The sequence below is a fragment of the Pseudomonas sp. Hp2 genome, assembly GCF_006386585.1.
GTDB lineage: Bacteria > Pseudomonadota > Gammaproteobacteria > Xanthomonadales > Xanthomonadaceae > Pseudomonas_S > Pseudomonas_S boreopolis.
Genome location: NZ_VAHJ01000003.1, coordinates 513,735 through 571,405 on the forward strand (window position 1 = coordinate 513,735; position 57,671 = coordinate 571,405).

Genomic DNA, 57,671 nt, shown 5'->3' on the forward strand with positions numbered 1-57,671 from the left:
CGCCGCACCCAGCGGCGCCGGTGGGCGGGCCGGGGTCTTCGCCAACAAAAAACCCCCGGCATCGCTGCCGGGGGTTGACGATTCGAATGGCGGAGCGGACGGGACTCGAACCCGCGACCTCCGGCGTGACAGGCCAGCATTCTAACCAGCTGAACTACCGCTCCATTTTTCGAAAACCGTTGCCTCCGCCGAAGGCCGTGGCCTTCGGAGAAAGCGAAGCCCCCGATCTCTCAGGGGCTTCATGCTACTGGCGGAGCGGACGGGACTCGAACCCGCGACCTCCGGCGTGACAGGCCAGCATTCTAACCAGCTGAACTACCGCTCCGCGCTTGAAACCTTGCTGCTGGTGCCTTGGTGGGTGCTGAGGGTTTCGAACCCCCGACCCTCTCCTTGTAAGGGAGACGCTCTACCGCTGAGCTAAGCACCCTAGCGAGTCGACTAGTTTACGGCATCCTTCAGCGCTTTGCCAGCCTTGAAGGAAGGATTTTTCGAAGCGGCGATCTTGATGGAGTCGCCCGTCTTCGGGTTGCGGCCCGTGCGCTCGGCGCGCTCGCGGACCTGGAAGGTACCGAAGCCCACCAGCGTCACGCTGTCGCCCTTCTTGAGCGCCTTGGTGATTTCGCTCACGACCGCGTCGACGGCGCGACCGGCTTCGGCCTTGGACAGGTCAGCAGCGGCGGCGACGCCGTCGATCAATTCGGTTTTATTCATTCTTTTGAACTCCTGTTGCGGTCAGTACCGCGGAATCGAGAATCGGCCTTCCTGTCACGACGAACAGTGAAATCCGACAACATTCTTAATCGACGAACGCAGCAGATACCGCCCTCGCGAGTCGTGCTTTTATACCAGCGGGGTCAGGCACAAGCAAGCCAAAACCCAATAACGGCGCGGGTTTTGGCTGCTTTTCGGGACTTGTCAGCGCGCGCGATCAGTGCTTGACGCGGGTCGATTGCGACGGCTTGGACTTGCGCCTCACCGCGACGCCGCCGGTGGCCTTGCGCGCCTTTTCCTTGATGCGCTTCGGCTTCAGCGGCGTCTCCAGGGCCAGGTCCAGCACCTCGTCGATCCACTTCACGGGGATGATCCGCAGGTCGCGGGTCACGTTCGCCGGGATGTCGGCCAGGTCCTTGCGGTTCTCGTCCGGGATCAGCACGGTATGGATGCCGCCGCGCAGCGCGGCCAGCAGCTTCTCCTTCAACCCGCCGATCGCCGACACCCGGCCGCGCAGGGTGATCTCGCCGGTCATCGCCACGTCGGCCTTCACCGGCACCTTGGTCAGCACCGAGACCAGCGACGTCACCATCGCGATGCCGGCGCTCGGGCCGTCCTTCGGCGTGGCGCCGTCCGGCACGTGCACGTGCACGTCGTGCTTCTGCAGGAAGTCGACGTCGATGCCGAGCCGCTCGGCGCGCGAGCGCACCACCGACAGCGCCGCCGACGCGGACTCCTTCATCACGTTGCCCAGCTGGCCGGTCAGGATCAGCTGGCCCTTGCCCGGCACCAGCGTGGACTCGATCTGCAGCAGGTCGCCGCCGACCTCCGTCCACGCCAGGCCCGTGACCAGGCCGATCTCGTTCTGCTCTTCCGCGCGGCCGAAGTCGAAGCGGCGCACGCCCAGGTACTTGTCGAGGTTGGCCCCGTCGACGACGACCAGCGCCGCCTGCTTCTTCGCGCTCTTCCTGGCCGGCTTCCTGGCCGGTTGCGGGCCGGCCAGGGCGATCTCCTTGACCACCTTGCGGCAGATCTTGGCGACCTCGCGCTCCAGGTTGCGCACGCCCGACTCGCGCGTGTAGTAGCGCACGATGTCGCGGATCGCGTCTTCCTCGATCGCCAGTTCCTCGGGCTTCAGGCCGTTGGCCTTCAGTTGCTTGGGCACCAGGTAGCGCGCGGCGATGTTGAGCTTCTCGTCCTCGGTGTAGCCGGGGATGCGGATCACCTCCATGCGGTCCAGCAGCGGACCGGGGATGTTCAGCGAGTTCGAGGTCGCCACGAACATCACTTCGGACAGGTCGAGGTCGACTTCCAGGTAGTGGTCGTTGAAGGCGTTGTTCTGCTCGGGGTCGAGCACCTCCAGCAGCGCCGAGGACGGATCGCCGCGGAAGTCCATCGACATCTTGTCGATCTCGTCGAGCACGAACAGCGGATTCTTGCTGCCGACCTTGTTGAGGTTCTGCACGATGCGGCCCGGCATCGAGCCGACGTAGGTGCGGCGATGGCCGCGGATCTCGGCCTCGTCGCGCACGCCGCCGAGCGACATGCGCACGAACTTGCGGTTGGTCGCCTTGGCGATCGACTGGCCGAGCGAGGTCTTGCCCACGCCGGGCGGGCCCACCAGGCACAGGATCGGCCCCTTCATGTTCTTCACCCGCGACTGCACGGCGAGGTATTCGAGGATGCGCTCCTTGACCTTCTCCAGGCCGTAGTGGTCGGCGTCCAGCGTCTCCTGGGCGACCTTGAGGTCCTTGCGCACCTTGGTGCGCTTCTTCCACGGCACGCCGAGCAGCCAGTCGAGGTAGTTGCGCACCACGGCGGCCTCGGCCGACATCGGCGACATCTGCTTGAGCTTGTTGAGCTCGTTCTTGGCCTTGGTCTCCACCGCCTTGGGCATGCCGGCCTCGGCGACCTTGCGGGCGAGCTCCTCCAGTTCGCCAGGCGCGTCGTCGAGGTCGCCCAGTTCCTTCTGGATCGCCTTCATCTGCTCGTTGAGGTAGTACTCGCGCTGGCTCTTCTCCATCTGCGACTTGACCCGGCCGCGGATGCGCTTCTCCAGCTGCTGCACGTCGATCTCGCCGTCGACCAGGCCGACCAGCAGTTCGAGCCGCTCGCCGACGTCGGTGGTCTCCAGCAGGCGCTGCTTGTCGGCCAGGCGCACGCCGATGTGCGCGGCGATGGTGTCGGCCAGCCGGCGCGGTTCGTCGATGCCGGCCAGGGTCTGCAGCAGCTCCGGCGGCAGCTTGCGGTTGGTCTTGACGTACTGCTCGAACAGCGACATCAGCGAGCGCGCGATCGCCTCGACCTCGCGCGGCTCGCGCGTGTCGACGGAGGCGATCTCGGTGCCGCGGCCCTGCAGCGCGCCGTCGCGCTCGACCACCTTGTCCACGCGCACCCGGGTCAGGCCCTCGACCAGCACCTTGATGGTGCCGTCCGGCAGCTTGAGCAGCTGCAGCACCTGCGCGAGCGTGCCGACCTCGTACAGGTCGCCGGCGACGGGGTCGTCGGTCTCGGCGGACTTCTGCGCCACCAGCAGGATGCGCTTGTCCGCCTCCATCGCCTGCTCGAGCGCGCGCATCGACTTGTCTCGGCCGACGAACAACGGGATGACCATGTGCGGGAACACCACCACGTCGCGCAGTGGCAGCACCGGCAGGTCGAGTACTTCGGTTTGGGCCTGGGCCATGAGGGGCTCCGGAAGAGGGGGAATGCGGGGCAACGACTAAGGGGGTCCGCGCACCTGAATGCGCGCCGCCCTTGTGAAGGGGCTCCCAGAAAAGACCCGGCACGGGGCCGTGCCGGGCTCTTGCGAGGGACTCACAAAAAAGCCGATGGCCCCGTTATGGGGCCATCGGCGAGGGCTTGCAAGTAGTCGTTGGAATGTCTTTTCCGCTCAACGGGTTACGAGGCGGCGACAATCCTTAACAGGGGCTTCAGTCGCCGGAAGCGGCCTTGGCCGGCACCGGCGGGTTCTGGTAGATCAGGTAGGGCTCGGACTTGTTCTCGATCACCGACTCGTCGACCACGACCTTGCCGACGTTCTCCTGCGACGGCAGCTCGTACATCGTGTCCAGCAGCACCGACTCGACGATGGTGCGCAGGCCGCGCGCGCCGGTCTTGCGCTTGAGCGCCTTCTTGGCGATGGCCGACAGCGCGTCGGGGCGGAACTCCAGCTCCACGCCCTCCATCTCGAACAGCTTCTTGAACTGCTTGGTGATGGCGTTCTTCGGCTCGGTGAGGATCTTGATCAGCGCCGGCTCGTCGAGCTCCTCGAGCGTGGCGACCACCGGCAGGCGGCCGACGAACTCGGGGATCAGGCCGAACTTGATCAGGTCCTCCGGCTCGACCTCGGCCAGCACCTTGCCCACTTCCTGCTTGCGCTCGCTGCTCTTCACCTTGGCGCCGAAGCCGATGCCGCCGGCCTCGGTCGAGCGCTGCTGGATCACCTTGTCCAGGCCGGCGAACGCGCCGCCGCAGATGAACAGGATGTTCTTGGTGTCGACCTGCAGGAACTCCTGCTGCGGATGCTTGCGCCCGCCCTGCGGCGGCACCGAGGCCACCGTGCCCTCGATCAGCTTCAGCAGCGCCTGCTGCACGCCCTCGCCGGACACGTCGCGGGTGATCGACGGGTTCTCGCTCTTGCGCGAGATCTTGTCGATCTCGTCGATGTAGACGATGCCCTGCTGCGCCTTCTCGACGTCGTAGTCGCACTTCTGCAGCAGCTTCTGGATGATGTTCTCCACGTCCTCGCCGACGTAGCCGGCCTCGGTCAGCGTGGTCGCGTCGGCGATCGTGAACGGCACGTTGAGCAGGCGCGCCAGCGTCTCGGCCAGCAGCGTCTTGCCCGAGCCGGTCGGGCCGACCAGCAGGATGTTGGACTTGGCCAGTTCGACGTCGTCGTTCTTCTGCCGGCTCTCGATCCGCTTGTAGTGGTTGTACACGGCCACCGCGAGCGTGCGCTTGGCGCGCTGCTGGCCGATCACGTACTGGTCGAGGACCTCGAGGATTTCCTTCGGCTTGGGCAGGCTGGAACGCGCCGACTGCGCCTTCTCCTCGAGCTCCTCGCGGATGATGTCGTTGCAGAGCTCGACGCACTCGTCGCAGATGAACACGCTTGGACCTGCAATCAGCTTGCGGACCTCGTGCTGGCTCTTGCCGCAGAACGAGCAGTAGAGAATCTTGTTGCTGTCGCCGGAACGACCTTGGCGGTCTTCGCTCATGCTTCTGTTACCCAGTTACCCCACCCGATGAACGGGGGTTCGATTTCGAGAATAGCACAGGGTCGGGAGGACACCAGCCCATACCCGACCCTGCCGGATTTTCCTGTGTTTTCCAGAACTTGGCCGATCAAGTGGGCTGGATCGACTCTTCCGGGCGGCGCTCCAGCACCTGGTCGACCAGGCCGTAGGCCTGCGCGTCGACGGCGCTCTTGAAGTTGTCGCGCTCGGTATCGCGCGCGATCGTCTCCAGCGACTGCCCGGTGTGCTTGGCCAGCACCTCGTTCAGGCGCGCGCGCAGGGTCAGGATCTCGCGCGCGTGGATGTCGATGTCGGTCGCCTGGCCCTGGAAACCGCCCAGCGGCTGGTGGATCATCACCCGCGAGTTCGGCAGCGCGTAGCGCTTGCCGGCCGCGCCCGCCGCCAGCAGCAGCGCGCCCATGGAGGCGGCCTGGCCGACGCAGATCGTGCTCACGTCGGGCTTGATGTACTGCATGGTGTCGTAGATCGCCATGCCCGCGGTGACCACGCCGCCCGGCGAGTTGATGTAGATGCTGATGTCCTTCTCGGGGTTCTCCGCCTCGAGGAACAGCAGCTGCGCCACCACCAGGTTGGCCATGTGGTCGTCGATCGGGCCCACCAGGAAGATCAGGCGCTCCTTCAGCAGGCGCGAATAGATGTCGTACGCGCGCTCGCCGCGGCTGGTCTGCTCGACCACCATCGGCACCAGGTTCAGGGCTTTGGTCTCAATGCTCATGGGTCTTCCTGTTCTGGCCCCGACCTGAGCCGGCGCCCGCTTCTGGGAAGCCCGCGCCGGGACGCGGGCCAGTGCGGAAGCCAGCCGTGCCTCAGGCCCGGATGGCTTCCTGGAACGACAGCGCCTGCTCGGTGTGCTGGGCGCGCTCGGCGATCCAGTCGATCACCTGCTCTTCCATCACGCGGCTCTGCAGTCCCCCCATCAATTGGGGATCGTTGCGGTACATCTCAATGACCTGCTCCGGCTCTTCGTAGGTCGAGGCGATCAGGCGCAGGGTCTCGCTCACGCGCTTGGGGTCCAGGCGCAGCTCGTTGCGGCGGGCGACCTCGCCGACCAGCAGGCCGACCAGCACGCGCTTGCGGGCGGCGTCCATGAAGCCCTGGTGGGCGTCGGCCGGCACCGGGCCCGGGTCGCGGCCGCTGCGGCGGATCTGCTCCACCTGCTGGGCCAGCATCGAGCGGGCCTCGCCCTCGACCAGGCGCGGCGGCAGTTCGACGTGCGCGAACGCGGCGATCAGCTGCTCGCCGACCTCGCGGCGCAGGCGGTTCATCAGCGCGCCCTTCAACTCGCGTTCCAGGTTGGAGCGGATGTCGGCGCGGAACTGTTCCAGCTCGCCGCTCTTGACGCCGAAGCTCTTGATGAAGGCCTTGTCCACCTCCGGCAGCACCGGCTCGGAGACCTCGACCGCCTTGACGTGCACCTGGACGGTCTTGCCGGCCAGCTGCGGCACGCGCCAATCGGCCGGGAAGTCGACCGACAGGGTCTTTTCCTCGCCCTTGGCCAGGCCTTCCAGGCCCTTCTCGATCTGGTCGAACATCACGCCCGAGCCGAGGATGCTGCTGCCCTTCTCGACGCCCTCGGCCGGCAGGCGCTCGTCGCCGGCCTGCGACCAGGTCTCCAGCGCGACCAGGTCGCCCGCCTGCGCGCCGCGCTCGACCGGTTGCCAGGTACGGCGCTGCAGGCGCAGGTTGTCGATCATCTGGTCGATGTCGGCCTCGGTGACCTCGGCCGTGTGGCGGATCACGTTCAGCTTGGCGACGTCGATGTCGCCGAAGTCGGGCACCAGCTCGACCGTGGCCACGAAGTCCAGCTCGCCCTCGCCGGCGCGATCGATGCGCGGCGCGCCGGCGATGCGCAGGTCGTGCTCGCGCACCACCGAGTCGAAGGTCTCGCGCAGCAGGCCGTCGAGCGCCTCGGCGCGCACCTGCTGGCCGAAGCGCTGCTCGATCACCTTGGCCGGCACCTTGCCCGGGCGGAAACCCTTGATCCGCGCGGTGCGCGCGATTTCGCCAAGGCGTCCACCGACGTGGGACTGCAGACGATCTTCCGGCAGGGTGAAGGTCAGTCGGCGTTCCAGATTGCCGGTCGATTCGATCGAAGCTTGCATGTTGACTCCTGCCACCGACGCCCCCGGGGGTCGGCACGTAGTGAAGAAAACGGGTTGACGAACGCGGACGGAAGTCCGCCGAGCCTTGTAGTTTCGCCGATTATGGCGGCCGCTGCCAGCGGCGGACCAGGCCCGATGCCCCGTCGGGATGGTGCGAAAGGGGGGACTCGAACCCCCACGCCTTGCGGCACTGGAACCTAAATCCAGGGCGTCTACCAATTCCGCCACTTTCGCTGGGCCGCACGGCCGCGGCGGCGCCCATTGTTGCAGGGACACCCGCAAAGAAAAAGGCACCCGCGCGCGGATGCCTTTTTCGATTTGGTGGGCCGTCAAGGATTCGAACCTTGGACCTATTGATTAAGAGTCAACTGCTCTACCAACTGAGCTAACGGCCCTGAAACTGAGTCGCCCATTATAGGACGCTTTCCCTCGATTGCAACACCCTCGGCGAAACATCGAGGAAGCATTCAGTGGGGTGGCTGAGGGGACTCGAACCCCCGACAACTGGAATCACAATCCAGTACTCTAACCAACTGAGCTACAGCCACCACTGAAAACCTGCCCTGCCCGACCGCCGATGGCGCGCCCGACAGGAATCGAACCTGTAACCGCCGGCTTAGAAGGCCGGTGCTCTATCCAGTTGAGCTACGGGCGCCCGGACCGGACTCGCATTCCGCAACCTGGAACCGGAATGGTCGGGGTAGAGGGATTCGAACCCCCGACATCCTGCTCCCAAAGCAGGCGCGCTACCAGACTGCGCTATACCCCGGCGGAACGGACCCTCTCTTGCCCGAAGGCTCGAAAGGTCGGCTATTTTGATGAATCGCGCCGACCCGTGTCAATCGCGGATCGCGATTCGGTCGCTTCGGCTATGCTTCGGGGCAGGAATCGGCACTCCGCCGGCCAGCACCTAACAGGGAGAACAGACATGATGCGCAGCGGCAATCCCGCACTCCAGGAATCGACCTTCCTCGACATCGGCAGCGGCGCGGTCGTCACCCGCGACGGCGCGGCGATGACCCTGGGCGGCACCGTCAACAAGACCGCCGCCCTGCTCTTCCTCGCGCTGCTGACCGCCGCCTTCGCCTGGTACCAGACCGTCGGGCCGGACGGCATGCCCCTGCCCTCGGCGCGGCTGTACATGCTGGGCGGCGCGATCGGCGGGCTCGTGTTCGCGCTGGTCACCATCTTCAAGAAGGAATGGGCGCCGGTGACCGCGCCGCTGTACGCGCTGCTGGAAGGCTTCTTCCTCGGCTCGATCTCGGCAGTGTACGAGGCCCGCTTCAACGGCATCGTGTTCCAGGCGGTGCTGCTCACCTTCGGCACGCTGTTCGCGCTGCTGATGGCCTACCGCAGCGGCCTGGTCAAGGCGACCGAGAACTTCAAGCTGGGCGTGGTCGCCGCCACCGGCGGCATCGCGCTGGTCTACCTGGCGACGATCGTGCTGGGCTTCTTCAACGTCGGCATCCCCTACATCCACGAGTCCGGCTGGATCGGCATCGGCTTCAGCCTGTTCGTGGTGGTGATCGCCGCGCTGAACCTGGTGCTGGACTTCGACTTCATCGAGAGCGGCGTCGCGCAGGGCGCGCCGAAGCACATGGAGTGGTACGGCGCGTTCGGCCTGATGGTGACGCTGGTGTGGCTGTACATCGAGTTCCTGCGCCTGCTGTCCAAGATCCAGCAGCGCTGATCCGGGCCAGGCGGAAGCCGACGAAGGGGCGCCCCGCGGGGCGCCCCTTTTTCATGCCCGCGCCCCGGCCAGGCCGGCCTGCTGGGCGGCATAGTGCGTCCCCAGGTACTCGACCAGCGCGCGCACCTTGGGCGCCAGCGCGCGGGCATGGGGATACAGCGCGAAATAGCGGCGATGGCCGGCGTGCCACGCCGGCAGTACCCGGACCAGGCGCCCGGCGCGCAGGTCCTCCTGCACGGTCAGCGCGGTGAACAGGGAGATGCCGATGCCGGCGAGGACGGCCGCATGCAGGGCCGGGGTCGCGTCCACCCGCAGCCGCTGGCCGGTCTCGACCACCGCCTCGGCCGCGCGGGGGCCCTGCAGGCGCCAGGGCGCGCGTGCCGCGGTCGGGCTGAACTCCAGCAGGACGTGCCGCGACAGTTCGGCCACCTGCCGCGGCAAGCCATGGCGGGCCAGGTACGCCGGGGCCGCCACCAGGATCCGTTCGCAACAGGCCAGTTCGCGCGCGACCAACTGGCTGTCCGGCAGCGCCGGCGCGATGCGCAGGGCCATGTCGAAACCGCCCCCGACCACGTCGACCAGCTGGTCGTCGGCGGACAGGTCCAGCGCCACCCCCGGGTAGCGGGCCAGGAAACCCGGCAGCCACTGCGGCAGCTCCTGGCTGGCGACCACCTGCGGCACGCTGATGCGCAGCCGGCCGCCGGGTTCGGCCTGGCCGGCCCGGGCCCGGTTGTCGGCCGCCTCCAGCCGGTCCAGCAATTCCACGCTCTCGCGGTAGTAGGCACGGCCGGCCTCGGTCGGGGACAGCCGGCGGCTGTTGCGGTCCAGCAGCCGCACCTGCAGGTGCTCCTCCAGTTGCCGCAGCTGCCGGGACATCGCCGAATGGGTGGTGCCCAGGCGCTCGGCGGCGGCGGTGAAGCTGCCCGTCTCGACGATGCTGCGCAATGCGCGCAATGCGGCGAAGTGGTCCATTGGCCGGCGATCCCCGATGGCGCCCGCCAGGCGCGGGCGCGGCGAGCTTATCAAGCGCCGTCGCCGGCCCTGCGCACCGGCAGGGCGAGGATGGCGTCGGTCGTCATCACGTCGCCGAACGCATCCTCGATTTGCGCCAGCGACGCCTCGTGCAGCGCGCGATGGCCGATGCGCCGGCCGCCGGCCAGTTCGAGGTCCCGGCTGGCGGTGGCGTCGGACGACACGATCACCCGGTAGCCGCGCGGCGCGGCCGCGGCATCGCGCGCCGCGCCCACCACGCAGGCGTGCGTCTGCAGACCGGCGAAAAGGAGGGTGTCGATGCCGGCGTCCTCGAGCGCCTTGTCCAGCGCGGCGGCCGATGCGCCGGCGAACACGCTGACATCGCCCTTGCGCACCACGGTCTCGCCGGCACGCGGCTGCATGTCGCGATGGAAGGCGGCGCTGGCGCTGCCCTGCGCGAACAGCGGCGCGCCGGCCGGCAGCACGTGCTGCACGTGGATCACGCGGATGCCGTTGGCGTCGGCGAAATCGAGCAGGCGGCGGGCCTGGTGCAGCGCGGCGGGGCCGTCGGGGACGACCATGCGGCCGCCGGCGAAGCCGGGCGCGGCGCCGGCGTCGAAATACTCGTTCTGGAAGTCGATCACCAGCAGGGCGGTCTTCGCGGGGTCGAGCGAGGCGACCGCCGGCGCGCCGGCCATGTGGCGGATGGTGGGATGGGACGGTTCGGCGGAGGCGACGGCGGCCATGCCGATCAGGCTGGCCAGGCCGAGTGCGGCGACGTTCATGGGCAAGCTCCTGTGCGATGGAAGAAGGCGCACAGGATGCGGAGCGCGGAACGCGCGAACCAGCCGCCGGCCGGCACAGGGCCTGTGCGGGAATCGCACGGATCCGGCGCCGCCGGCCATACGCAAACGGGGCGCCCTGGGGCGCCCCGTCCGGTACGGCGGGTACTGCCGCGTGCGCTTACAGGCGGCTGGCGATCGCCTTGGCGAAGCCCATGGTGTTGCCGGTGCCGCCCAGGTCCGGGGTCAGCGAGTCCTTGGCCTCCAGCGTGGCGACGATGGCGTTGCGCAGGCGCTCGGCGTTCTGCGGCTGGCCGAGGTGGTCGAGCATCTGGGCGGCGCCCAGCAGCAGCGCGCACGGATTGGCCTTGCCCTGGCCGGCGATGTCCGGGGCCGAGCCGTGCACCGCCTCGAAGATCGCCGCGTCGGTGCCGATGTTCGCGCCCGGCGCCAGGCCCAGGCCGCCCACCAGGCCGGCGCACAGGTCGGAGATGATGTCGCCGAACAGGTTGGTGGTGACGATGATGTCGAACTGTTCGGGGCGCATCACCAGCTGCATGCAGGCGTTGTCGACGATCATTTCCTGGAACTCGATGTCCGGGTACTGCGCGGCGACTTCGCGCGCGACCTTCAGGAACAGGCCCGAGGTCGACTTGATGATGTTGGCCTTGTGCACCGCGGTGACCTTCTTGCGGCCGGTGTTCTTGGCCAGTTCGAAGGCGTAGCGCACGATGCGCTCGGAACCCTTGCGGGTGATGCGGGTACCGGAGAACGCGGTCTCGCCGTCCTCGGACACGGTCTGGCCTTCGCTCAGGTAGGCGCCTTCGGTGTTCTCGCGCACGGTGATCAGGTCCACGCCGTCGGCGAAGCGCGACTTGGTGTTCGGGAACGACTTGGCCGGACGCACGTTGGCGTACAGGTCGAACTTGCGGCGCAGCGCGACGTTGATCGAGCTGAAGCCCTCGCCCACCGGGGTGGTCAGCGGGCTCTTCAGCGCGACCTTGTTCTTGGCGATCGAGGCCAGGGTGGCCTCCGGCAGCAGGTCGCCGTGCTTCTCCAGCGCGACCAGGCCGGCATCGGCGAATTCGTACTCCAGCCCTGCCTTCAGCGCGTCGAGCACGAACAGGGTGGCATCCATGATCTCCGGGCCGATGCCATCGCCGCGGATGACCGTGATTGTCTGCGTCATAGGTGTTGGATTCCGATCAGAGGGGGTCGCGCCGGCCGGTACCACGGATCGCCGACGCAAGGAGGTTTCACGGGTAATTATGCCCGAAGCGGCTCCGGCGCCCCAAACCGACCTTGGTCTGATGGACCCGGGAAGAACGCCGGCCAAGCCATCGGCGCCGTCCCCGCGCGGGCGGGGACGGCGCGTCGATTTCTCCGGGCCGGGCCCGCGCGAAGGCCTCAGCCGTGGTCGTGTCCGGCCGGCGCGGCCGCCTGGCCGCTTTCGAGCTGGTCGAGGAAATCCACCGCGCGGCGCAGGTGCGGGATCACGATGGAACCGCCGACCACCAGGCCGACCGAGAAGGTCTCGAAGAATTCCTCGCGCGTGACCCCGGCCTCCTTGCACTGGGCGACGTGGTAGCTGATGCAGTCGTCGCAGCGCAGCACCATCGAGGCGACCAGGCCGAGCAGTTCCTTGGTCTTCACGTCGAGCGCGCCGGCCTGGTAGGTCTGGGTATCGAGCGCGAAGAAGCGACGCACCACCTGGTTCGGCTCGGCCAGGATGCGCTGGTTCATGCGCTGGCGGAACTCGGTGAACTCGCGGACGCGATCCTGCTCCTTGCCGTCCGCGCTCATGCGCCGGCCTCCGGGGCCTGGCCGGCCAGCAGCGGTTCGAGCTTGCCGGCGCGGTGCAGCGCCATCATGTCGTCGTAGCCGCCGACGTGGACGTCGCCGACGAAGATCTGCGGCACGCTGGTGCGCCGGGCGCGCGCGATCATCTTCTCGCGCTCGGCCGGGTCCAGGTCGATGCGGACCTCGGTCCAGCTCTGGCCCTTGCTCTTGAGGAAGTTCTTGGCCGCCACGCAATACGGGCAGACGGCGGTGGAATAGAGGGTGATCTGCGGGCCGGCGCCCGCGGCGGTCTCTTGGCTCACGGGAAACTCCGTGTGGATTTGGTGGTCCATATGGTAGTCCCCGGCTGGAATTTCGAGGCCGCCGCCGCAACACTGTGGATCGGCCCGGGTTCATCCGGGCCCGTCCCGCGCCCTTCCCGCCGTCCAAGACCGGAGCTTCGTGTGCGTCTTCTGCCGATCGCCGCCGCCGTCACCCTGGCCATCGCGGCCGGCGTTGCGCCCGCGCAGGACAACCGGCTGCCCGACATCGGCTCGTCGGCCGGCGAGCTGCTCACGCCGGCGCGGCAGGCCGAGTACGGCAAGATGATGCTGGCCGAGCTGCGCAACTACGGTTACGTGCTGGACGATCCGCTGATCGACGACTGGCTGCAGTCGATGGGGACCCGGCTGGGCGCCAACAGCGACCAACCGCAGCAGAAGTTCACCTTCTTCATGCTGCGCGAGCGCCAGATCAACGCCTTCGCCACGCTGGGCGGCTACATCGCGGTCAATGCCGGGCTGGTGCTCACCGCCGAGCGCGAGGACGAGGTCGCCGCGGTGCTGTCGCACGAGATCGCCCACGTCACCCAGCAGCACGTGCTGCGCGGGGTGGAGCGCGCCCAGCGCGACCAGATCCCAATCCTGCTCGGCATGCTGGCGGCGGTGATCGCCGCGCAGCAGGCCGGGGGCAGCTCCAGCGGCGATGCGACGATGGCCAGCATCAGCAGCGCGATGGGGCTGATGGCGCAGCGCCAGATCAACTACACCCGCTCCAACGAGGCCGAGGCCGACCGCCTCGGCATCCGCACGCTGGCCCGCAGCGGCTACGACGTGGATGCCATGGCCGGGTTCTTCGAACGGATGTCGCTGGCGATGCGCGGCAACCAGGGCGGCTACAGCGCGCCCGACTACCTGCAGACCCACCCGGTCACCCTCACCCGCATCGGCGAGGCCAAGGCCCGCGCCGAGCAGATGAAGAAGAACACGGTGCTGCTGACCACCACCACGCCGGGCGGCACGCGCCAGGAGCGCGTCGACCCGGCCGACCCGTCGCTGGCCGAGCCGCTCGGGGCGGTGGGCAACCCGCTGCTGCCCTCCACGTTCCGGGTGCCGCTCGACCTCCAGGACCGCGGCGCCAGCGGCCAGTTCGACTGGGCCAAGGAGCGCCTGCGCGTGCTCAGCGCCAACACTCCCTCGGCGGCGATCCGCGAGTACGAGGACATCCGCCGCAGCGCGAGCCGGGGGCTGACCGATGCGCAGCGCTACGGTCTGGCGCTGGCGCGGCTGCGCAACGGCGGCAGGCCGGCCGAGGCGGTGCACGACTTCGGGGCGCTGCTGGAGGCCCACCCCGACAACCTGTGGCTGGCACTGGGCCTGTCCGAGGCGCAGTCGCGGGCCGGCCAGCACGAGCAGGCCAATGCCCGCTTCGACGAGTTGCTCAAGCGCCTGCCGAACAACCGCGCCGTGGCCCTGACCTACGCCGGCATGCTCAACGAGCAGGCCACCCGCGAATCCGGCCAGCGGGCCCGGCAGGTCCTGGAGCCGCTGTTGCGGCAGTCCGGCGAGGACCCGACCTTCCAGCAGGCCTACGCCCGCGCCTGCGAGCTGGCCGGCGACACCGCCCGGGCCAGCGAGGCCTACGCCGAGGCGGCGTTCCTGAACGGGCGCCCCGAACAGGCCCTGTTGCAGTTGCAGGCGCTGAAGAAGCGCGACGACCTGGACTACGTTACCCGCTCCCGGGTGGATGCCCGGATCGCGGCGATTACCCCGACCGTGCTGGAAATGCGCCGCCAGGGCATCCGCGACCCGGACCTGTCCCAACGCTGACGAGCCGTCCCGCCACCGCCCCGGAGTGTCACGTTTCCGTCATAAAACCGTAGTCTACTGACACGCATCCGAAAGACTGACGGTGTCCTGCGTGCAGAAACGCATCCTGATCGTCGATGACGAACCCTCGATCCGCGACATGGTGGCCTTCGCTCTGCGCAAGGGCGAGTTCGAGCCGGTGCATGCCGGCGACGCACGCGAAGCGCAGACGGCGATCGCCGACCGGGTGCCGGACCTGATCCTGCTGGACTGGATGCTGCCCGGCACCAGCGGCCTGGAGCTGGCCCGGCGCTGGCGCAAGGAACAGCTGACCCGCGAGGTGCCGATCATCATGCTGACCGCGCGCGGCGAGGAGAACGACCGCGTCGGCGGGCTGGAAGCCGGCGTCGACGACTACGTGGTCAAGCCGTTCTCGGCGCGCGAGCTGCTGGCGCGCATCCGCGCCGTCATGCGCCGCACCCGCGAGGACGACGAGGACGGCAGCGTGACCGTCGGCCAGCTGCGCATCGACGGTGCCGCGCACCGGGTGTTCGCCGGCGACACGCCGGTGCCGATCGGCCCGACCGAATACCGCCTGCTGCACTTCTTCATGACCCACCCCGAGCGCGTCTACACGCGCACCCAGTTGCTGGACCACGTGTGGGGCGGCAGCGTGTACGTCGAGGAACGCACGATCGACGTGCACATCCGGCGCCTGCGCAAGACGCTGGAGCCGTTCGGGCTCGACAACATGGTGCAGACCGTGCGCGGCTCCGGCTACCGCTTCTCCGCGGCCACCTGATGCCCGCGGGGCGGCGACGCACCGCCCTTCCGTCCGCCCTGCGCCGTTGTAGAGCGTGTTATGTACTTTGACCGGCTCCGCACCGCTGACAGCCAACGCACCTCATCTCAAAGTACGTAACCCGTTCTAGATGCCCGAACACATCCGCTCCGCCTGGTTCAAGACCCTCGGCACCCTGGCCTTGCTGCTCCTGTCCGCCCTGCTGGTGGGCTGGGCGATCGATCACGTGTGGATGGCGCTGGCCCTGGCCGCGCTGGCGGCGCTGGTGTGGCACTACTGGCGGCTGCGCCGGGTGCTGCGGCGCCTGACCGCGCGCCAGCGCTGGGAACCGCCGCACGCCACGGGCGCCTGGAACGAACTGGACCGGCTGCTGTATCGCAGCCAGGCCGAGATGCGCGCGCGCAAGCGCCGGCTGGTCGAGATGCTGCGCACCTACCGCGCCGCGGCCGCGGCCCTGCCGGACGCGGTGGTGGTGGTGGACCGCAACAGCCAGCGCGTGCAATGGTTCAACGAGGCCGCCCGCGGCCTGCTCGGCCTGCGCCATCCGGGCGACCTTGGCGTGCCGGTGGTGCAGCGCCTGCAGCCGCTGCCGCTCGCGCACTGGCTGGCGGCCGGGCGCAACGCCGAGCCGATGCTCGACGCGCCCTCGCCGATCGATCCCAACCTGCGCCTGAGCCTGCGCCTGATCCCCTATTCGGACGACTACTGGCTGCTGATCGCGCGCGACGTCAGCAAGCTGCTGCGCCTGGAGCAAGTGCGCCGCGATTTCGTCGCCAACGTCTCGCACGAGCTGCGCACGCCGCTGACCGTGGTGCACGGCTACCTGGACATGCTCGACCCGGACGATTTCCCGGATTCGGGCCCGATGCTGGCGGAGATGCGCAAGCAGAGCCAGCGCATGGCGCAGTTGGTGGAGGACCTGCTCACGCTGTCGCGGCTGGAATCGCAGGAGGAACTCGGCGAGGAGCACGTGGCGATGGCGCCGATGCTGGCCACGCTCAAGCGCGAGGCCGAGGCGCACAGCCAGGGCAAGCACGCGATCGAGGTCGTCGACGAGGCGCAATGCGACCTGCTCGGCTCCAACAAGGAGTTGCACAGCGCGTTCTCCAACCTGGTCACCAACGCGATCCGCTACACGCCGGCCGGCGGCCGGGTGGCGGTGCGCTTCGCGCGCGAGGGCGACGGCGTGGTGCTGGCGGTGCGCGACACCGGCTACGGCATCCCCGCGCACCACATCCCGCGCCTGACCGAGCGCTTCTATCGCGTCTCCAGCAGCCGCTCGCGCGAGAGCGGCGGCACCGGCCTGGGGCTGTCGATCGTCAAGCACATCCTCGGCCTGCACCAGGCGCGCCTGGACATCGAGAGCGAGGTCGGGCGCGGCAGCACGTTCTCCTGCCACTTCGGCGCGGCGCGCGTGGTTCCGCGCGATCCGAGCGCGCCGTTGTCACGCATGGCGTGATATGTAGCCGCAAGCACGACGGGATCGTCTCGCCGCCCTTCCACCAATCCGAAACCGCACGATGGCCAGCGCCAAGAAGTCCACGAAGACCGCGCCCTCCACCGACATCGCCGTCGATCCGCTGCGCGATCCGGCGCTGTACCTCAACCGCGAGCTGTCGCAGCTCGACTTCAACTTCCGCGTGCTGGCGCAGGCGATGGACCCGGAGGTGCCGCTGCTGGAGCGGCTGCGGTTCCTGTGCATCTCCTGTACCAACCTGGACGAGTTCTTCGAGATCCGCGCCGCCACCGTGCGCCACGCGCAGGAATTCGGCCTGCCCCCGGCGCCGGACGGGCTGAGCCCGGCCGCGATCCTGGCGGCGGTGCACGACCGCGCCGCCGAGCTGGTCGAGCGGCAATACCACTGCTGGAACCAGGTGCTGCGCCCGGCGCTGGCCGAGGCCGGCATCGGCGTGCTCGGGCGCAACTCGTGGAACGCGCGGCAGAAGCGCTGGCTGCGCGCGTACTTCCGCAACGAGATCATGCCGGTGCTGTCGCCGCTCGGGCTGGATCCGGCGCACCCGTTCCCGAAGATCCTCAACAAGACCCTCAACATCGTGGTGGTGCTGGAAGGCATCGACGCGTTCGGCCGCGCCGGGCACCTGGCGATCGTGCGCGCGCCGCGCTCGCTGCCGCGCATCATCCAGCTGCCTGCGGCGCTGGCCGGCGACGGCGAGCAGAACTTCGTGTTCCTGTCCTCGGTGCTGTCGGCGTTCGTCGAGGAGCTGTTCCCGGGCATGGACGTGAAGGGCTCCTACCAGTTCCGCGTCACCCGCAACTCCGAGCTGGTGGTGGACGAGGAGGAAGTGGAGAACCTGGCGCTGGCGCTGCGCGACGAACTGGTCGACCGCGGCTACCGGCCGGCGGTGCGGCTGGAGATCGCCGACGACTGCCCCAAGCCGATCGTGCGCACGCTGCTGCAGAACTTCGGGCTGCCGGACAATGCCGTCTACCGGATCGGCGGCCCGGTGAACCTGAGCCGGGTCAACCAGGTCTACGACCTGGTCCAGCGCCCGGAACTGAAGTACCCGCCGTTCAACCCGCGCACGCTGCGCGACAGCGAGGGCATCTTCGAGATCGTCGCCAAGTCCGACGTGCTGCTGCACCATCCCTACGATGCGTTCACCGCGGTGACCGACCTGATCCGACAGGCCGCGGTCGACCCGAACGTGCTGGCGATCAAGCAGACCCTGTACCGCACCGGCAAGGATTCGGCGATCGTCGACGCGCTGGTGCTGGCCGCGCGCAACGGCAAGGACGTCACCGTGGTGGTGGAACTGCGCGCGCGCTTCGACGAGGAGGCCAACCTGGGCCTGGCCGACAAGCTGCAGGAGGCCGGCGTGCAGGTGGTCTACGGCGTGGTCGGCTACAAGACCCACGCCAAGATGCTGCTGATCGTGCGCCGCGAGGGCCGCAAGCTGCGCCGCTACGTGCACCTGGGCACCGGCAACTACCACAGCGGCACCGCGCGCGCCTACACCGACCTGAGCCTGATCACCGCCGACGCCGACATCGGCAACGACGTGCACCTGCTGTTCCAGCAATTGTCCGGGCTGGCGCCGCGGATCCGGCTCAAGCGCCTGCTGCAATCGCCGTTCACCCTGCATCCGGGCGTGCTGCAGCGGATCGAGCGCGAGACGAGGCTGGCGCGCGCGGGCCGGCCCGGCCGCATCATCGCCAAGATGAACGCCCTCAACGAGCCGCAGGTGGTGCGCGCGCTCTACGAGGCCTCGCAGGCCGGCGTGCAGATCGACCTGATCGTGCGCGGCGCCTGCACGCTGCGCCCGGGCGTGCCCGGCGTGTCCGAGAACATCCGGGTGCGCTCGATCGTCGGCCGCTTCCTCGAGCACAGCCGGGTGTACTGGTTCGGCAACGATGGCGACCCGGAGCTGTTCTGCGCCAGCGCCGACTGGCTGGAGCGCAACCTGCTGCGGCGCGTGGAGACCTGCTTCCCGATCCTCGACCCGGACCTGGCCAAGCGGGTCTACCGCGAAGCGCTGCAGAACTACCTGGACGACAACCTCAATGCCTGGGAGCTGGACGCCAGCGGCGTCTACCACAAGCGCATGCCGGCCACGGGCGAGCAGCCGCATTCGGCCCAGCTGGCGTTGCTCGCGCGGCTGTGAGGCGGCACCGAGGGCCCGGCGGGCCCTCCGATGCCCGGACGATCGACCCTTCGGCCCCGGATGACACGCTCTAACGACCAGCGCGACCCTTCGGCTACCATTCCCGCCATGCCGAACACCTCCCCTACTTCCCCGCCGTTGCAGGATGGCGATCTGCTGGCGGCGATCGACCTGGGTTCCAACAGTTTCCACATGGTGATCGCGCGCTACCTGCTCGGGCAGTTGCGGGTGGTGGACCGGTTGCGCGAGACGGTGCGGCTCGCCGAGGGCCTGGACGGCAAGGGCGGGTTGTCCAACGAGGCGCGCCAGCGCGCGCTCGAGTGCCTGGCGCGGTTCGGCCAGCGCCTGCGCGGCGTGCCGCCGACCCACGTGCGCGCGCTCGCCACCAACACCGTGCGCCAGCTGCGCTCGCCGCAGACCTTCCTGATGCCGGCCGAGACCGCGCTGGGGCATGCCATCGAGGTGGTCAGCGGCCGCGAGGAGGCGCGCCTGATCTATCTCGGCGTGGCGCACGCGCAGCCGCCCAAGCCGGACCAGCGCAGGCTGGTGATCGACATCGGCGGCGGTTCCACCGAGTTCATCATCGGCCGCGGCTTCCAGACCCTGGAACGCGAGAGCCTGCAGGCCGGCTGCATCGCCAGCACGCGGCGCTTCTTTCCCGGCGGCAAGCTCTCGCGCAAGAAGTGGAAGGACGCGCTGACCGAGATCGGCGCCGAGTTCCAGCAGTTCGCCAGCCTGTACCGCACGATCGGGTGGCACGAGGCGGTGGGTTCGTCCGGCACCCACAAGGCGATCGGCGAGATCTGCGCCGCGATGAAGCTGACCAAGGGCGCGATCACCGCGGCGGCCCTGCCGGTGGTGCGCGACGAGCTGCTCAAGGCCAAGCGCATCGAGGACATCCAGCTGCCCGGGCTGTCGTCCGAGCGCCGGCCGATCATCGCCGGCGGCATCCTCGTCCTGGAGGCGGCCTTCCAGGCGCTGGGGCTGGAACGGCTGATGGTCAGCAAGGCCGCCATGCGCGAGGGCATCCTCTACGACATGCTCGGCCGCGGCAGCGCCGACGACTCGCGCGACGGCTCGGTCGCCGCGCTCGTGCAGCGCTACGGCATCGACGAGAACCAGGCCGAACGGGTCGCCGCCACCGCGCGGCGCCTGTTCGAACAGGTCGCCGAGGCCTGGGCGCTGGATGCCGACGACGCGCGGATGCTCGACTGGGCCGCGCGCCTGCACGAGCTGGGCCTGATGATCGCGCACAGCCAGTACCACGTGCACGGCAGCTACGTGCTGGAAAATTCCGATATCGCCGGCTTCTCCCGCCAGGAGCAGCAGGTGCTGGCGGCGCTGGTGCGCACGCATCGCCGCAACGTGCCGAAGAACGCCTTCGACGCGCTGCCCGACCGCCTGCTGCAATCGGCCAAGCGCAAGGCCGCGCTGCTGCGCCTGGCGGTGCTGCTGCACCGCGCCCACGAGCCGGACCCGATCCCGCAGCTGGAACTGCAGGCGCAGGGCGACCAGCTGTCGCTGGTCCTCTCGCGCAGCTGGGTCGGCTCGCGCCCCCTGCTGCGCGCCGACCTGCTCGGCGAAGTCGAGGGCATGGCCGGCCTGGGAATCACCTTCAAGCCGCTGGTGGCCTGAAGCCGGGACCGGGGCCTGGCAAAGGCTGCCGCGCCCGGGGATCCTCCGGGCACGACGTACCGGCTTTTCCCGAGCCCCGGATCCCCGGCCCCGCGTCATCCCACTGACGCAAAAATGCCATCCCGCTGCCACCGCCTCCCGCCAAGCTTGCGCAAACGGGAGAACGGCCATGCGTTACGCCATCGTCACGGAAACCTATCCGCCCGAGGTCAACGGCGTCGCCCTGACCGTGCACGGACTGGAAACCGGCCTGCGCGCGCGTGGCCACCAGGTCGAGGTGGTGCGCCCGCGCCAGGCGGCCGACCAGGATCCCAAGGACACCTTGCTGGTGCGCGGCGCGGCGCTGCCGCGCTACCCCGGCCTGCGTTTCGGCCTGCCGGCCACGCAGCGGTTGACCCGTCATTGGCAGAACACGACGCCGGACGCGATCTACGTGGCCACGGAAGGCCCCCTGGGCTGGTCGGCGGTGCGCGCCGCGCGCCGGCTCGGCATCCCGGTCGCCACCGGCTTCCATACCCGCTTCGACGAATACCTGCCCGAGTACGGCGCGGCCTGGCTGCAGGGCGCGGCGCTGCGCTGGATGCGGCGCTTCCACAACCAGGCCGAGGCGACGCTGGTACCGACCCGCGAGCTGAAGCAGTTCCTCACCGAGGCCGGCTTCGAGCGCGTGCAGCTGCTGGCCCGCGCGGTCGACAGCCTGCAGTTCGACCCGTCGCGGCGCGACCCGGCGCTGCGCGCCGAATGGGGCATCGAGGGCGAAGGCTTCGCGGCGATCTACGTCGGCCGCATCGCCGGCGAGAAGAACCTGCCGCTGGCGGTGCGCGCGTTCCGCCAGATCCAGCAGGTGCGGCCGAAGGCGCGCTTCGTCTGGGTCGGCGACGGTCCGCTGCGCGAGAAGCTGGCGCACGAGAACCCGGATTTCATCTTCTGCGGCATCCAGCGCGGCGACGCGCTCGCCCGCCACTTCGCCAGCGGCGACATGTTCCTGTTCCCCAGCCGCAGCGAGACCTTCGGCAACGTCACGCTGGAGGCGATGGCCAGCGGCGTGGCGACGATCGCCTTCGACTACGGCGCCGCGCGCGAGTACCTGCGCAACGGCATGACCGGCGCGGCGGTCAACACCGACGAGGAATTCATCGAGGCCGCGGTGCGGCTGGCCGAGCAGGACGAACTCCGCCGCACGATGGCGACGGCCGCCAGCATCGCTATGAAGAAACTGCATCCCGACCGCGTCGTGGCCGATTTCGACGCCATGCTGCAAGGATTGCGCGCCCCCAGGAGGCACCATGCTGTCGACGCCGCTTGAATCGCTGCGCGGGCGCGAGGCCCGCTGGTGCCGGGTCGCCAACCTCTGGTGCCGCCGGCAACGGATACGCCGCTTCTTCGCGGCGATCAGCCGGCTCGGCGACGGGGTGTTCTGGTACTCGCTGATGGGCCTGCTGGTGCTGGCCGACGGCCTCGACGGCATCCGCGCCTCCGCGCACATGGCCGCCACCGGCGTGGTCGCGCTGACCCTGTACAAGTCGCTCAAGCGCTGGACGCGGCGCCCGCGCCCGTACGCCGCGCACCCGCGCATCCGCGCCTGGGTGGCGCCGCTGGACGAGTTCAGCTTCCCCTCCGGGCACACGCTGCACGCGGTGTCCTTCAGCATCGTCGCCCTGGCCTACTATCCCTGGCTGGCCCCCTTGCTGGTGCCGTTCACCGCCTGCGTGGCGCTCTCGCGCGTGGTGCTGGGCCTGCACTACCCGAGCGACGTGCTGGCCGCCACCGCGATCGGCGCGCTGCTGGCGGGGTTGTCGCTGTGGGGGATGCAGTCGCTGTACTGATCTTCGGCCGGGATTCGGGATTCGGGATTCGGGATTCGGGATTCGGGATTCGGGATTCGGGAAAAAGCATCCTTGCCTGACTTTGGCTGTCAAGCGATCTGCTGCTTTTTTGCAATTTTCTGCTTTCTGCAGGGTGCTTTCTGTGGGAGGGACTTCAGTCCCGACAGAGGGCCGATAGAGCCCGTCGAGGCTGAAGCCTCTCCTACAACAGCACCCGGTCCGAAGCAGGCTTGTCGCTCTGCCGAGTCCCAGTCCCCAAACCCAAGTTCCGGCTTTTCCGATAAAGCCCGTCGGGACTGAAGTCCCTCCCACGACAACACGCGATCCGAAGCAGGCTTGTCGCTCTGCCGGGTCCCGGGTGCGAGTCCCGGCTCCACTACAATACCGGCATGACCACCCTGTTCATTTCCGACCTGCACCTGGACCCGGCGCGCCCGGCCATCACCGAACTGTTCCTGGCGTTCCTGCGCGGGGAAGCGCGCGAGGCCGACGCGCTGTACATCCTCGGCGACCTGTTCGAAGCCTGGATCGGCGACGACACGCCCTCGCCCGCCGCCGATGCGGTGGCCGTGGCGCTGCGCGAGGTCGTCGATGCCGGCGTGCCGGTCTACTTCATGCCGGGCAACCGCGACTTCCTGGTCGGCGAGGATTACGCGCGCCGGGCCGGCTTCCGCATCCTGCCCGACCCGACCGTGATCGACCTGTACGGCGAGCCGGTGCTGTTGCTGCACGGCGACCTGCTCTGCACCGACGACACGGCCTACCAGGCGTTCCGCGCGCAGACCCGCGACCCGGCCTTCATCGCCCAGTTCCTGGCGCAGCCGCTGGCCGCGCGCGTCGCCTTCGCGCAGCAGGCGCGCGCCGCCAGCCAGGCGCGCCAGTCCGAGCTGAAGCAGGAGAGCAATGCGCAGTTCGAGACGATCACCGACGTGGCGCCGGCCGAGGTCGAAGCCTGGTTCGCGCGCTACGGCGTGCAGCGGATGATCCATGGCCATACGCATCGCCCGGCGATCCATTCGCTGGTGGTCGGCGAGCTGCCGCGCGCGCGCATCGTGCTCGGCGACTGGTACGAGCAGGGTTCGGTGCTGCGAGTGGATGCCGATGGCTATCGGTTGGAAGCGCTTGCCGCGGAAAATTGATCGCTCCCGAGTCGAAGTGCCCTCTTCTCCCCCGAGGAAGAAGGTGCCCCGAAGGGACGGATGAGGGTGCGGGCGAAGCCTCGTGCAACCCGATATCGCAGGGCTTCGCCCGTACCCTCACCCAAGCCCCGCTCCGAGCCCCCCGCCAGCGGCGGGGGGCTCCAGGGCACGCGTCTCAATGGCGCGCAAGCCGTGCCTTGGAGCCCCGGCAGAGAGGGGCTGGCAGACGCCGGTCCGCTCAGCGGAACCCGGCGATCGTGGCCTTGGTGTTGACCAGCACGCGCTGGTTGTCGGCCGTGCTGGCATTGCCCATCGGCACCCCGCCATAGGAGATGTTGGGGTTGGACCAGTAGTTCAGGCGCGGGCAGCTGACGTTGCAGTTGTAGGCCATGATCGTGCGCCAGTTGTTGCCGTAGCGGTAACCGTGGCCATAGGCGTACGGCGTGGTGCTCGGATCGTTGGCGGTGTCGTGGCGCGCGCTCTGCAGGTGGCCGATCTCGTGCGCGAAGCTGTAGTAGCCGGTGGCGCAGTCCCAGTACACCGAGGCGAACGCGGTGCTCGCGGTGGAGCCGATGCCCGACGCCAGGCCGCAATAGCTGCTGTTGTCCAACAGGATCACCGCCACGTCCGCGGCGGTGCTGTTGCGCGTGGCGTGGATGCCGTCCATGTAGCCGTCGCTGGTGCCGCGGAAGCGCGCCAGGTCGGTGCTGAAGTCGCCCGATTCGGTGTAGCTGGTGGTCTCGTAGCCGGCCAGTTGCAAGGTGATGCCGACGTTGCTGTTGGTATAGCCCTGGTTGGACTCGGCCACGGCCAGTTGCACCAGCGCCTGCATGTTGCCGCCATAGGCGTTCACGGCCTGGTTGGTCGCCACTACGAGCACGCGGATCGTGGCCGGCGAGCCCGAGGATGCCGCGGCGATGCCGATGCGGTCGTTGGCCGGCATGGCGATGGTCGGCAGCACGTTGTAGTCGGCCGGGTGGTCGGCGGGCATGCGGCTCTCGTCCACTTCCACCAGCGCATGGCGGCCCTTGTCGAGCGGACGCAGGCGGTAGAGCTTGCTGCCGGCGCGGATGGTGCCGGTCACGGTGTTGCCCGCGCGCACCAGGATCACCGAATTGAGCGGGTCAACGCCCGACAGCGTGCGCGTGCGGGGGCCGGTGTCGAGATTGCCGTACCAGACGCTGTTGCCGCCTTCCAGCGTCTCCATCTTGGTGCGCGTGGCGGTGACGGTCCTGCCCTGCAGTTCGAACTGCAACTGCGCATCGTCCTGCGAGACCGCGCCGGCATCGACCTGCACCAGCTGCACGGCCGCGGTGGACGGTGCGGCGACCAGGCGTTCGAGCGCAGGCTCGGCAAGCGCCGCGGCGCCCGCCCGGGTGACGTAGGTAGACGGTTGGAACAGCGGCTTGCCCGCCGCCGCGGCCGGTCCGGCCAGGCATATCGCGATCAGACCCACGGCATTGCACATCGACCTCGACATCATGTCGCCTCTCCTTGATGGAAGTAGTGGATGTGGAACACCCGCCTTCGGCGGGCCTCCATTAAGACGCCAGCAGGCGATGTGAAATCAAGGCGACCGGCAGGAAGCGCCGGGAACTGTGACAGGCAACGCCATGCGACGGCGAACGCGTGCGCAATGCGATGCAGCCGGCGAGGGCCGGCCGGGATCAGCCGGCCTGTTCGACCAGGCTGGCCAGTTCGTCCTCGTCGAAGCCGGCCAGCAGCCGCGCTTCCATGTTGAAGGGGCCATGCAGGTAGCCGCCGGCGTATTCGCGCAGCAGCTCCTTGAAGCGCACGCGCGGTTCGACCCCAGCGCGCTCGCAATACCAGCGGTACCAGCGCGAGCCGGCCGCCACGTGCGCCACCTCTTCGCGCAGGATCGTTTCCAGCACCCCGGCGGTGGCGTCGTCGCCCAGCGAGCGCAGCTTGACGATCATGCCCGGCGTGACGTCGAGCCCGCGCGCTTCCAGCACGCGCGGCACCAGCGCCATCCGCGCCAGGCCGTCGTGCGCGGTCTTCTCGCACATTTCCCACAGGCCGTTGTGCGCGTCGAAGTCGCCGTAGTCGCAGCCGTAGTCGCGCAGGCGCGCGCGCAGCAGCATGAAGTGGCGCGACTCGTCGTCGGCGACCGCGACCCAGTCCGCATAGAAGCCTTGCGGCAATCCGCGGAAGCGGTAGACCGCGTCCCAGGCCAGGTCGATCGCGTTCAATTCGATGTGCGCGATCGCGTGCAGGAACGCCGAGCGTCCTTCCGGCGTGCCCAGGCCGCGCCGCGGCAGGTCGCGCGGATGCACCAGGCGCGGACGCACGGGGCGGCCCGGCATGCGGATCGGCTCGGGCGGCGGCGCCGGGTCCGGCAGCGCTAGCCCGCCGGCGCGGAACGCGGACGCATGGCGCTGGGTGAGCGCGACCTTCTCGGCCGGATCGACGGCGTCGAGGCAGGCACGGGCGGCGTCGAAGATCGAGGGCATGGGAAAGGCGAAGGAACGGAGCGGCTGGCGGACTTCGGGTGCTCTCCTGCGTCATCCCCGCGGAAGCGGGAACGACGCGGATGTCCTCAAGCGCGCCGCTTGCGCTTGGCGTCGTCCGAGCGCAGCTGGCGGATGCGCTCGAAATAGCCCGGCTCGATGCCGGTGGTGTATTCGCCGTTGAAGCAGGAGGAGTCGAACTGCTTCAGCTCCGGATTGCCCTCGCGCACCGCCGCTTCCAGGTCTTCCAGGTCCTGGTAGATCAGCCAGTCGCAGCCGAGGAACTCCTGGATCTCCTGCTCGCTGCGGCCGTGCGCGATCAATTCCTCGGCGGCGGGCATGTCGATGCCGTAGATGTTCGGGTAGCGCACCGGCGGCGCGGCGCTGGCGAGGTAGACCTTGCGCGCGCCGGCCTCGCGCGCCATCTGCACGATCTGCCGGCTGGTGGTGCCGCGCACGATCGAGTCGTCGACCAGCAGCACCACGCGGTTGCGGAACTCCAGGTGGATCGGATTGAGCTTGCGGCGCACCGATTTCACCCGCTCGCCCTGCCCCGGCATGATGAAGGTGCGGCCGACGTAGCGGTTCTTGACGAAGCCCTCGCGGTACTTCACCCCGAGCACGTTGGACATCTCCAGCGCGGCGTCGCGCGAGGTGTCGGGGATCGGGATGATGGTGTCGATGTCGTGGTCGGGACGCAGGCGCAGGATCTTCTCGCCGAGCTTCTGGCCCATGCGCATGCGCGCCTTGTGCACCGACACGTTGTCGATCATCGAATCCGGGCGCGCGAAGTACACGTACTCGAAGATGCACGGGGTGTGGTCGGTCTGGGTCGCGCAGACCTCGGAGAACAGCTCGCCGCGCGCGGTGATCACCACCGCCTCGCCCGGGCGCACGTCGCGCACGCGCTGGAAGCCGAGGATGTCCAGCACCGCCGACTCGGAGGCGACCACGTACTCGGGGCCTTCGGCGCCGTCGCGCTTGCCCAGCACCAGCGGGCGGATGCCGTGCGGGTCGCGGAACGCCACCAGGCCCAGGCCCAGCACCACGCTGACCACCGCGTAGCCGCCCTTGCAGCGGCGGTGCACGCCGGCCACGGCGCGGATCGCCGCTTCCGGGGTCAGCATGCGCTGCGCGTCCAGCTCGTAGGCGAACACGTTCAGCAGCACTTCGCTGTCCGAGTCGGTGTTGATGTTGCGGCGGTCGGCCTCGAAGACCTGCTGGCGCAGCGCTTCGGTATTGATCAGGTTGCCGTTGTGCGCCAGCGCGATGCCGTACGGCGAGTTGACGTAGAACGGCTGCGCCTCGTCCATGCCTTCCGAACCGGCGGTCGGGTAGCGGCAGTGGGCGATGCCGACGCGACCCTCCAGCACCGCCATGCGCTTCTCGTCGAACACGTCGCGCACCAGGCCGTTGGCCTTCTGCACGCGCAGCCGCGTGCCGTCGGCGGTGGCGATGCCCGCCGCGTCCTGGCCGCGATGCTGCAGGACGGTCAGGCCGTCATAGAGCTGCCCGGCGACGTTCTGGTTGCCGACGATACCGACGATGCCACACATGTTGCGCGTCTCCGCTTGGCTTGCGCCTATTGCTGTGAAGGTGGCCGTGCCTGGCCGTGGGATTCGGCCCGCGGGGAGCCGTTTTCTCCGGCGCGGTCCTGCGCCGGGTCGATGTTGCTGGGCAGTGCCTGCGCCGGATCGCCCTCGTGGGCGCCGTCCGCGTCCGGCGTCCGGCCCAGCGTGCGCACCACCGTCTCCTGCATGGAGGAGACGGACAGCGCCTTGTCGAGGACGCCATTATCGCCTGCGACCGGCAGCTTGCCCAAATCCACGTCCTGAACGGACCAGTCCGGCAGCTGCGCGCGCATCCACTTCGCCCCCGGCAGCAGCAGCGGCAACACCCGCGACTCGCGCCAGGCCGGCTCGTGCGCCAGCGGCGTGAAACCCAGCAGCAGCACCAGCACGCACGCGAAGAACGCCCCGCGCACCAGCCCGAGGAGGAAGCCGAGCATCCGGTCGGTGCCGTTCAGCCGCACCGCGTCCACGCCGGCGCGGATGGCCATGCCGACCAGCGCCACGGCCACCAGCACGCCCACGAACACCAGCGCGTAACCGCCCAGCGACTCGGTGGCCGAAGGGTGGGCGCCGCCGGCCAGCCAGCGCCCGGCAGCCGCGCCGAACTGGAAGGTCGCCCAGCCCGCCAACAGCCACGAGGCGGTGCCGACCACGATGCCGACGAAACCGCGGAACAGCCCGAGCAGCGCCGACAGCCCGATCAGCGCGAGCAGCAGCAGATCGATCACGCACGCTCCTCCGCGCCGAAGCCTCGCCCGGCCGTCATGCCCATGCGCCCGGCCCCGTCATGGGCGCTGCAGCGCGCCCTTTCAAGGATGCGGGCGGACCATGCCGCTGATGCCGACCCGCGCGGCCACCTGGGCCCTGAGCTGTTCGGCATCGGCACGATTGGCCACCGGCCCCACCCGCACCCGGCTCAGGGTGCCCTTGTCGGTCCTCACCTGCTCGACGAACGCGCTGAAGCCGGCCGCGCGCACCTTGTCGCGCAGCGCATTGGCGTCCTCGGCCCGGCCGAACGCGCCCAGCTGCACGGCGAAGCCGACGTTGCTGGCGGCCGGCACCGAAGGCGCGGCCGGCGGCGCCGGCTTGGCCGGCTGCGGCTTGGCGGGTTCGGGCTTGGCCGGCGCCGGCGCGGGCTTGCTGGCCGCGGCCACCGGCTTGGCCGGTTCCGGCGGCAGCGGCTCGCTCCGGGCCGGAGCCGGCGCGGGTGCCGGGGCCGGCGTGGAAGCCGCCGGCTTGGCGTCGAGCGTCACCACCTGGGCGTTGACGTCGCTGCGCACCTTGACCGCCTGCAGGCGCACCGCTTCGGCCTGGGCCTGGCTGGCATACGGGCCGATCCGCACGCGCCAGGCCGGCCTGCCGCCGATCTGGGTCGGCTCGCTGAATCCCGGCAGCTGCGATTGCTTGAGCCGCGCGATCACCTTGTCGGCATCCTCCTGGCTGGCATAGGCGCCGAAATTCACCGCGTAGTTGCCCGCGGCGACGCTCGGCGGCAGGGCCTCGCCCTGCGGCGCCAGGTCGGCCGCGTCCGGGTTGTCCTGCACCGGTGCCGGCGCCGAAGCGGCGTTGCCGGCCATGCCGACCGCCCCGCCGGCCGGCGCGGCGCCGGGTGGCGTCACCAACGGCAGCTCGCGGGTTTCGTACTGCCCGTCGGCCGGTGCGGCCGGCGCGGTGATCGGCACGTCGGACACGCCGCTGTCGGGCGCCGGGCCCTTCACCAGCATCGGCAGGAAGATCACGGCAAGCGCCACCAGCACGGCGGCGCCGATCAGGCGCTGTTTCAGGGTCGTATCCACGTGGGAATGGCAATGCGACGGAATGTGCCCGGATTATACGGCTTGGCCGCAAGCGGCCACGGCAGGCCGCGATGGCGACGGACTCTCCGTTGCAAAGCCTGAACGGAATGGCACAGCGAGGATGTTGTGGGAGCGACTTCAGTCGCGATGGGGCGTTCCCGTTGAATCCCAGCACATGGCTGTGCGGACTGCATGACAGCCCTTGTCGCGACTGAAGTCGCTCCCACAGGAAGCTGCCCAGTTTGCTCAGGGTTCGGGACGCAATCGCGACAGTGCCTCGGCGGCGGTGTGGAACGAGCCGAACACCAGCACGCGGTCGCCTTCCGCGGCCTTGCCGATGGCGTCGTCCAGTGCCTCGGCGACGCTCGCGAAACGCGCCGCGCTCTCCGCCGGCGTACCGCGCAGGCGCTCGGCCAGCGCCTCCGCGCTCTGCCCGCGCGCGCCGGCGAGGCCGGCGATGCGCCAGGTGTCGGCCGCCGCTGCCAGTGCCTCGGCCACGCCGGCCACGTCCTTGTCGGACAAGGCCGCATAGACCGCATGGGTCCGGCCCGGCACCGCGCGCGCCTTCAACGCGGCCGCCAGCGCGCGCGCCGCCTGCGGGTTGTGGCCCACGTCGACCAGCACCTCCACCCCGTCCCGGTCGAACGCCTGCAGCCGGCCGGCGATGCCGGCCTGCGCGACGCCTTCGGCCCAGGCGGCGCGCGGCAGCGGCCTGCCCAGCGCGCGCAGCGCGGCGATCGCCGTGGCGGCGTTGGCCAGTTGCACCGGCGCCTGCAGGGCCGGCATCGGCAGTTCCATCCGCCGGGAGACGTCGCGCCAGCGCCAGCGCTGCGCGTCGATCGGCTCGGCGAAGAAATCGCTGCCGAAGCGGATCGCGTTGGCGCCGAGCAGGTAGGCGCGGCGCAGCACGCTCGAAGGCGGGTCGATCTCGCCCAGGATCACCGGCTTCCAGCCGCGGATGATGCCGGCCTTCTCCCCGCCGATGGTCTCGCGGTCGCCGCCGAGCCAGTCGGTATGGTCGATGTCGACGGTGGTGATCACCGCGACGTCGGCGTCGACGATGTTCACCGCATCGAGCCTCCCGCCCAGGCCGACCTCCAGCACCGCCAGGTCCAGGCCGGAACGCACGAACACCCACAGCGCCGCCAGCGTGCCGAACTCGAAATAGGTCAGCGGCGTGTCGCCGCGCGCGGCCTCGACGGCGGCGAAGGCCTCCACCAGCACGGCGTCCTCCGCTTCCCGGCCGTCGATGCGCACGCGTTCGTTGTAGCGCAGCAGGTGCGGCGAGGTGTAGGCGCCCACTTTCCAGCCGGCGGCGCGGGCGATCGCCTCGATGAAGGCGACCGTCGAGCCCTTGCCGTTGGTGCCGGCCACGACGATCGTCTTTCCTGCGATGCCCCCGCGGCGCGCGGCCTTGCCGGCGGGCCTGCCCTCGGCCGGGGCGCCCAGGCCCAGCCGGCCGGCGACTTCTCTCACGCGCTCGAGCCCCATCGCGATCGACTGCGGATGCTGGCGCTCGATGTAGGCCAGCCACTCGGGAAGGGAATGCGTTGCGTTCACGGCGAAGGAGGGGCGGAAAACGCGCCATTATCGCGGTTTTCGCCCCGGGCCACGCACCCGGCGGCGGCTCAGGGCCGGAAGCGCCCCGCGGCCTTGGCCACGTACATCGCCCGGTCCGCCGCGCTCATCCAGTCGTCGAGGCCACGGTGATGCGACGCCAGCGCGGCCACACCGATGCTGACCCCGACCTGCAGCCCGGACCAGTGCGGCAGGGCCAGCTCCGACGCCGCGCGCCGCAACCGCGACGCCGCCCGCTCGCCGTCCGGCAACCCCACCGGCAGCAGCAACGCGAACTCGTCGCCGCCGATCCGCGCCGGGAACCCGTCGCTGCCGGCCTGTTCGCGCAGCAGCCGGGCGATCTCGCGCAGCACCTCGTCGCCCATGCCGTGGCCATGCCGGTCGTTGATCGACTTGAAGCGGTCCACGTCGATCAGCAGCAGCACCGTGTCGCCGGCCCCGGCGCGCGCGGCGGCGATCAGTTCGCCGGCCTTGGCGTTGAAGTGGCGCCGGTTGGGCAGGTCCACGCCGGTGTCGGTCAGGATCAGCCGCTCCAGTTCGCGGTTCTGCCGCGAGATCCGCCGCGCCAGCTGGTAGCTCACGTGGCTCAACGCCAGCATGTACACCAGCACCGGCGGCAGCGAGAGCAGCATGGTGCGCTTGGAGGCCTCCGGCTGGAACGGCCAGTCGAGCATCCATGCGCTGAGCAGGAAGCTGGCCAGGCCCGCCAGCGCCGCCCGGCCGAGCAGCGGCCAGCTGCCGGCGGAGAGGCGATCGGCCATCAGGATGCTGATCATCGCCGCGGCCGGCACCAGGCTCACCTTGGAGGCGGCGATCCAGAATCCGCCGAACACGGCATCCAGCACCAGGTTGCGGAATTCCGCCGCCTTCGGGTCGCGCGAGGAGTACGCCCGCAGGAACGCCACGTGCGGCCACACCAGCACGTTCAAGCCGGCCAGCACCCAGTAGTGCCAGCCGGCGTGGTGTTCGTGCAGTACCGACACGTACGGCAGGGCAAGCAGCAGCAGGCCCAGGTTGCGCATCGGATAGACGCGCTTGACGAACGCGAGCGCGCGCCTGCGTGCGTCGTCGGTACCTGCAACCAGGGCGGCCGTGCCGTCCTGGCAGCGTTCGGAAGCTGTGGGACAGCCTTCGGAAGACATGGGTAGCGGTGTGCTCATGCCGCGCCTGGGTCGGAGTGCGGCGACGGGGCGCCGTGCGCCATATTACGCACGCGCCGGCGTCTAGAGACCGTGGTGGCCCAGGATGGAGGCCCTGGCGGTTCGGTTCCGCGACCGGCGTCATGCTGGCAAGTGGACGTGTTCGACCCATGCCGGCATACCGGTGCGTCGCGCCGGGCGATCTCCGGGACACGAACCCGGCCCGGCCCGGCCGCGGGCCGCGTCCAGGGCGCGAGCAGGCGCCCTCGTTCCCGCCGGATGTGGGGAATCCGCGGCGAAACGCCCCGGCGGGAACCGCCGGGGAGCGCCTCAGAGCGCGCGGTGCTTGGCTTCGCCGAAGAACGGGGTGTGGTGCGCGCAGTCGTTCAGGCGCACCACTTCCAGGCGCTCCACATCCTCGCCTTCGAGCAGGTTGAGCGTGGTCGGCGCCTGGCGGAAGGTCCACAGGCGCGACAGCGGAATGCCGAGCACCTTGCACAGGATCACGCGGTTGACCGCATCGTGGGCGACGACCAGCAGCGTGTCCTCGGCGCCGAGCCCCTCGGCCGCGCGCGCCAGTCCGCGCCAGCTTCGCTCCAGCACCTGCCGCAGCGATTCGCCGCCCGGCATCAGCACCGTGTCCGGCTCCTCGCGCCAGGCGCGCAGGCGCGCCGGATCCTTCTCGTGGATCTCGCTGGCCAGCAGGCCTTCCCATTCGCCGTGCGCGATCTCCTGCAGGTCGGCATCGAGCTGCAGCATCGCTTCGCGCCCGGGCCCGAGCGCCAGGCGCGCCGTGGTCTGCGCGCGGCTCAGCGGCGAGGCCACCGCCCGCGCGATCGGCAGGCCCTTCAGGCGCTCGCCGAGCGCGCGGGCCTGCCCTTCGCCCACCGGCGAAAGCGGAATGTCGATCTGGCCCTGGTAGCGGCCCTCGGCGTTCCACGGCGTCTCGCCGTGACGGGCAAGCAAGATGCGCATGCTCGGGAAATCCTCGTAGACGTGGGGGAACCGGTCGCCAGCGGCGACGGGAGCGGCATCATACCCGCTCGTTCCGGTTGCAGCCGAAACCTCGGGGCGGCGTGCGCTGTTGTGGGAGCGGCTTCAGCCGCGACAAGGCTTTCATGCAGATCCCTCTGCAACAGCCTGCACATCCCTGTGCAGGGGTTCAAATGGGAAAGCCTTGTCGCGGCTGAAGCCGCTCCCACAGTGCAGCGCTGCTGTCCGGCGTTATGCCCGGACAGCACGAAGCCGCCCGCGGGCGGCTTCGTGGCACGACGGTCGGCAGCTCCGGCTCAATGCGCCAGGTTCAGTTCCTTCAACAGCTGCGGCGCCGGCGCGACCTCGGTCATGACCCACTGCAGGTAGCGCGAATCGACCGCGATCATGCGGGTCATCGCCGGGTCGAACACCCAGTTGCTGCTGACCGACTCCCAGTTGCCGTCGAAGGCCAGGCCGACCAGCTTGCCGCGCGCATCCATCACCGGCGAGCCGGAGTTGCCGCCGGTGATGTCCAGGTCGGACAGGAAGTTCACCGGCACCGAGCCCAGGCGCTTGTCCTCCAGCCCGGCGTAGCGCTTGGCCTTGACCGCGTCGAGCAGCGCCTTCGGCGAATCGAACGGATCCTCGCCAGTCTCCTTGGCCGCCACGCCTTCGAGCGTGGTGAACGGGGTGTAGGCCACGCCGTCCTTCGGCGCATAGCCCTTGACGTTGCCGAAGGTGATGCGCAACGACAGGTTGGCGTCCGGATAGACGAACTCGCCCTGGCTCTTCTTGTAGTCGGCCAGCGCCTGCAGGTAGACCGGACGCGCCTTGAGCTGCTCGCCGGCTTCGATCTTGCCGCGCTTCTCGAACTCCAGCAGCGCCGGCATCACCGCCACCGCGTACTGGATCGCCGGATCGGTGCTGCTCTCGAACGCGGCGCGGTCGGCCTTGAACCACTTCAGGCGCTCGTCGGTGCTGCCGAGGCGGGTGCCGTCGAGCTTCTTCAGCGCCGCCTCGATCGCGGCCGCATCGCTGCCGCCCAGCCACTTGTCGACCGCGGCGACGCGCTGGCCGGCCGGCAGCCTGGCGTACTCGCCCAGCCAGTACTGCTGCAGCTGGCGGTCCATCGCGGGGACGTAGCGGCGCTCCATCTGCTTCATCGCGCCCTCGATCGCCGGCAGGTCGCGGTCCTGGTAGCCGGACTCGCGCTCGGCGTCCGGCTTGGCGCGCTCGATCGAAAGCCGGTACAGCGTCACCGCGGCGCCGACGGCGCCGGTACGGTGGAACTGGCCAAGCACCAGGTCGCGCTGCTGGGTGGCCTTGCCCGCCTCGGCCTGCCTGACCAGCGTCGCGTACGCGTCCAGGGCCGGCTTGCCGGCGTTGCCCTGCTGCCTGAGCCACGCCAGCACGGCCGCTTCCTCGGCTTTCTTCTGGCCTTCGGCGTCGATGCGCTTGAAGCCTTCCAGCTGGCCTTCGTAGTTCTTGCTGGTGTTGTTCCAGCCGGCCATGGTGCTGGCGTACTTCACCTGGATGTCCGGGTTCTGCTTGCCGGCGGCCTCGACCATCGCGATCAGGTTCTTGTAGTGGCGCGCCACGGTCGGATAGGTCCAGTTCGCGGTGTTCTCGAACTCGGCGACCAGCGCGTAGCGGTTGGTGCGGCCCGGGTAGCCGGCCACCATCACGAAATCGCCCGCCCCCAGCGGCTGGTCGGCGAACTTCAGCCAGTGCTTGGGCCGGTAGGGTACGTTGTCCTTGGAGAACGGCGCGGGCTTGCCGTCCTTGCCGACATAAGCGCGATAGAACGAGAAATCGCCGGTGTGGCGCGGCCACATCCAGTTGTCGATGTCGCCGCCGAACTTGCCCACGCTGCCGGGCGGCGCATAGACCAGGCGCACGTCCTTGATCTCCAGGTTCTTGAACAGCCGGTAGGCATTGCCGCCGGAGAAGCTGAAGAGCTGGCAGCGATAGCCGGGCTCGGCCTCGCACTGGGCGATCTGGGTCTTGTTGAACGCTTCCAGCGCCTGGGTGCGCTTGAGCGGATCGTCGCCGGCGGCGGCGATCGCGGCCTTGGCCTGGGCGGTGACGTCGGTGATGGCGTCGAGCACGTAGATGCGCGCGTTCGGGCCGGCGCTCAGTTCGTCGGCGGTGGCCGGTGCGTTGAACCCGTCCTTGATCAGGTTCTTTTCCGGCGTGGAATTGAGCTGGATCGCGCCGTAGGCGCAGTGGTGGTTGGTCACGACCAGGCCCTGCGGCGAGACGAAGCTGGCGGTGCAGCCGCCGAGCGCGACCACCGCGCCCATCGGGTCGCCGGTCAGGTCTGAAAGCTGCTGGGGCGAGAGTTCCAGACCGGCCTTCTGCAGCGGGCCGGCGATCTCCGGCAGTTGCTGCGGGACCCACATGCCCTCCCCGGCGTGTGCGGCACCGGCCGTGCCGATGGCGGCGGCGACGGAAAAAGCGAGCAGCTTCATGCGCATCGAAACGGTTCCATGTGTAAGGAAGTAACGATTCTAGCGATGCCATCCCAGTACCGGGCCATGACCTATGGCACGGTCGCCGGGGCCGATCGTTCCTGGTGGAAGGCGTTCGACGGGAACGCGGCTCCCTCCGCCGCCGGCTTGCGGAGGGAGCCGGTACTCGCCTAGATCGCCGCTCCGCGCCCCAATGCGGGATCGCTGCGGCTGGGCCTTCCGGTCTCGAGGTGCCCGGCCAGCCTGCGGCGGAACGCCCCGTCGCCCAGTTCCACCAGCAGGTCGTACCAATGGTCGCTGGCGGCCAGGTCGTAGCGGAGTTCGTCCTGCGCGCCGGCGGCGAGGCTCAGTTCGCGCGGCGCGGGATCGCCGTAGTCGAGCGCGCGCACGCGCAACGTGCAGGCCGCCTTGCCGCGATTGCCCAGCCGCAACACCAGCGTGCCCTGTTCGTTGCGCGCCTCCAGCCAGGGCGCGACGCCGTTCCGCGATTCCAGGTCGCGATCGCCGGCCAGCTCGCGCAGGAACCCGTTGGGCCCATGCACCGCCAGCGCGTAGGCGCCGCGCTCGGGCAACCCGTGCGGCGCATCCTCCAATTCGCTGCCCGGCAGCACCGTGTAGTACCACGGCCCCGCCTGGCTGCCCGGCGCGTAGACGTTGAACACCGCCGCGGCCGAACCAGCATTCACGAAGCGCAGCCGCAGCGCGCCATGCTCGCGCGTCGCCTCGCCATGCACCTGCAGGTCGTACGGCAGCGCGCGCGCGGGGCGCTGGCCGGGCTCCTGGCGCGGCATGGCCTCGCGTTGCGGCGGCTCCGGCTCCGGCAGCTTGGCGATAGCGGCAGTGCGCTGCTTGTAGTCGGACACGTCGGGCAAGGCGAACAACGCGGAACCGTCCGGATCGCGGAAGTCGAACACGCTGGCGAGATCGCCGGTCACCGCGCGCCGCCACGGGCTGATGTTGGGCTCGGCGACCCCGAAGCGCGTCTCCAGCAGGCGCAGCACCGAGGTGTGGTCGAACACCTGCGAGTCGACCCAGCCGCCGCGTGTCCACGGCGACACCACCAGCAACGGCACGCGGATGCCCAGCCCGACCGGCACGCCGTGGTAGGCCTCGCCGCGCGTGTCCACCGCGCTGCGTCCCATCCGCGCGTCCAGCGCCGGCAGGGGCGACGGCACGTGGTCGAAGAAGCCGTCGTTCTCGTCGTAGTTGATGATCAGCGCGGTCTTCGCCCACACCTGCGGGTTGGCGGTGAGCGCGTCGATCAGGCGCGCGGTCAACGATTCGCCGTATGCCGGCGGCGCTTCCGGATGTTCGCTGTAGGCGGTCGGCGCGATGATCCACGACACCTGCGGCAGGCGGCCGGCCTGCACGTCGGCGGCGAAGGCGGCGACGAGGTGGTCGGCGCTGGTCTGCGCGGCGTTGTCCGCGGTCGAGCCGGGCACCCAGGCGCGCGCGCGGCGGTAGCGCTCGTCGGAAGTATCCAATCCGCGGAAATGCTCGAAGTACGCCAGCGAGTTGTCGCCGAAGTTGTCGTACTCCTGGTACACGCGCCAATCGATGCCGGCCTCGCTCAGGCGCTGCGCGTAGGTGGTCCAGCGCATCGCCGCGTAGCCGGGCTTGTCGCGCGCCATGTCGGCGGTCCAGTTGCCGTCGTCGGCGTTCTCCACCGCCTGCAGGCGATCGTCGCCGACGCTCAACCCGCTGGTGCCGGTGAACAGGAACATGCGGTTCGGGTTGGTCGGCCCGTGGATCGAGCAGAAGTAGCCGTCGCAGATCGTGAAGGCATCGGCCAGCGCGTGGTAGTACGGGATGTCGCTGCGCTGGAAGTAGCCCATCGCCAGTTCGCCCTTGTAGGGCACCCAGCAGTCGTACTCCTGCCAGCGCCGCGGGTCCTGGCCCGGCGCGCCCTTCCACGAATGGTCCAGGCTCTTGATCAACGGCGCGCGCGTATCCGGGCGGAACCGGAACGGCGCGATCCGGCGCCCGCGCGCATCGGCCTGGCGCCACACCGGCGTGCCGTCGCGCAGCTTCATCGCGCGCGTGTCGCCGAAGCCGCGCACGCCGCGCAGCGTGCCGAAGTAATGGTCGAACGAGCGGTTCTCCTGCATGAAGATCACCACGTGCTCGAGGTCGGCCAGGGTGCCGGTGCGCGGTACGGCCGGCAGCGCGAGCGCGCGGCCGATCGAAGGCGGGATCGCGCCGGCGGCGGTCAGCGCCGCCAGTCGCTTGAGGAAGTCCCGGCGGGACAGGTCATTCATGGAAGTACGGTCCTGTGGCGGCAACGAAACGGTTCCGCCGAACGCGGGCGGACCGCCCGGTATAAGCCGCGATGGCGACAGTTCCGCGACAGCCGGCCTGGCCAAGCCGCGTCATCAATCTTTCATGTGGCGGCGACACGCTGCGCGGCTTGTGGCCTTGCCAGCAGGGCCGCCGTTCCCCCGCCGCATCACGACCACAGGAACCCCCATGCCGCTTTCCGCCAGGCTCGCCCCTCGTCCGACCCTGCTCGCCTTCGCCCTGTCCTGCGCCCTGCCCGCCTTCGCCAGCGCCGCCCCGGCCGAAGAGGCGGCGCCCGCTGCCGCCGCGGCTCCCGCACCCGCCGATGCCACCCAGCTCGATGCGATCTCGGTGGTCGCCCAGGGCAGCACGCGCCAGGTGCAGCGGGTCACCAGGCAGGACATCGAACGGCTCTCCCCGGGCAGCAGCGCGCTGAAGGCGATCGACAAGCTGCCGGGCGTGCAGTTCCAGGCGGCCGACCCGTGGGGCGCCTACGAGTGGTCCACGCAGATCACCCTGCACGGCTTCGACCAGAGCCGCCTGGGCTACACGCTCGACGGCATCCCGCTGGGCAACATGAGCTACGGCGTCACCAACGGCCTGCAGGTCACCCGCGCGATCACCTCCGAGAACATCGGCTCGGTGGAACTGGCGCAGGGGGCCGGCGCGCTCGGCACCGCCTCCAACACCAATCTCGGCGGCACCATCCAGTTCTACTCGGCCGACCCGGACAGCGAAGCCGGCGTGCGCCTGTCGCAGACGGTCGGCAGCGACGCCACCCGCCGCACCTTCGTGCGCGGCGACATCGGTGACCACGACGGCGTGTCGGCCTACCTGTCCTACGCCAACGCCAGTACCGACAAGTGGAAGGGCTACGGCGACCAGAAATCCGAGCAGGCCAACCTGAAGGCGCTCTACCAGTGGGGCGAAGGCAACCGCGTGAGCCTGTTCCTGGACACCTCGCGGCGCAAGGAATACGACTACATGGACCTGTCGCTGACCAGCCAGAAGGCGCTGGGCTGGAACTGGGACTACCTGCAGCCGGACTGGGCCACCGCCGTGCAGATGGCCCGCGCCTACCAGAGCACCGGCCAGTACGGCGGCACCGCCAACGGCTATCCCGCCTCGCTGGCCGCGCTGCCGGACGACTACGACTGGCTCGACGCCACCTACTACGCCGGCGGCGGCATCCGCCGCGACAACCTGGCCGGCCTGAGCGGCAGCTTCGCGCTGGCCGACGACCTCTCCCTCGATGCCACCGGCTACTACCACGGCGCGCGCGGCGAAGGCCAATGGGCCACGCCGTACCTGGCGACCTCGGCCGAGGCGCCGCTGGCGATGCGCACCACCGACTACGGACTGGACCGCTACGGCGCGACCGGCGCGCTGAAGTGGACGCTGGGCAACCACGACATCCAGGCCGGCTTCTGGGCCGAGAACGCGCGCACCACCCAGGAGCGCAACTACTTCGCGCTCGGCGCCGACGGCTATACCTCGCTGTACAACTTCTACGAGAACCAGACGCCGTTCGCGCGCGGCTTCCTGCAGCGCTACACCACGCAGAGCCGCATGTTCTACCTGCAGGACAGCGTGCGCCTGCTCGACGAGCGCCTGACGCTGAACTACGGCGCCAAGGCGGTCTCGACCCAGACCCGCGCGCAGTCGCTCGTGGCGACCGGCTCGTTCGCGCAAGGCAAGATCAAGGCCGACGAGGGCTTCCTGCCGCAAGTGGGCGTCAACTACAAGCTGGACGAGCGCCAGGACGTCTACGCCTCCTACAGCAAGAACATCGCCGCCTACGGCTTCACCCCGTTCGCGACCTCGCAGGCCGCGTTCGACGGCAGCAAGTCCACGCTCGAGCCCGAGGAGTCGCAGACCTTCCAGGCCGGCTACCGCGTCCAGGACGCGCAGTTGCAGGCCTCGGCGGACGTGTACTTCACCAAGTTCTCCAACCGCCTGCTGACCACCTCCCCGTGCAGCGCGATCCAGACCTGCGCCTCGATCCTCAACAACGTCGGCGCGGTGCACAGCACCGGCGCGGACCTGGCGCTGATGTGGAAGCCGGCGGAAGGCTTCAACTGGCTCAACTCGCTGTCGTGGAACCGCTCCAAGTACCAGGACGACTACCTCAACAACGGCGTGGTGGAGACCTCCGGCAAGTACGTGGTCGGCATCCCATCGTGGATGTTCTCCTCCAGCGCCAGCTGGCAGCTCGGCAACCTGCGCCTGGACCTGGACGGCAAGTACCTGGGCAAGCGCTACATCACCTACCTCAACGACTCGCAGGTGCCGTCGTACTGGCTGTTCAACGCCGGCGCGCGCTACGACTTCGGCCGCCTCGGCGCACTGAGCGACGTGGCCCTGTCGCTGAACATCACCAACCTCACCGACAAGCGCTACTTCGCCAGCACCGGCACCAACGGCTACGTCGCCTCCGACCCGAACGGCTACAACCAGACCCTGATGGCCGGCGCGCCGCGCCAGTACTTCCTCAGCCTGGACGTGCGGCTCTGAGGCAGGCGGCGAACAGGAACTAGAACCATCATCCCCACGCAAGCGGGGATGATGGGTTTCGCTGGCTGCGCTCGTTGTTCTAGTGTCGGCTGGATGCGGAGCTGGATTCCCACCTACGCGGGGGCGACGGTAGAGCGATCGGCTCGAACCTGATGATTACGACAGCGGCGACGGCTGCAATTGCGGCCGTTGCCGTTGCCGTTGCCGTTGCTCGTGATGTTGCTTCGGCCTCTCGCCTTTGACTTTGACTTACCGGGGCCCCTCCGAAGCGGCGGAGACGGCGGGAAAAACCCGAAGGGCGACGTGCATGGATGCACGTCGTTTTTCGCCGCGACAGGATGTCGCGTCGAAAAATCCCGCCGGCTCCGCGAACCCGCAGCGCAGCTGCGGGCGCGAAGGCGGGGGGTGCTTGATCAGCCGTTCGGCTGCTGTGAAGCGCTTCTTTTGGTTACTTTTCTTTACGCGGCACATCCTTGTGCCGCGCCCTTCGGGCCGGCTTCGCCGTGCGGCGCCGCTCCTGCGGCGCGCGTGCACAAGCAAAGAAAAGTGACTCGCCAAAGGCGAAAGCTTTGGCCTTTATTGCCCAAAGCCAAAAGTCCCTGGATGATCAGCCGTTCGGCTGCTGAACAGCGCTTCCCGCCTTCGCGGGAATGACGATAGATAGCCCACCCCAACCCCCAATAACCCTGCCCATCCCACCACCCACACCCCCAGTTACGCCAGCAACTATAATCAGCGCCCCGTTTCCCTTCCGCCGGCAGGCGACCCATGGCAGAAATGATGAAAGCGCTGGTCAAGCGCGAAGCCACCAAAGGCATCTGGATGGAGCAGGTGCCCGTCCCGGTGCCCGGCCCCAACGAAGTCCTGATCAAGCTGGAAAAGACCGCCATCTGCGGTACCGACCTGCACATCTACCTGTGGGACGAGTGGAGCCAGCGCACCATCAGGCCCGGCCTGACCATCGGCCACGAATTCGTCGGCCGCATCGCCGCGCTCGGCTCGGCGGTGACCGGCTACCAGATCGGCCAGCGCGTCTCGGCCGAAGGCCATATCGTCTGCGGCCACTGCCGCAACTGCCGCGGCGGCCGCCCGCACCTGTGCCCGAACACCGTCGGCATCGGCGTCAACGTCAACGGCGCCTTCGCCGAATACATGGTGATGCCGGCCTCCAACCTGTGGCCGATCCCCGACCAGATCCCGTCCGAGCTGGCCGCCTTCTTCGACCCCTACGGCAACGCCGCCCACTGCGCGCTGGAGTTCGACGTGATCGGCGAGGACGTGTTGATCACCGGCGCCGGCCCGATCGGCATCATCGCCGCCGGCATCTGCAAGCACATCGGCGCGCGCAACGTGGTGGTCACCGACGTCAACGACTTCCGCCTCAAGCTCGCCGCCGACATGGGCGCCACCCGCGTGGTCAACGTCGCCAACACCTCGCTGAAGGACGTGATGAAGGACCTGCACATGGAGGGCTTCGACGTCGGTCTGGAAATGAGCGGCAACCCGCGCGCGTTCAACGACATGCTCGATTGCATGTACCACGGCGGCAAGATCGCCATGCTCGGCATCATGCCCAAGGGCGCCGGCGCGGACTGGGACAAGATCATCTTCAAGGGCCTCACCGTGCAGGGCATCTATGGCCGCAAGATGTACGAGACCTGGTACAAGATGACCCAGCTGGTGCTGTCCGGTTTCCCGCTGCACAAGGTGCTCACCCACCAGCTGCCGGTGGACGAGTTCCAGAAGGGCTTCGACCTGATGGAACAAGGCAAGGCCGGCAAGGTCGTGCTGAGCTGGAACTGAGCGCCGCCGGCGTGCGGCGCGACGAAGAAGGGCGCCCTGCGGCGCCCTTCTTCGTTCATACGAGCGGTTCGGCTTACAGGCCGATGGTCGCGGTGACGACCACGCGGTCGCCGCCGTTGCTGCCGCCGACGCGCTCGCCGGCCTTGTCGGTATCGATGTAGGCCACCGACAGCGCCAGCGGGCCGAAGCTCTTGCCCACGCTCACCGAGTAGTCCGAGTAGTCCTCGATCCCGGCCTTGTTGCTGAACATGCTGCGGCCGTAGCTGGCGCCGATGGTGAAGTCGTGCGGCAGCGACCAGTTGCCCGCCAGCGCGGCGTAGTAGCCGTCCTCGCTGGTCGCCCACGAATCGTTCGAGTAGGCCAGCGTCAGGCTGTAGGTCTCGAGGAAGGTGGTCTTGGTGATCAGCTCGTTCCAGTTCAGATCGCTGGCGCCGCTATAGGTGTAGCGGTTGACCATCACGTCGAAGTTGACCTTGTCGCCGAAGTCGGTGTTGTAGCCGATGTAGTAGTCGCGCTCCCAGTCCGGATCGCCCTCGCCGAAGTCCACATTGGACGTCCACGCGCCCGCGTAGAGGCCGAACTTGGAGGTATAGGTGGCGCCGGCCTGGAACGCCGGGTCCTCGTTGGTCTGCGAGATGCCGCGCCATACGTAGTCGGTGGTCACCGCGAGCGTGGCGCTGAAGGGCTTGTATTCGTCGGCGCCTTCTTCCTGGGCAAAAGCGGCGGTGGAGACAGAGGACAAAGCGAGCAGCAGGGCACAAGCGAGCGTGGACGACTTCATGGGGCCGATCTCCTGGGGGCGGTGGGCGAGGAAACTGCACGTCGGGAAACAGCGCGAGGATCGCTGCTTTACGGATTCTTAACCGAGCCGCCGCTGCAGTGCAACATCCGTTGCATCCGTTACCGACAAGCCTTGTCCTGCCCTGCTCGAAGGCGGACGCGGGGTTGTCCGCCCCGCGTCCGTTCAGCCCGCCTCGGTGGCGGGAAAGATGCCGTACCGGCGCGCGGCGAGCGTCACCGATTGGCCGGCCGCGTAATGGCCGACCGCCGCCGGCAGTTCCAGTTCCACTTCACCGGCCCGTTCCAGCCGCGCACGCACGCGCAGGCGCGCGCCGCTGCGCTGCGTGGACAGCACGGTCGCGCGCCAGCCTTCGGAGGCCGGCACCAGGTCTTCCGGGCGCACGTACAGTTCCACCTGGCCCGGCGCGACGTCCGCCTCCAGCGGCAGCGACAATCCGGCCACGTCCAAGTGCCCGCGCTGGACCGTGCCGGCGATGCGGTTGACCGCGCCGACGAACGAATAGACGAACGGCGATGCCGGCTCGTCGTAGACCGCCGCCGGGCTGGCCAGCTGCTCGATCCTGCCGCCGTTGAGGATCGCCACGCGATCGGCCAGTTCCAGCGCCTCTTCCTGGTCGTGCGTGACGAACACCGTGGTCAGGCCGGTCCGTTCGTGCAGCTCGCGCAGCCAGCGCCGCAGGTCGCGCCGCACCTGCGCGTCGAGCGCGCCGAACGGCTCGTCGAGCAGCAGCACGCGCGGCTCGATCGCCAGCGCGCGCGCCAGCGCCACGCGCTGGCGCTGGCCGCCGGAGAGCTGGGTCGGATAGCGCTTCTCGAGCCCCTGCAACTGCACCAGCGCGAGCAGCTCCTGCACGCGCTCGCGGATGCGCGACTCCGCCCAGCGCGCCTCGCCGCGGCGCACGCGCAGGCCGAAGGCGATGTTCTCGTACACCGTCATGTGCTTGAACAGCGCGTAGTGCTGGAACACGAAGCCGACCCGCCGCGACTGCACGCTCATGCTGGTCGCGTCCTCGTTGCCGAACAGCACCTGGCCGCCATCGGCGTACTCCAGGCCGGCGATGATCCGCAGCAGGGTAGTCTTGCCCGAACCGGAGGGACCGAGCAGCGCCAGCAGCTCGCCCGGATGGATGTCGAGGTTGATCGCGTCCAGCGCGGTGAAGTCGTCGAACTGCTTGCGCAGGTTCTGGATGCGGATGCCGATGCTCATGCGGGGGCTCTCAATGGCGGTGGTTGGCGGCCAGCGACTCGCCGTGCCGCCATTCCAGATAGGTTTTCAGGGCGAGCGTCAGCAGGGCGCTCAAGGCCAGCAGCGAGGCGCAGGCGAACGCCGCGCTGTAGGCGTATTCGTTGTAGAGGATCTCCACGTGCAGCGGCAGCGTGTTGGTGCGGCCGCGGATGTGGCCGGACACCACCGACACGGCGCCGAACTCGCCCATCGCGCGCGCCGCGCACAACAGCACGCCATAGAGCAATCCCCAGCGGATGTTCGGCAGCGTCACCCGCCAGAACGTCTGCCAGCCGCCGGCGCCGAGGCTCAGCGCCGCCAGTTCCTCGTCGCTGCCCTGCTGCTCCATCAGCGGCATCAGCTCGCGCGCGATGAACGGGAAGGTGACGAACGTGGTCGCCAGCACGATGCCCGGCAGCGCGAACACGATCTTGGGCAGTTGGATCAGCGTCTCGCCCAGGACCGGCAGGTGCACGTGCCAGCCCTCGTCGATCAACGGCCAGGCCCAGCCCTGGCGCCCGAAGATCAACATGAAGATCAGGCCGGCCACCACCGGCGAGACCGAGAACGGCAGGTCGATCAGGCTCACCAGCAGGCGCCGGCCCGGGAAGCGGTGCTTGCTCACCGCCCAGGCCGCGGCCACGCCGAACACCAGGTTCATCGGGATCACGACCGCGGTGACCAGCAGGGTCAGGCGGATCGCCGCCAGCGCGTCCGGGTCGGTGATGGCCTTCCAGAACACCTGCAGCCCGCCGCGCAGCGCCTCGGCGAACACCAGCACCAGCGGCAGCAGCAGGAAGAACAGCAGGAACGCCAGGGCGCCGGCGGTCAGCAGCCAGCGCGCCCAGCGCGGCTCGGTGGTGGCGGCGGCAACGATGTCGCGTGACCGACGGGCCGGCATGGCCTGTTCCTGGAGGGGCGTCGGCAGGGAGGATACGATCTGGTTCATCTAAAGCGCGTCTCTACGGAGTGCCACGGCGTTGCAGGCGCCCTTGCAGCCCGTTCACCAGCAGCAGCACCGCGAACGACAGCAGCAGCATCGCCGCCGCGATCGCCGTGGCGCCGGCGTAATCGAACTCTTCCAGGCGGATGGTGATCAGCAGCGGCGCGATCTCGGTCACGTTCGGCATGTTGCCGGCGATGAAGATCACCGAGCCGTACTCGCCCACGCCGCGCGCGAAGGCCAGCGCGAAACCGGTCAGCAGCGCCGGCCACAGGCTCGGCAGCACCACCCGGAATACCGTCTGCCAGCGCCCCGCGCCGAGCGTGGCGGACGCCTCCTCCAGCTCGCGCTCGTTCTCGGCCAGCACCGGCTGCACCACCCGCACCACGAACGGCAGCCCCACGAACACCAGCGCGACCACGATGCCGAGCTGCGTGTAGGCGACCTTCAGGCCGAGCGGCTCCAGCCAGCGTCCGATCCAGCCGTTGCCGCCGTACAGCGCGGTCAGCGCGATGCCCGCCACCGCCGTCGGCAGCGCGAACGGCAGGTCGATCATCGCGTCGAACAGGCGCTTGCCCGGGAACGAGTAGCGCACGAACACCCACGCCACCCACGTGCCCATCACCGCGTTGAACGCGGCCGCCGCCAGCGCGGTGACGAAGCTCAGCTTCAGCGCGGCGAGCACGCGCGGCTCGCTCCACACCTGCCAGACCCCGCTCCAGCCCAGACCGCTGGTCTTGATGAACACCCCCAGCAGCGGGATCAGCACGATCAGGCCCAGCCAGACGAACGTGATCCCCAGGCTCAGCCCGAGCCCGGGGATCACGCGGCGGCGCGGCGGCTTGCGCGCCTCGGGTACCGCACTTGCCGACATTTACTTGCTCGCCTGGATCTGGTCGAAGATGCCGCCGTCGGCGAAGTGCTCGGCCTGGGCCTTCTGCCACGACCCGAACGCCTGCTGGATGGTCGCCAGTTCCACCTTCGGGAAGCGCGCGACGTCGTCCTTGTCGGCGAACTCGGGATGGCGCGGGCGGTAGTAGTGCTTGGCCGCGATCTTCTGGCCCTCCGGCGAGTACAGGTACTTCAGGTACTCCTCGGCGACCGCGCGCGTGCCGTGCTTGTCGACGTTCTTGTCGACCAGCGCGACCGACGGTTCGGCCAGGATCGACAGCTTCGGCACCACGATCTCGAACTTGTCCGGCCCCAGTTCCTCCAGCGCCAGGAACGCCTCGTTCTCCCAGGCCAGCAGCACGTCGCCGATGCCGCGCTGCACGAAGGTCGTGGTGGCGCCGCGCGCCCCGGTGTCCAGCACCGGCACGTTGCGGAACAGCGCGACCATGCTGCGCCGGATCTTGTCCTGGTCGCCCTTGAAGATCCTGTCGAAGTAAGCCCACGCCGCCAGGTAGTTCCAGCGCGCGCCGCCGGAGGTCTTCGGGTTCGGCGTCACCACCGACACGCCCGCGCGCAGCAGGTCCGGCCAGTCCTTGATGCCCTTCGGGTTGCCCTTGCGCACCAGGAACACGATCGTCGAGGTGTACGGCGCGCTGTTGTCGGGCAGGCGCTTCTCCCAGCCCGGCTGGATCAGCTTGGCCTTCTCGGCGATCGCGTCCACGTCGTAGGCCAGCGCCAGCGTGACCACGTCCGCCTCGACGCCGTCGATCACCGAGCGCGCCTGCTTGCCCGAACCGCCGTGCGAGGTCTCCACGGTCACCTTGTCGCCGGTCTTTTCCTGCCAGTGCCTGGCGAAGGCGGCGTTGTAGTCGCGATACAGCTCGCGCGTGGGATCGTAGGACACGTTGAGCAGTTGCACGTCGCGCGCGAGCGCGCCTCCGACGAATGCCGTCAACAGCAGCGTGCCGAGCCAGATGCCTGCAACGCGCGGGGATGCGAGCCAGTTCTTCATTGCTTTCTCCGCCTCAGAAGGAAACCTGCAACCGGGAGAACAGGGCCTTCTCGTCCTCCCGGTCTGCGCCTGCCGCAGCGCCGCCGTCGAAGCGGGTCTGCGAGTAATTGACTACCAGCTTGAGATTACTGGTGAGATACCAATTGACGCCCAGCGTCCATGCCTCGGCCCGGCGCGCGGCCGAATTGGCATCGGCGAACAGCGGGAAAGCCGCATCGTCCACCTCCAGTACACCATACCGTCCTACCAGCTCCCATGCACCCCACCCCTCGCCGCCCGCGGCGAACGGCCGCGAGGGCCTGACCACGCCGCGATAGCCCGCGTCCTCGCCGGTCAGCACGTAGCTGGCGGTGGCCTGCCAGGCCTTGTTTTCCAGGGTCGCGCGCGCGCCCGGGCCCGCCACTTCCTGGCGCGAGACGATGTACTCGGCCTGCAGCCCGAAGCCATTGCGGTAGTAGTAGCCCTGCGGCGACCAGCGCGTGCGGTCGCCATCGGCCAGCACCGTGCTGCGGTAGCTGAAGAACGTGGCCTGTCCGGGCGTGCGGTAGCGCGGCAGGAAGTTGTTGCCGCTGCCGTGCGTCTGGCCGGTGCTTGCGCCGATCCCGAAGCCCAGCCCCGACCACGCGCTGGCGCTGTCCCTGAACGGTTCGAAGAAGATCCGGCCGGCGTACTCGAAATCGTCGTCGGGATTGCTGGTGACCGCATCGCGGCCGTCCACGGTGCCGTTGAACACGCCGAGCGCATAACTGACCGCGCCGACCTCGCCCTGCAACTGCACGCCGATATCGCGGTTGGGCGCCAGCTCGCTCGGCAGCGCGCGCTCGACGTCGGCCAGGGCCGAGGACGACTGCAGCCGCTCCAGCCCGACCGGCGAGGTGAACTTGCCGGCCCGCAGGGTATAGGCCTTGTCGAAGCGCAGGTCGACGTAGGCGTCGACGATGCTGGCGCTGTCGCCGGCGAACTCCGGCGTGAGGCGGAAGGCCACCAGCTTGCCGAGCGAGCCCTCGATGATCGGCCGTGCGGTGCGGATCAGGAACGTATCGGCCTGCGGCTGCCGGTCGTCGTCGATGTAGAAGCGGCCATCGCCCTGCAACAGGCCGCGCAGCCGGATCTCGTAGGCGCCGTCGGCGGACCTGAACGAGGCGCCCTTGTCGTTGACCGTCACCACCGGCGCGGACTTGGCCGCCGCGACGCGCTCCTCTTCCTGCAGTTCCAGCCGGCGCTCGATCACGCGCAGCCGCTGGTCCAGGTCGGCCAGGCCGTCCGCGGCCGTGCCGGGCGCGGCGGCGGGCGCGGTCCCGAGGCGCCGTTCCAGCGCCTCCAGGCGGCGCTGGAGTTCCTCCACGGTGGGCTGCCGGGCCTGTTGCGCCCAGGCCGGGAGCGCGGCCAGCGCGCAGGCCAGCGCGAGCAGCGTGCGGGCCGGCCTGCCGGCGTGGCGGTCTTCTCCCCTTGGCGGTTGCATGCGTCGTCTCCGGTGGTCGGACGAAACCCCCTTCGTCCGGGACGCCGATGCTGCAGGTGCACATCCGCGCCCGGAAATGACCAATCCGCAGTCGCTTATAGCCATTGCGCATGACGCCCCGGCCGCCGCGCCGGGCGGCGGGTAAAATCCGGCATTTCCCCGAACGACACCGCCATGACCGACGCCTCCCCGACCCGCCGCTACGCCGAGGAACTCGACGCCCTCCGCGAGCAGGGGTTGTTCAAGTCCGAGCGCATCATCACCAGCCCCCAGTCGGCCGAGATCACGCTGGCCGACGGCCGCACCGTGCTGAACTTCTGCGCCAACAACTACCTCGGCCTGGCCGACCACCCGGACATCATCCGGGCCGCCAAGGACGCGCTCGATACCCACGGCTTCGGCATGGCCTCGGTGCGCTTCATCTGCGGCACCCAGGACCTGCACAAGCAGTTGGAGAAGACCATCGCCGACTTCTTCGGCACCGAGGACACCATCCTCTACGCCGCCTGCTTCGACGCCAACGGCGGCCTGTTCGAGCCGCTGCTGGGCGAGGACGACGCGATCATCTCCGACGCGCTCAACCACGCCTCGATCATCGACGGCGTGCGCCTGTGCAAGGCCAAGCGCTTCCGCTACGCCAACTGCGACATGGCCGACCTGGAGGCGCAGTTGCAGGCGGCCGACGCGGCCGGCTGCAAGACCAAGCTGATCACCACCGACGGCGTGTTCTCGATGGACGGCTTCATCGCGCCGCTCGACGAGATCACCGCGCTGGCGAAGAAGTACGGCGCGCTGGTGCACATCGACGAATGCCACGCCACCGGCTTCCTCGGCGCCACCGGCCGCGGCTCGGCCGAGGTCAAGGGCGTGCTGGACAGGATCGACATCTTCACCGGCACGCTCGGCAAGGCGATGGGCGGCGCACTCGGCGGCTTCACCACCGCGAAGAAGGAAGTGATCGAACTGCTGCGCCAGCGCTCGCGCCCGTACCTGTTCTCCAACTCGCTGCCGCCGCACGTGGTCGCCGCGGGCATCAAGGCCTTCGAGATGCTGTCGGCGGCCGGCGAACTGCGCGAGAAGCTGGTGCGGAACACCGCCTACTTCCGCGAACGCATGACCGCGGCCGGCTTCGACGTGAAGCCCGGCGTGCACCCGATCAGCCCGGTGATGCTGTACGACGCGCCGCTCGCGCAACGCTTCGCCGAGCGCCTGCTGCAAGAAGGCATCTACGCGATCGGCTTCTTCTTCCCGGTCGTGCCCAAGGGCCAGGCCCGCATCCGCACCCAGATCAGCGCCGCCCACACGCGCGAACACCTGGACCGCGCGATCGACGCCTTCACCCGGATCGGCCGCGAACTGGGCGTGATCGCCGGTTGACGTCGTCCGAAGGGGACGGGAATCGCCGCTGGGCGTCCCGTCCCGTCGCAAGGCCAAGCTGTTGCCGTGGCGGCGTTTGCTTTTGCTCCCCGTGGGAGCGGCTCTGGGTGGCCTAGGGCCATCAGCCGCGAAGACGCCTTCCCGATGCCTCCATCCCCGCAAGGAATCCCTGTGGGCGGGACTTCGGTCCCGGCGGGGCTTTCCCCTGAATCCCTACACATGGGATGCGGCAGCAGGGAGCACTGTGCAGGCGCTGCCGCCGGGACCGAAGTCCCTCCCACAAGCACGGCACGCTACTTGCCGCCCGCCCGGCCCGTCGTATCCGGAGCCCCCTTCGCAATGCGGATGCCATTGGCCTTCATCCAGGCATCGAACTCGTCGGCCGTCATCTGCCGCCCGCCCTGGCTCATGTCGAAGCGATAGGCGCCGCGCGCATCGCGCACCGCCAACGGCTTGACCACCACCACCTCGGGCCGCGCCGCTGCCGCCGTCCGCGTCGGCGCACACCCCGTCACCGCCACCAGCGATGCCACCGCCATCGCCACGCAAAGCGCGCCACCGATTCGCTGCATGTCAGGCCTCCCAAGCGACCGCCGGAGTCTAGGAGATTTCCGCGCCGCATGCCTTTCGCCGGGCGGGAAGCACCGCGTCCCGGCCGCACGAGCGCGCGCCCGGCGCGGCTCAGTCGCGCGCCGGCGCCGGTGCGAGCGCCTCGACTTCCCAACGCTCCAGCGGCCGCCACGCGCCCTTCGCGAGCGTACCCAGCCGCAGTCCGCCGATCGCCACCCGCACCAGCCGCAGCACCGCGATGCCCTGCGCTTCCATCAGGCGCCGGATCTGGCGATTGCGCCCCTCCTCCAGCGTGATTTCCAGCCACGCATTGCGCGTCCCCTCGCGCAGCACAGCGACCCGGCTGGCGCGCAGGCGCTCGCCCGCCCCGACCTCGATGCCCTCGTGCATGCGCCGCAACTGTTGCGCGTCCGGGATGCAATCCACCTGCACGTGGTAGGTCTTGTCGGGGCCGCGTTCGGGATCGGTGATCGACGCCGCCCACTCCGGATCGTTGCAGAACAGCAGCAATCCCTCGCTGGCCTTGTCCAGGCGCCCGACCGGCGCCAGCCACGGCAGGCCGGCACCGTCGAAGCAACGGTAGACGGTGTCCCGGCTCCGCTCGTCGCGCACGCTGGTCACCAGGCCACGCGGCTTGTTGAGCATGACGTAGCGGCGCGCGGCTTCGCCGACCGGCTGCCCGTCCACCTCGATGCGCGGCGGAGCGCCTTGCGGGATCGGGAACTCGGGATCGCGGACCACCTGGCCGGCGACCGCCACGCGGCCGTCGCCGATCCAGCGCGCCGCCTCGCTGCGCGAGCATATCCCCAACTTCGAAAGCACCCGCGCCAGGCCATGGCGCGGGGATGCGGGGCCGGCCGCCCCCTTCTTGTTCCGTCCTGGCCGGGCGGGTGCCGGCGACGTCCGCCGGTGCATGCCCGGGCCGGGAGTTACTTGTTCTCGACCGGCGCGGCGTTCGCCGCCGGTTCCGCCGCCGGCGCCGCGGGGCGCGCCTTGACCACGCGCACGCCGCGCGCCTTCATCCACGCATCGAACTCCTCGGCGGTCATGCGCTTGCCGTTCTGGCTCATGTCGAAACGCCACGGCGTGTTGTCGAACGCCGTCTGCGGCTTGTACGCCGCCGGGTCGTTCGGGTTGGCCGGACCGGTGGCCGGCATCGCCTTGGCCACGTCCTGGCACCCTTCCACGCGCAGGCGCAGCAGCACGCGCTCGACCGACTGGTCGTTGTCGAACGGCTGGGCAAGCACCCCGCTCGGGCCACCGAGCTGCACGCTGCGGGTGTAGAACTCGGCGGCGGCCGGCGCGATCACGGTCGCGGGCAGCGGCAGCGGCGGAGCGACGGCGCCGCTCGCGCAGTCCGTGGCGGCGTGGGCGGCGGGAACGAGAGCGAGACCGAGCAATCCGGCCGTTGCGAGACGCAGCATCGGGAAACATCCGTTGGGTGGTCGACGCGGCGAGTGTAGGCAGGCCCCATGCGCCTTTCAACCACGACTTGCACTCCCGTCTCCAACGCACTGCGATGAATGGGGATTTGCCTCGCTCGCCTGCCTGCTCGCCATCCCGCCACGGCACTCGCGGATCGCCATCGGCATCGCGCTTTACGTGCGCACGGAAAGCGAGGCATCGCGCGGCATGCCCCATCCACGGCGGCCGACATGCACGACGCCGCCGGGGACGCGCAAAAACAAAGCCCGGCACGAGGCCGGGCTTTGCTTGGATCACCGAAGGTCCGATCAGTTCTGGACGTTCAGCTCGGTACGACGGTTCTTCGCACGGCCTTCCGGATTGTCCGAACCATCCGGGTTGGTGTTCGGAGCGATCGGGCGGCTCTCGCCGTAGCCGATCGGGCCGACCAGACGCGAGGCGTCCACGCCGTTCTGGGTCAGGTAGTCGTACACGGCCTTGGCGCGACGCTCCGACAGCTTCTGGTTGTACGCGTCGGTACCCTTCGAGTCGGTGTGACCGGCGACTTCGACGCGCAGATCCGGGTAACGCTTCAGGATCTCGGTGGCCTCGCTCAGGATCGCCACGGCGTCCGGACGCAGGGTCGACTTGTCGAAGTCGAAGTTCACGCCCTTCAGGTCGATCGACACCGGCACCGGGCAGCCGTCCGGACCGATCGTCTGGCCCGGCTGCGAGTTCGGGCACTTGTCGTCGCAGTTGTTGACGCCGTCGCCGTCGTCGTCCAGGTCCGCGCAGCTCGGAGCGACCGGAGCCGGGGCCGGAGCCGGGGCGACCGGGGCCGGGCCCAGCGGGATCACGACGCCGACCGAGGCCAGCACGTCGCCGAACCAATCCTGGTCATTGCCCGGGCGGACGCCGTTGACGGTGCGGATGCTCTGGTCGTCGAAATCGGCACGGTAGGCCACTTCGGCACGCACGGCGACGCGCTTGTCGAAGGTGGTCTGCAGGCCGACGCCGACCTTGGCGGCGAACTCGCCGTCCTTGCGGTCCTTCAGCGCGGCGCCACTCAGGTACTCTTCCTCGGTCTTCTGGTAGCCCAGACCGAACAGCAGGTACGGGTTCCAGCCACGGCCTTCCTGGATGAAGTGGCGACGCAGGTCGAACGAGATGCCGTACTGGCTCCAGTTCTGGTCCTGGTTCTTGTCGAAGTTCGGGTTCTGGTAGTTCAGCTCACCATCGAGCGACCAGTTCGGGCTGACGAACTTGCCCAGGCCCAGGGTGACGAACGGGGCATCGTTGGTGAGACGGTCGCTGTCCTGGAAGTTGAAGCCGGCCGAACCGGTCAGGTACCAGCGATCATCGAACTCCTGCGCGGAGGCTGCCTGGGCTACGGCCAGACCACCCAGCAACGCGGCAGTGAGGATTTTCTTGTTCATGAATACAGCTCCTTGTTTCGGGTAATAAAACCGATAGAGGCAGGGTTCAGTTCAGATGTCTCGTCACATCCAGACGGCCGTTCCGCTCGCCATCGCGGCGCAGATTAAGCTCGCTTTAGTGAAGACTGCGTTAACGGTCACATAACATGTGAAGACGCTCCCAAGGCGTCTGGGCCTCGGAAGTACAACGTATACAGCTTCATCAAGGATAGCCTAGACCGGTTCCTCAAATAGCCAAATCCGGGATAAACGGATGTTTGAAGCGGGCTCAGGATACGCTCATTCGACCGTTGCGGGCAGCCAGGACGGCACGGCGCAGGTGCCAGTCGCGGAGCGCGGTCCAGGCCGCGGCACGGCGCGCCCTGTCGCGCTCCTCCGCCGCGGGCGGCCGCCCGGCCCTGGCCAGTTCTCCCCCGTCCCGCCAGGGATAGGCCAGCGGCGCGGCCAACGGGAACATCACGGCCTGCCGGGTGTACAGCCGGTCGAACTGGGCCAGGGCCTGGCCGCCGTCCGGCGCCGGCGCGAGCAGGTCACGGCCGGTCGCGAAGTAACGCTGCCCCGGCACCGCCAGCGTCGCCAGCGTCGGCACCAGGTCGGCGTGGCCGCAGTAGGCCGTCGGGTCCGGCGCCCTCCCCGCGGCGAACGCGGGCGGGACCCGCAGGTAGGCGAACACCCGGTCGACGTCCGGCTGCTGCATCGGCAGGGCGTAGCGGTAGTGCGTGCGCAGGTTGTGGTCGCCGGCCGCGGCGACCACGGTGCGCTCGACCAGGGGCGAGCCGCGCAGGTGCTGCAGGAAGGCGCCGAACTGGTCGGCCTGGTACTGGTAGGTCGCCAGCGTCCTGCGCAGTTCGTCGGCATCGTCCGTGCGGCGCGGGCCGAGCGCGGACGGGTCCAAAGGCAGCCCGGCGTGCGGCGTGTCGAGGCGGTAGGGCGGGTGGTTGGTGGTGGTGAGCAGGAACAGGAACAATCGTTCGCCGCGCCGGTCGGCCCGCTCGAGCAGGTCGGTGGCGTAGTCGAACAGATAGGCGTCGTAGACGCCCCACTCGGTGGCCCCGGCCTGCGGGAAGCGCTGGCGGATGTCGCTCGCGTCGTAGACCTGGTCGAAGCCCTGGTGCGAGAACGCCTTGCCGATGTCGCGCCAGTCCGCGCCGCCGCCATACAGCAGCACGGTGCGGTAGCCCGCGCGCTTGAACGGCAGCGCGGCCGAGGTGTCGAAGCCGATCGTGGCGTTGCGCCCGCGCGTCAGCGGGGTGATCGGCGAGCCGAGCAGCAGGTTCTCCAGCTCCGGATGGGTGCCGTTCTGCCCGGCGATGAAGTTCCGCAGCAGGTAGCCGTGCGGCAGCTCGCCGCGCAGCCGCCCGAGCATGTCGTTGCCGGGGCGGTCGGTCTTCAGCAGGTCGGCGCCGAACGACTCCAGCAACGCCAGCACGACGTGCGGCGAGGAGGCCAGCGCCCTGGGCTGGCCGGCCGCGACCGGGAACAACGCGGCCTCGATCGTCTCGGGCCGGCCATCCGGCAGGCCGGCGGCGCGGGCCGCCTCGTCGAGGCTGGCGAATCCCAGCGCATGCACGCCCTGCAGCGGGTCCTTGCCGATCTCCACCTCCTTGGCGCGCACGCGCAGCGCGCGATACAGCGTCAGCGGCGCGTTGAGCACGAGGCTGTTGACGAACGGGTCCGAGGACACGGTGACGTCGCGCCGCACCAGCGGAAACGTGCCGACGCTGCCGCGCGCGGCGGCCAGCAGCGCCACGCATTGCAGCACGATCAGCGCACGCTGCCCCCAGCGCCAGCCCAGCGACGGCCAGACGCGCTCCAGCCGGCCCGCCAAGCGCGGCAATGCCCAGGCCGCCGCCGCGGCCACCGCCGCGACGACGAGCGCGGCGCGCACCACCGGGCAGTCCTGCCACACCGTCTCCAGCACCGCACCGGTGTCGTCCTCGAACAGGCCGAACACGATCGGATCGAACCTGGTCTTGTAGAACGCGAAATAGAAGTGCTCGCAGACCGCGGCCAGCACGAACGCGGCCAGCAGCGCGATCGCCAGCCGGCGCGCGACGCGGACCGACCGCGCCCGGTGCTTGCCGAGCCATAGCGGCGCCACCAGCAGCGCGATCAGCCAGGCCGACATCGCGCCGACCACCAGGTCGTAGCGCATCCCCTGCCAGAGGGCGGGCCACAGTTGCGAGACGTGGCGACCCGCGCCGGCATAGGCCTCCCACAGGCCGAGGCGCGCCAGGCCACCCACGCAGACCATGCATGCGACGAACGCCCACAACAGCGGAAACAGGCGCGACGCCTGCACGTGACGAACAACCTGCGAACCCATCGAGGCCTTCCATTGCCGGAACGGATACGGAGCCGGCGCGCCGCCGAACCCGTCCGGCGAGAGCGGCGATTGTAACAAGAGCGACATATTCGCCGGCCCGGCGCCATGCCGCGCCATGGAGGCCGCGGGGTTGCCGCCGCGGCGGAATCGGCGACAATGCGGCACTCCGTACGCCAGCGTATCCACCATGTCGCCCGCCTCCCCGCCGCCCTCCGCCGACACCGCGTATCCGCACCTGTTCTCGCCCCTGGACCTGGGGTTCACCACGCTGCGCAACCGCGTGCTGATGGGCTCGATGCATACCGGCCTGGAGGATCGCGCGAAGGACTTCCCGCGCCTGGCGGCCTACTTCGCCGAACGCGCGGCGGGCGGCGTCGGCCTGATCGTCACCGGCGGCTTCGCGCCGAACCTGGCCGGCTGGCTCAAGCCCTTCGGCGGCAAGCTGTCCTGGCCGTGGGAAGCCCGGCCGCACCGGCAACTGACCGGCGCGGCGCATGCGCACGGCGCCAAGATCTGCCTGCAGCTGCTGCACTCGGGCCGCTACGGCTACCACCCGCTGCAGGTCGCGCCGTCGAAGCTGAAGGCGCCGATCAATCCGTTCACGCCGCGCGCGCTGTCGGCCGGCGGCGTGGAGCGCCAGATCGATGCCTATGCGCGCGCCGCCCGCTACGCCCGCGAGGCCGGCTACGACGGCGTGGAGGTGATGGGTTCGGAAGGCTACCTGATCAACGAGTTCACCGCCCCGCGCACCAACCGGCGCAACGACGCCTGGGGCGGCACGCCGGAGAAGCGCATGCGCTTCGCGGTCGAGATCGTACGCCGCATCCGCGAGGCCTGCGGGCCGGACTTCATCATCGTCTACCGGCTGTCGCTGGTCGACCTGGTCGAGGACGGCAGCAACTGGGAGGAGATCGTCCTGCAGGCGCAGGCGATCGAGGCCGCCGGCGCGACGATCATCAACTCCGGCATCGGCTGGCACGAGGCGCGCATCCCGACCATCGCCACCTCGGTGCCGCGCGCGGCCTTCGCCGGCGTGACCGCCAAGCTCAAGCCGCACGTGAAGCTGCCGGTGGTGGCGACCAACCGCATCAACATGCCCGAGGTGGCCGAGCGCATCCTCGCCGGCGGCGGCGCCGACATGGTCTCGCTGGCGCGGCCCTTGCTCGCCGACCCGCAGTGGGCGAACAAGGCCCGCGCCGGCAGGTCGCACGCGATCAACACCTGCATCGCCTGCAACCAGGCCTGCCTGGACCACGTGTTCGAGAACAAGCTGGCCAGCTGCCTGGTCAACCCGCGCGCGGCGCACGAGACCGAACTGGTCTACGCGCCCGTCGCCGCCCCCAAGTCGATCGCCGTCGTCGGCGCGGGGCCGGCCGGGCTGGCCTGCGCGACGGTCGCGGCCGAACGCGGGCACCGGGTGACGCTGTTCGAGGCCGCCGACGAGATCGGCGGCCAGTTCAACGTCGCCAAGCGCATCCCCGGCAAGGAGGAGTTCCACGAGACGCTGCGCTACTTCCGCCATCGCCTGGAGGAGACCGGCGTGGACGTGCGCCTGGGCAAGCAGGCGGCCGCCGCCGACCTCGCCGGCTTCGACGAGGTGGTCGTCGCCACCGGCATCAGCCCGCGCCAGGTCGATTTCCCCGGCGCCGACCATCCCAAGGTGGCGACCTACCTCGACGTCCTGCTCGGCCGGGTCCGCGCCGCCGACAAGGTCGCGATCATCGGCGCCGGCGGCATCGGCTTCGATGTCGGCGAGTTCCTGGTCCACGAAGGCGCCTCGCCCTCGCTCGACGTCGCCCGCTGGCAGGCCGAATGGGGCGTGGACCCGGCCTTCGAGGCGCGCGGCGCCCTCGCCCGCCCGCGGCCGGAACCGCCCGCGCGCCAGGTCTGGCTGCTGCAACGCAGCCCCGGCCGCCCCGGCGCGCGGCTGGGCAAGACCACCGGCTGGATCCATCGCGCCACGCTCAAGGCCAAGGGTGTGAAGATGCTCGGAGGCGTGGAATACCTCGGCGTCGACGACGAGGGCCTGCACATCCGCGTCGACGGCAGCGAGCAGACGCTGGACGTGGGCACCGTGGTGATCTGCGCCGGCCAGGAGCCGCGCCGGGACCTGCACGCGGCGCTGCTGGCGCTCGGCAGGACCGCGCACCTGATCGGCGGTGCCGACGTGGCCGCCGAGCTGGACGCCAAGCGCGCCATCGACCAGGGCAGCCGGCTCGCCGCCG

44 protein-coding genes, 8 tRNA genes and 1 pseudogene (1 of these 53 only partly in view) are annotated in these 57,671 nt (G+C 69.4%); 13 read left to right on the forward strand and 40 right to left on the reverse strand.

Going from position 1 to position 57,671, the window contains the following annotated elements:
- Window positions 1-87: 87 nt before the first annotated feature.
- From FD678_RS11715 to FD678_RS11775, 13 genes are all read right to left on the reverse strand, one after another.
- Window positions 88-164, reverse strand: a tRNA-Asp gene (locus tag FD678_RS11715).
- 84 nt (window positions 165-248) lie between these two features.
- Window positions 249-325 (reverse strand) — tRNA-Asp (locus tag FD678_RS11720).
- Between the two features lie 27 nt (window positions 326-352).
- Window positions 353-427 (reverse strand) — tRNA-Val (locus FD678_RS11725).
- 11 nt (window positions 428-438) lie between these two features.
- A complete protein-coding gene (locus tag FD678_RS11730) occupies window positions 439-711 on the reverse strand; it encodes an HU family DNA-binding protein (RefSeq protein WP_140723381.1) in 273 nt (90 codons plus the stop codon).
- A gap of 217 nt (window positions 712-928) precedes the next feature.
- Window positions 929-3,397: an endopeptidase La gene (lon, locus tag FD678_RS11735; RefSeq protein WP_140723385.1), complete on the reverse strand. Its 2,469-nt coding sequence runs from the start codon at window positions 3,395-3,397 to the stop codon at window positions 929-931.
- 247 nt (window positions 3,398-3,644) lie between these two features.
- Window positions 3,645-4,931 carry an ATP-dependent Clp protease ATP-binding subunit ClpX gene (gene clpX / locus FD678_RS11740; protein WP_140723389.1) on the reverse strand — a complete coding sequence of 429 codons (1,287 nt, stop codon included), beginning with the start codon at window positions 4,929-4,931 and terminating at the stop codon, window positions 3,645-3,647.
- 127 nt (window positions 4,932-5,058) lie between these two features.
- Window positions 5,059-5,685 carry an ATP-dependent Clp endopeptidase proteolytic subunit ClpP gene (clpP, locus tag FD678_RS11745; RefSeq protein WP_140723392.1) on the reverse strand — a complete coding sequence of 209 codons (627 nt, stop codon included), beginning with the start codon at window positions 5,683-5,685 and terminating at the stop codon, window positions 5,059-5,061.
- Window positions 5,686-5,776: 91 nt separating this feature from the next.
- The gene (gene tig, locus FD678_RS11750; protein WP_140723395.1) at window positions 5,777-7,072 is read right to left on the reverse strand and encodes a trigger factor; all 1,296 of its coding nucleotides are present in this window, start codon (window positions 7,070-7,072) and stop codon (window positions 5,777-5,779) included.
- Between the two features lie 149 nt (window positions 7,073-7,221).
- A tRNA-Leu gene (locus tag FD678_RS11755) sits at window positions 7,222-7,306 on the reverse strand.
- Window positions 7,307-7,391: 85 nt separating this feature from the next.
- Window positions 7,392-7,467: transfer RNA gene (locus FD678_RS11760), tRNA-Lys, on the reverse strand.
- A 76-nt stretch (window positions 7,468-7,543) separates the two neighbouring features.
- A tRNA-His gene (locus tag FD678_RS11765) sits at window positions 7,544-7,620 on the reverse strand.
- A 30-nt stretch (window positions 7,621-7,650) separates the two neighbouring features.
- A tRNA-Arg gene (locus tag FD678_RS11770) sits at window positions 7,651-7,727 on the reverse strand.
- A gap of 37 nt (window positions 7,728-7,764) precedes the next feature.
- Window positions 7,765-7,841: transfer RNA gene (locus FD678_RS11775), tRNA-Pro, on the reverse strand.
- Window positions 7,842-8,000: 159 nt separating this feature from the next.
- On the opposite strand from FD678_RS11775, the gene FD678_RS11780 reads away from it, so the two are divergent.
- On the forward strand, window positions 8,001-8,762 hold the full coding sequence (locus FD678_RS11780) for a Bax inhibitor-1/YccA family protein (protein ID WP_177497750.1): 762 nt from the start codon (window positions 8,001-8,003) through the stop codon (window positions 8,760-8,762).
- A gap of 51 nt (window positions 8,763-8,813) precedes the next feature.
- Here FD678_RS11780 and FD678_RS11785 read toward each other — a convergent pair whose 3' ends face one another.
- The 5 genes from FD678_RS11785 to grxC form a co-directional block, all read right to left on the reverse strand.
- The gene (locus FD678_RS11785; RefSeq protein ID WP_140723401.1) at window positions 8,814-9,734 is read right to left on the reverse strand and encodes a LysR family transcriptional regulator; all 921 of its coding nucleotides are present in this window, start codon (window positions 9,732-9,734) and stop codon (window positions 8,814-8,816) included.
- A gap of 50 nt (window positions 9,735-9,784) precedes the next feature.
- The gene (locus FD678_RS11790; RefSeq protein ID WP_140723404.1) at window positions 9,785-10,519 is read right to left on the reverse strand and encodes a cysteine hydrolase family protein; all 735 of its coding nucleotides are present in this window, start codon (window positions 10,517-10,519) and stop codon (window positions 9,785-9,787) included.
- 178 nt (window positions 10,520-10,697) lie between these two features.
- On the reverse strand, window positions 10,698-11,705 hold the full coding sequence (locus tag FD678_RS11795) for an isocitrate dehydrogenase (protein ID WP_140723407.1): 1,008 nt from the start codon (window positions 11,703-11,705) through the stop codon (window positions 10,698-10,700).
- A 218-nt stretch (window positions 11,706-11,923) separates the two neighbouring features.
- Complete coding sequence (locus FD678_RS11800; protein ID WP_140723410.1) at window positions 11,924-12,319, reverse strand: carboxymuconolactone decarboxylase family protein; 396 nt, start codon at window positions 12,317-12,319, stop codon at window positions 11,924-11,926.
- Window positions 12,316-12,618 carry a glutaredoxin 3 gene (gene grxC, locus FD678_RS11805; RefSeq protein WP_256661917.1) on the reverse strand — a complete coding sequence of 101 codons (303 nt, stop codon included), beginning with the start codon at window positions 12,616-12,618 and terminating at the stop codon, window positions 12,316-12,318. Before grxC ends, FD678_RS11800 begins: the two co-directional genes overlap by 4 nt.
- Window positions 12,619-12,759: 141 nt before the next feature.
- On the opposite strand from grxC, the gene FD678_RS11810 reads away from it, so the two are divergent.
- From FD678_RS11810 to lpxH, 8 genes are all read left to right on the forward strand, one after another.
- On the forward strand, window positions 12,760-14,403 hold the full coding sequence (locus FD678_RS11810) for a M48 family metalloprotease (RefSeq protein ID WP_140723416.1): 1,644 nt from the start codon (window positions 12,760-12,762) through the stop codon (window positions 14,401-14,403).
- Window positions 14,404-14,494: 91 nt separating this feature from the next.
- Window positions 14,495-15,184: a phosphate regulon transcriptional regulator PhoB gene (gene phoB / locus FD678_RS11815; RefSeq protein ID WP_140723419.1), complete on the forward strand. Its 690-nt coding sequence runs from the start codon at window positions 14,495-14,497 to the stop codon at window positions 15,182-15,184.
- 130 nt (window positions 15,185-15,314) lie between these two features.
- On the forward strand, window positions 15,315-16,643 hold the full coding sequence (phoR, locus tag FD678_RS11820) for a phosphate regulon sensor histidine kinase PhoR (RefSeq protein WP_140723422.1): 1,329 nt from the start codon (window positions 15,315-15,317) through the stop codon (window positions 16,641-16,643).
- A gap of 61 nt (window positions 16,644-16,704) precedes the next feature.
- A complete protein-coding gene (gene ppk1 / locus FD678_RS11825; RefSeq protein ID WP_140723425.1) occupies window positions 16,705-18,807 on the forward strand; it encodes a polyphosphate kinase 1 in 2,103 nt (700 codons plus the stop codon).
- Between the two features lie 108 nt (window positions 18,808-18,915).
- Window positions 18,916-20,442, forward strand: coding sequence for an exopolyphosphatase (ppx, locus tag FD678_RS11830; RefSeq protein ID WP_140723428.1), 1,527 nt, complete (start codon window positions 18,916-18,918; stop codon window positions 20,440-20,442).
- 169 nt (window positions 20,443-20,611) lie between these two features.
- Entirely contained in the window at window positions 20,612-21,748 is a 1,137-nt protein-coding gene (locus FD678_RS11835) for a glycosyltransferase family 4 protein (RefSeq protein ID WP_140723431.1), read from the forward strand.
- The gene (locus tag FD678_RS11840; RefSeq protein WP_140723434.1) at window positions 21,729-22,268 is read left to right on the forward strand and encodes a phosphatase PAP2 family protein; all 540 of its coding nucleotides are present in this window, start codon (window positions 21,729-21,731) and stop codon (window positions 22,266-22,268) included. The genes FD678_RS11835 and FD678_RS11840 overlap by 20 nt, the downstream gene beginning before the upstream one ends.
- Before the next feature lie 389 nt (window positions 22,269-22,657).
- Window positions 22,658-23,407: a UDP-2,3-diacylglucosamine diphosphatase gene (gene lpxH / locus FD678_RS11845; RefSeq protein WP_140723437.1), complete on the forward strand. Its 750-nt coding sequence runs from the start codon at window positions 22,658-22,660 to the stop codon at window positions 23,405-23,407.
- 238 nt (window positions 23,408-23,645) lie between these two features.
- Here the strand turns inward: lpxH and FD678_RS11850 are convergent, their stop codons facing one another.
- From FD678_RS11850 to FD678_RS11895, 10 genes are all read right to left on the reverse strand, one after another.
- The gene (locus tag FD678_RS11850) at window positions 23,646-24,890 is read right to left on the reverse strand and encodes a zinc-dependent metalloprotease (protein WP_140723441.1); all 1,245 of its coding nucleotides are present in this window, start codon (window positions 24,888-24,890) and stop codon (window positions 23,646-23,648) included.
- 184 nt (window positions 24,891-25,074) lie between these two features.
- Window positions 25,075-25,878, reverse strand: a complete 804-nt coding sequence (locus FD678_RS11855) for a ferritin-like domain-containing protein (RefSeq protein ID WP_140723444.1) — start codon at window positions 25,876-25,878, stop codon at window positions 25,075-25,077.
- An 86-nt stretch (window positions 25,879-25,964) separates the two neighbouring features.
- On the reverse strand, window positions 25,965-27,431 hold the full coding sequence (gene purF / locus FD678_RS11860) for an amidophosphoribosyltransferase (protein ID WP_140723447.1): 1,467 nt from the start codon (window positions 27,429-27,431) through the stop codon (window positions 25,965-25,967).
- 26 nt (window positions 27,432-27,457) lie between these two features.
- Entirely contained in the window at window positions 27,458-28,174 is a 717-nt protein-coding gene (locus tag FD678_RS11865; RefSeq protein WP_140723450.1) for a CvpA family protein, read from the reverse strand.
- A gap of 81 nt (window positions 28,175-28,255) precedes the next feature.
- The gene (locus FD678_RS11870; RefSeq protein ID WP_140723453.1) at window positions 28,256-29,242 is read right to left on the reverse strand and encodes an SPOR domain-containing protein; all 987 of its coding nucleotides are present in this window, start codon (window positions 29,240-29,242) and stop codon (window positions 28,256-28,258) included.
- Window positions 29,243-29,488: 246 nt separating this feature from the next.
- Window positions 29,489-30,802, reverse strand: coding sequence for a bifunctional tetrahydrofolate synthase/dihydrofolate synthase (folC, locus tag FD678_RS11875; RefSeq protein WP_140723456.1), 1,314 nt, complete (start codon window positions 30,800-30,802; stop codon window positions 29,489-29,491).
- A gap of 68 nt (window positions 30,803-30,870) precedes the next feature.
- Entirely contained in the window at window positions 30,871-31,962 is a 1,092-nt protein-coding gene (locus FD678_RS11880) for a sensor domain-containing diguanylate cyclase (protein ID WP_177497754.1), read from the reverse strand.
- Window positions 31,963-32,289: 327 nt separating this feature from the next.
- Window positions 32,290-32,934, reverse strand: a complete 645-nt coding sequence (locus tag FD678_RS11885) for a histidine phosphatase family protein (RefSeq protein WP_140723463.1) — start codon at window positions 32,932-32,934, stop codon at window positions 32,290-32,292.
- A gap of 314 nt (window positions 32,935-33,248) precedes the next feature.
- The gene (locus tag FD678_RS11890) at window positions 33,249-35,405 is read right to left on the reverse strand and encodes a S46 family peptidase (RefSeq protein WP_218569667.1); all 2,157 of its coding nucleotides are present in this window, start codon (window positions 35,403-35,405) and stop codon (window positions 33,249-33,251) included.
- 170 nt (window positions 35,406-35,575) lie between these two features.
- Window positions 35,576-37,663, reverse strand: a complete 2,088-nt coding sequence (locus FD678_RS11895) for a phosphocholine-specific phospholipase C (protein WP_140723470.1) — start codon at window positions 37,661-37,663, stop codon at window positions 35,576-35,578.
- Window positions 37,664-37,871: 208 nt separating this feature from the next.
- On the opposite strand from FD678_RS11895, the gene FD678_RS11900 reads away from it, so the two are divergent.
- A complete protein-coding gene (locus tag FD678_RS11900; protein ID WP_218569668.1) occupies window positions 37,872-40,196 on the forward strand; it encodes a TonB-dependent receptor in 2,325 nt (774 codons plus the stop codon).
- Between the two features lie 768 nt (window positions 40,197-40,964).
- On the forward strand, window positions 40,965-41,999 hold the full coding sequence (gene tdh / locus FD678_RS11905) for an L-threonine 3-dehydrogenase (RefSeq protein ID WP_177497756.1): 1,035 nt from the start codon (window positions 40,965-40,967) through the stop codon (window positions 41,997-41,999).
- Window positions 42,000-42,072: 73 nt separating this feature from the next.
- Here the strand turns inward: tdh and FD678_RS11910 are convergent, their stop codons facing one another.
- The 7 genes and pseudogenes from FD678_RS11910 to FD678_RS11935 all read right to left on the reverse strand — a co-directional run bounded on the left by FD678_RS11910 (window position 42,073) and on the right by FD678_RS11935 (window position 48,333).
- Window positions 42,073-42,780: a TorF family putative porin gene (locus FD678_RS11910; RefSeq protein ID WP_140723477.1), complete on the reverse strand. Its 708-nt coding sequence runs from the start codon at window positions 42,778-42,780 to the stop codon at window positions 42,073-42,075.
- Window positions 42,781-42,963: 183 nt separating this feature from the next.
- The gene (locus tag FD678_RS20960) at window positions 42,964-43,242 is read right to left on the reverse strand and encodes a TOBE domain-containing protein (RefSeq protein WP_256661927.1); all 279 of its coding nucleotides are present in this window, start codon (window positions 43,240-43,242) and stop codon (window positions 42,964-42,966) included.
- Window positions 43,243-43,272: 30 nt separating this feature from the next.
- Window positions 43,273-44,001: pseudogene (locus FD678_RS11915) on the reverse strand (sulfate/molybdate ABC transporter ATP-binding protein); the annotation flags it as partial.
- Between the two features lie 16 nt (window positions 44,002-44,017).
- Window positions 44,018-44,926 carry a sulfate ABC transporter permease subunit CysW gene (gene cysW, locus FD678_RS11920; protein ID WP_218569703.1) on the reverse strand — a complete coding sequence of 303 codons (909 nt, stop codon included), beginning with the start codon at window positions 44,924-44,926 and terminating at the stop codon, window positions 44,018-44,020.
- Window positions 44,927-44,987: 61 nt separating this feature from the next.
- The gene (cysT, locus tag FD678_RS11925) at window positions 44,988-45,842 is read right to left on the reverse strand and encodes a sulfate ABC transporter permease subunit CysT (RefSeq protein WP_140723483.1); all 855 of its coding nucleotides are present in this window, start codon (window positions 45,840-45,842) and stop codon (window positions 44,988-44,990) included.
- Window positions 45,843-46,871: a sulfate ABC transporter substrate-binding protein gene (locus FD678_RS11930; RefSeq protein WP_140723485.1), complete on the reverse strand. Its 1,029-nt coding sequence runs from the start codon at window positions 46,869-46,871 to the stop codon at window positions 45,843-45,845.
- 13 nt (window positions 46,872-46,884) lie between these two features.
- The gene (locus tag FD678_RS11935; RefSeq protein WP_140723489.1) at window positions 46,885-48,333 is read right to left on the reverse strand and encodes an OprO/OprP family phosphate-selective porin; all 1,449 of its coding nucleotides are present in this window, start codon (window positions 48,331-48,333) and stop codon (window positions 46,885-46,887) included.
- A 174-nt stretch (window positions 48,334-48,507) separates the two neighbouring features.
- Here FD678_RS11935 and kbl point away from each other — a divergent pair, with 174 nt between their 5' ends.
- Window positions 48,508-49,710, forward strand: a complete 1,203-nt coding sequence (gene kbl, locus FD678_RS11940) for a glycine C-acetyltransferase (protein ID WP_140723492.1) — start codon at window positions 48,508-48,510, stop codon at window positions 49,708-49,710.
- Window positions 49,711-50,003: 293 nt separating this feature from the next.
- Here kbl and FD678_RS20245 read toward each other — a convergent pair whose 3' ends face one another.
- The 5 genes from FD678_RS20245 to FD678_RS11965 form a co-directional block, all read right to left on the reverse strand.
- Window positions 50,004-50,282: a hypothetical protein gene (locus FD678_RS20245; RefSeq protein ID WP_177497692.1), complete on the reverse strand. Its 279-nt coding sequence runs from the start codon at window positions 50,280-50,282 to the stop codon at window positions 50,004-50,006.
- Window positions 50,283-50,391: 109 nt separating this feature from the next.
- On the reverse strand, window positions 50,392-51,102 hold the full coding sequence (locus FD678_RS11950) for a pseudouridine synthase (RefSeq protein ID WP_218569669.1): 711 nt from the start codon (window positions 51,100-51,102) through the stop codon (window positions 50,392-50,394).
- 107 nt (window positions 51,103-51,209) lie between these two features.
- The gene (locus FD678_RS11955) at window positions 51,210-51,704 is read right to left on the reverse strand and encodes a hypothetical protein (RefSeq protein WP_140723498.1); all 495 of its coding nucleotides are present in this window, start codon (window positions 51,702-51,704) and stop codon (window positions 51,210-51,212) included.
- A gap of 309 nt (window positions 51,705-52,013) precedes the next feature.
- Complete coding sequence (locus FD678_RS11960; RefSeq protein WP_140723500.1) at window positions 52,014-53,120, reverse strand: OmpA family protein; 1,107 nt, start codon at window positions 53,118-53,120, stop codon at window positions 52,014-52,016.
- Window positions 53,121-53,388: 268 nt separating this feature from the next.
- Window positions 53,389-55,533 carry an LTA synthase family protein gene (locus tag FD678_RS11965; RefSeq protein WP_140723502.1) on the reverse strand — a complete coding sequence of 715 codons (2,145 nt, stop codon included), beginning with the start codon at window positions 55,531-55,533 and terminating at the stop codon, window positions 53,389-53,391.
- A 100-nt stretch (window positions 55,534-55,633) separates the two neighbouring features.
- Here FD678_RS11965 and FD678_RS11970 point away from each other — a divergent pair, with 100 nt between their 5' ends.
- Window positions 55,634-57,671, forward strand: the 5' portion of a protein-coding gene (locus FD678_RS11970; RefSeq protein ID WP_140723504.1) for an NADPH-dependent 2,4-dienoyl-CoA reductase. 8 nt of this gene lie beyond the right edge of the window; only the first 2,038 of its 2,046 coding nucleotides appear in the window; it begins with the start codon at window positions 55,634-55,636; its stop codon lies off the right edge, out of view.

Bases quoted from the DNA above. Each gene is read 5' to 3' on its own strand.
- FD678_RS11730 (WP_140723381.1), bottom strand. From the start codon at position 711: ATGAATAAAACCGAATTGATCGACGGCGTCGCCGCCGCTGCTGACCTG.
- lon (WP_140723385.1), bottom strand. From the start codon at position 3,397: ATGGCCCAGGCCCAAACCGAAGTACTCGACCTGCCGGTGCTGCCACTG.
- clpX (WP_140723389.1), bottom strand. From the start codon at position 4,931: ATGAGCGAAGACCGCCAAGGTCGTTCCGGCGACAGCAACAAGATTCTC.
- clpP (WP_140723392.1), bottom strand. From the start codon at position 5,685: ATGAGCATTGAGACCAAAGCCCTGAACCTGGTGCCGATGGTGGTCGAG.
- tig (WP_140723395.1), bottom strand. From the start codon at position 7,072: ATGCAAGCTTCGATCGAATCGACCGGCAATCTGGAACGCCGACTGACC.
- FD678_RS11780 (WP_177497750.1), top strand. From the start codon at position 8,001: ATGATGCGCAGCGGCAATCCCGCACTCCAGGAATCGACCTTCCTCGAC.
- FD678_RS11785 (WP_140723401.1), bottom strand. From the start codon at position 9,734: ATGGACCACTTCGCCGCATTGCGCGCATTGCGCAGCATCGTCGAGACG.
- FD678_RS11790 (WP_140723404.1), bottom strand. From the start codon at position 10,519: ATGAACGTCGCCGCACTCGGCCTGGCCAGCCTGATCGGCATGGCCGCC.
- FD678_RS11795 (WP_140723407.1), bottom strand. From the start codon at position 11,705: ATGACGCAGACAATCACGGTCATCCGCGGCGATGGCATCGGCCCGGAG.
- FD678_RS11800 (WP_140723410.1), bottom strand. From the start codon at position 12,319: ATGAGCGCGGACGGCAAGGAGCAGGATCGCGTCCGCGAGTTCACCGAG.
- phoR (WP_140723422.1), top strand. From the start codon at position 15,315: ATGCCCGAACACATCCGCTCCGCCTGGTTCAAGACCCTCGGCACCCTG.
- ppk1 (WP_140723425.1), top strand. From the start codon at position 16,705: ATGGCCAGCGCCAAGAAGTCCACGAAGACCGCGCCCTCCACCGACATC.
- ppx (WP_140723428.1), top strand. From the start codon at position 18,916: ATGCCGAACACCTCCCCTACTTCCCCGCCGTTGCAGGATGGCGATCTG.
- FD678_RS11835 (WP_140723431.1), top strand. From the start codon at position 20,612: ATGCGTTACGCCATCGTCACGGAAACCTATCCGCCCGAGGTCAACGGC.
- FD678_RS11840 (WP_140723434.1), top strand. From the start codon at position 21,729: ATGCTGTCGACGCCGCTTGAATCGCTGCGCGGGCGCGAGGCCCGCTGG.
- lpxH (WP_140723437.1), top strand. From the start codon at position 22,658: ATGACCACCCTGTTCATTTCCGACCTGCACCTGGACCCGGCGCGCCCG.
- FD678_RS11850 (WP_140723441.1), bottom strand. From the start codon at position 24,890: ATGATGTCGAGGTCGATGTGCAATGCCGTGGGTCTGATCGCGATATGC.
- FD678_RS11855 (WP_140723444.1), bottom strand. From the start codon at position 25,878: ATGCCCTCGATCTTCGACGCCGCCCGTGCCTGCCTCGACGCCGTCGAT.
- purF (WP_140723447.1), bottom strand. From the start codon at position 27,431: ATGTGTGGCATCGTCGGTATCGTCGGCAACCAGAACGTCGCCGGGCAG.
- FD678_RS11880 (WP_177497754.1), bottom strand. From the start codon at position 31,962: ATGTCTTCCGAAGGCTGTCCCACAGCTTCCGAACGCTGCCAGGACGGC.
- FD678_RS11885 (WP_140723463.1), bottom strand. From the start codon at position 32,934: ATGCGCATCTTGCTTGCCCGTCACGGCGAGACGCCGTGGAACGCCGAG.
- FD678_RS11890 (WP_218569667.1), bottom strand. From the start codon at position 35,405: ATGAAGCTGCTCGCTTTTTCCGTCGCCGCCGCCATCGGCACGGCCGGT.
- FD678_RS11895 (WP_140723470.1), bottom strand. From the start codon at position 37,663: ATGAATGACCTGTCCCGCCGGGACTTCCTCAAGCGACTGGCGGCGCTG.
- FD678_RS11900 (WP_218569668.1), top strand. From the start codon at position 37,872: ATGCCGCTTTCCGCCAGGCTCGCCCCTCGTCCGACCCTGCTCGCCTTC.
- tdh (WP_177497756.1), top strand. From the start codon at position 40,965: ATGGCAGAAATGATGAAAGCGCTGGTCAAGCGCGAAGCCACCAAAGGC.
- FD678_RS11910 (WP_140723477.1), bottom strand. From the start codon at position 42,780: ATGAAGTCGTCCACGCTCGCTTGTGCCCTGCTGCTCGCTTTGTCCTCT.
- cysW (WP_218569703.1), bottom strand. From the start codon at position 44,926: ATGCCGGCCCGTCGGTCACGCGACATCGTTGCCGCCGCCACCACCGAG.
- cysT (WP_140723483.1), bottom strand. From the start codon at position 45,842: ATGTCGGCAAGTGCGGTACCCGAGGCGCGCAAGCCGCCGCGCCGCCGC.
- FD678_RS11930 (WP_140723485.1), bottom strand. From the start codon at position 46,871: ATGAAGAACTGGCTCGCATCCCCGCGCGTTGCAGGCATCTGGCTCGGC.
- FD678_RS11935 (WP_140723489.1), bottom strand. From the start codon at position 48,333: ATGCAACCGCCAAGGGGAGAAGACCGCCACGCCGGCAGGCCGGCCCGC.
- kbl (WP_140723492.1), top strand. From the start codon at position 48,508: ATGACCGACGCCTCCCCGACCCGCCGCTACGCCGAGGAACTCGACGCC.
- FD678_RS20245 (WP_177497692.1), bottom strand. From the start codon at position 50,282: ATGCAGCGAATCGGTGGCGCGCTTTGCGTGGCGATGGCGGTGGCATCG.
- FD678_RS11955 (WP_140723498.1), bottom strand. From the start codon at position 51,704: ATGCTGCGTCTCGCAACGGCCGGATTGCTCGGTCTCGCTCTCGTTCCC.
- FD678_RS11960 (WP_140723500.1), bottom strand. From the start codon at position 53,120: ATGAACAAGAAAATCCTCACTGCCGCGTTGCTGGGTGGTCTGGCCGTA.
- FD678_RS11965 (WP_140723502.1), bottom strand. From the start codon at position 55,533: ATGTCGCTCTTGTTACAATCGCCGCTCTCGCCGGACGGGTTCGGCGGC.